This is a genomic window from Geobacter sp. OR-1 (assembly GCF_000813145.1).
Taxonomy (GTDB): domain Bacteria; phylum Desulfobacterota; class Desulfuromonadia; order Geobacterales; family DSM-12255; genus Geoanaerobacter.
The window spans coordinates 115,343-173,013 of sequence record NZ_BAZF01000002.1 but is presented as its reverse complement, the minus strand read 5'-3'; the positions used below and the strand labels follow the sequence as shown (position 1 = coordinate 173,013).

General features: G+C 52.3%; 56 protein-coding genes (2 of these 56 running past the window's edge). 50 read left to right on the top strand and 6 right to left on the bottom strand.

All coding sequences use genetic code 11. From position 1 onward, the window contains the following. The 23 genes from OR1_RS02505 to OR1_RS02395 all read left to right on the top strand — a co-directional run. Positions 1 to 496: the 3' portion of a glycosyltransferase family 1 protein gene (locus OR1_RS02505; RefSeq protein ID WP_237754215.1), read on the top strand. Its footprint begins 347 nt before the window's first position; only the last 496 of its 843 coding nucleotides appear in the window; the start codon falls outside the window, past its left edge; it ends in the stop codon at positions 494 to 496. After that, positions 447 to 1,697 (top strand): glycosyltransferase family 4 protein, encoded by a 1,251-nt coding sequence (locus OR1_RS20525; RefSeq protein ID WP_152609783.1) that lies wholly within the window; start codon positions 447 to 449, stop codon positions 1,695 to 1,697. Before OR1_RS02505 ends, OR1_RS20525 begins: the two co-directional genes overlap by 50 nt. Next, positions 1,694 to 2,776 carry a glycosyltransferase family 1 protein gene (locus tag OR1_RS02495; protein ID WP_041969749.1) on the top strand — a complete coding sequence of 361 codons (1,083 nt, stop codon included), beginning with the start codon at positions 1,694 to 1,696 and terminating at the stop codon, positions 2,774 to 2,776. The genes OR1_RS20525 and OR1_RS02495 overlap by 4 nt, the downstream gene beginning before the upstream one ends. Positions 2,777 to 2,878: 102 nt before the next feature. Beyond that, positions 2,879 to 3,973, top strand: coding sequence for a glycosyltransferase family 4 protein (locus OR1_RS02490; protein WP_041969748.1), 1,095 nt, complete (start codon positions 2,879 to 2,881; stop codon positions 3,971 to 3,973). Positions 3,974 to 4,106: 133 nt separating this feature from the next. Further along, positions 4,107 to 4,526: a type II secretion system major pseudopilin GspG gene (gene gspG / locus OR1_RS02485; protein ID WP_041969747.1), complete on the top strand. Its 420-nt coding sequence runs from the start codon at positions 4,107 to 4,109 to the stop codon at positions 4,524 to 4,526. A 5-nt stretch (positions 4,527 to 4,531) separates the two neighbouring features. After that, the gene (locus OR1_RS02480) at positions 4,532 to 6,175 is read left to right on the top strand and encodes a GspE/PulE family protein (RefSeq protein ID WP_041969746.1); all 1,644 of its coding nucleotides are present in this window, start codon (positions 4,532 to 4,534) and stop codon (positions 6,173 to 6,175) included. Further along, positions 6,172 to 7,374 carry a type II secretion system F family protein gene (locus OR1_RS02475; protein WP_041969745.1) on the top strand — a complete coding sequence of 401 codons (1,203 nt, stop codon included), beginning with the start codon at positions 6,172 to 6,174 and terminating at the stop codon, positions 7,372 to 7,374. The genes OR1_RS02480 and OR1_RS02475 overlap by 4 nt, the downstream gene beginning before the upstream one ends. Beyond that, positions 7,374 to 7,607 carry a prepilin-type N-terminal cleavage/methylation domain-containing protein gene (locus tag OR1_RS02470; RefSeq protein WP_041969743.1) on the top strand — a complete coding sequence of 78 codons (234 nt, stop codon included), beginning with the start codon at positions 7,374 to 7,376 and terminating at the stop codon, positions 7,605 to 7,607. Before OR1_RS02475 ends, OR1_RS02470 begins: the two co-directional genes overlap by 1 nt. Further along, positions 7,564 to 8,010: a prepilin-type N-terminal cleavage/methylation domain-containing protein gene (locus tag OR1_RS02465; protein WP_152609781.1), complete on the top strand. Its 447-nt coding sequence runs from the start codon at positions 7,564 to 7,566 to the stop codon at positions 8,008 to 8,010. Before OR1_RS02470 ends, OR1_RS02465 begins: the two co-directional genes overlap by 44 nt. After that, complete coding sequence (locus OR1_RS02460) at positions 7,979 to 8,626, top strand: type II secretion system protein J (RefSeq protein WP_160295198.1); 648 nt, start codon at positions 7,979 to 7,981, stop codon at positions 8,624 to 8,626. The genes OR1_RS02465 and OR1_RS02460 overlap by 32 nt, the downstream gene beginning before the upstream one ends. Beyond that, complete coding sequence (locus OR1_RS02455) at positions 8,613 to 9,536, top strand: general secretion pathway protein GspK (RefSeq protein WP_041969739.1); 924 nt, start codon at positions 8,613 to 8,615, stop codon at positions 9,534 to 9,536. Before OR1_RS02460 ends, OR1_RS02455 begins: the two co-directional genes overlap by 14 nt. 34 nt (positions 9,537 to 9,570) lie before the next feature. Then, positions 9,571 to 10,566, top strand: coding sequence for a hypothetical protein (locus OR1_RS02450; protein WP_041969738.1), 996 nt, complete (start codon positions 9,571 to 9,573; stop codon positions 10,564 to 10,566). Further along, on the top strand, positions 10,563 to 11,096 hold the full coding sequence (locus OR1_RS02445) for a GspMb/PilO family protein (RefSeq protein ID WP_041969736.1): 534 nt from the start codon (positions 10,563 to 10,565) through the stop codon (positions 11,094 to 11,096). Before OR1_RS02450 ends, OR1_RS02445 begins: the two co-directional genes overlap by 4 nt. Next, positions 11,093 to 11,650 carry a hypothetical protein gene (locus OR1_RS22225; protein WP_041969735.1) on the top strand — a complete coding sequence of 186 codons (558 nt, stop codon included), beginning with the start codon at positions 11,093 to 11,095 and terminating at the stop codon, positions 11,648 to 11,650. The genes OR1_RS02445 and OR1_RS22225 overlap by 4 nt, the downstream gene beginning before the upstream one ends. After that, complete coding sequence (gene gspD / locus OR1_RS02435) at positions 11,625 to 13,829, top strand: type II secretion system secretin GspD (protein WP_041969734.1); 2,205 nt, start codon at positions 11,625 to 11,627, stop codon at positions 13,827 to 13,829. Before OR1_RS22225 ends, gspD begins: the two co-directional genes overlap by 26 nt. Positions 13,830 to 14,344: 515 nt before the next feature. Further along, a complete protein-coding gene (locus OR1_RS02430) occupies positions 14,345 to 15,877 on the top strand; it encodes a hypothetical protein (protein WP_041969733.1) in 1,533 nt (510 codons plus the stop codon). Positions 15,878 to 15,980: 103 nt separating this feature from the next. Continuing rightward, positions 15,981 to 16,868 carry a tetratricopeptide repeat protein gene (locus tag OR1_RS02425; protein WP_041969731.1) on the top strand — a complete coding sequence of 296 codons (888 nt, stop codon included), beginning with the start codon at positions 15,981 to 15,983 and terminating at the stop codon, positions 16,866 to 16,868. A gap of 11 nt (positions 16,869 to 16,879) precedes the next feature. Beyond that, positions 16,880 to 18,352, top strand: coding sequence for an oligosaccharide flippase family protein (locus OR1_RS02420; RefSeq protein WP_082002769.1), 1,473 nt, complete (start codon positions 16,880 to 16,882; stop codon positions 18,350 to 18,352). Next, positions 18,349 to 19,746: a Coenzyme F420 hydrogenase/dehydrogenase, beta subunit C-terminal domain gene (locus tag OR1_RS02415; RefSeq protein WP_082002768.1), complete on the top strand. Its 1,398-nt coding sequence runs from the start codon at positions 18,349 to 18,351 to the stop codon at positions 19,744 to 19,746. Before OR1_RS02420 ends, OR1_RS02415 begins: the two co-directional genes overlap by 4 nt. After that, complete coding sequence (locus OR1_RS02410) at positions 19,734 to 20,921, top strand: polysaccharide pyruvyl transferase family protein (protein WP_041969729.1); 1,188 nt, start codon at positions 19,734 to 19,736, stop codon at positions 20,919 to 20,921. The genes OR1_RS02415 and OR1_RS02410 overlap by 13 nt, the downstream gene beginning before the upstream one ends. A gap of 285 nt (positions 20,922 to 21,206) precedes the next feature. Further along, on the top strand, positions 21,207 to 22,058 hold the full coding sequence (locus tag OR1_RS02405; RefSeq protein ID WP_160295196.1) for a glycosyltransferase: 852 nt from the start codon (positions 21,207 to 21,209) through the stop codon (positions 22,056 to 22,058). Beyond that, positions 22,055 to 23,176 carry a glycosyltransferase family 2 protein gene (locus OR1_RS02400; RefSeq protein WP_052440205.1) on the top strand — a complete coding sequence of 374 codons (1,122 nt, stop codon included), beginning with the start codon at positions 22,055 to 22,057 and terminating at the stop codon, positions 23,174 to 23,176. Before OR1_RS02405 ends, OR1_RS02400 begins: the two co-directional genes overlap by 4 nt. Positions 23,177 to 23,349: 173 nt before the next feature. Next, positions 23,350 to 24,171, top strand: coding sequence for a DsbC family protein (locus OR1_RS02395; protein ID WP_041969727.1), 822 nt, complete (start codon positions 23,350 to 23,352; stop codon positions 24,169 to 24,171). A gap of 44 nt (positions 24,172 to 24,215) precedes the next feature. Here OR1_RS02395 and OR1_RS02390 read toward each other — a convergent pair whose 3' ends face one another. Beyond that, entirely contained in the window at positions 24,216 to 24,845 is a 630-nt protein-coding gene (locus OR1_RS02390; RefSeq protein WP_152609780.1) for a lytic transglycosylase domain-containing protein, read from the bottom strand. 293 nt (positions 24,846 to 25,138) lie between these two features. On the opposite strand from OR1_RS02390, the gene OR1_RS02385 reads away from it, so the two are divergent. The 8 genes from OR1_RS02385 (at position 25,139) to OR1_RS02350 (ending at position 33,966) form a co-directional block, all read left to right on the top strand. After that, a complete protein-coding gene (locus OR1_RS02385) occupies positions 25,139 to 26,530 on the top strand; it encodes an undecaprenyl-phosphate glucose phosphotransferase (protein WP_041969725.1) in 1,392 nt (463 codons plus the stop codon). A 37-nt stretch (positions 26,531 to 26,567) separates the two neighbouring features. After that, positions 26,568 to 28,169, top strand: coding sequence for a capsule assembly Wzi family protein (locus tag OR1_RS02380; RefSeq protein ID WP_152609779.1), 1,602 nt, complete (start codon positions 26,568 to 26,570; stop codon positions 28,167 to 28,169). A gap of 93 nt (positions 28,170 to 28,262) precedes the next feature. After that, positions 28,263 to 29,246 carry a UDP-glucose 4-epimerase GalE gene (galE, locus tag OR1_RS02375; RefSeq protein ID WP_041969722.1) on the top strand — a complete coding sequence of 328 codons (984 nt, stop codon included), beginning with the start codon at positions 28,263 to 28,265 and terminating at the stop codon, positions 29,244 to 29,246. Between the two features lie 34 nt (positions 29,247 to 29,280). Continuing rightward, positions 29,281 to 30,159, top strand: coding sequence for a YicC/YloC family endoribonuclease (locus tag OR1_RS02370; protein ID WP_041969720.1), 879 nt, complete (start codon positions 29,281 to 29,283; stop codon positions 30,157 to 30,159). Between the two features lie 90 nt (positions 30,160 to 30,249). Further along, positions 30,250 to 30,858: a guanylate kinase gene (gene gmk / locus OR1_RS02365; protein WP_041969719.1), complete on the top strand. Its 609-nt coding sequence runs from the start codon at positions 30,250 to 30,252 to the stop codon at positions 30,856 to 30,858. A gap of 71 nt (positions 30,859 to 30,929) precedes the next feature. Beyond that, positions 30,930 to 31,139: a DNA-directed RNA polymerase subunit omega gene (gene rpoZ, locus OR1_RS02360; protein WP_041969717.1), complete on the top strand. Its 210-nt coding sequence runs from the start codon at positions 30,930 to 30,932 to the stop codon at positions 31,137 to 31,139. Between the two features lie 244 nt (positions 31,140 to 31,383). Next, positions 31,384 to 33,534, top strand: a complete 2,151-nt coding sequence (locus OR1_RS02355) for a bifunctional (p)ppGpp synthetase/guanosine-3',5'-bis(diphosphate) 3'-pyrophosphohydrolase (protein ID WP_041969716.1) — start codon at positions 31,384 to 31,386, stop codon at positions 33,532 to 33,534. A gap of 48 nt (positions 33,535 to 33,582) precedes the next feature. Beyond that, complete coding sequence (locus OR1_RS02350; protein ID WP_041969715.1) at positions 33,583 to 33,966, top strand: RidA family protein; 384 nt, start codon at positions 33,583 to 33,585, stop codon at positions 33,964 to 33,966. A gap of 69 nt (positions 33,967 to 34,035) precedes the next feature. Here the strand turns inward: OR1_RS02350 and rpmB are convergent, their stop codons facing one another. Then, complete coding sequence (gene rpmB / locus OR1_RS02345) at positions 34,036 to 34,227, bottom strand: 50S ribosomal protein L28 (RefSeq protein ID WP_041969713.1); 192 nt, start codon at positions 34,225 to 34,227, stop codon at positions 34,036 to 34,038. A 105-nt stretch (positions 34,228 to 34,332) separates the two neighbouring features. On the opposite strand from rpmB, the gene OR1_RS02340 reads away from it, so the two are divergent. Then, complete coding sequence (locus OR1_RS02340) at positions 34,333 to 34,950, top strand: YdcF family protein (RefSeq protein ID WP_041969712.1); 618 nt, start codon at positions 34,333 to 34,335, stop codon at positions 34,948 to 34,950. Between the two features lies 1 nt (position 34,951). On the opposite strand, the gene metG is transcribed toward OR1_RS02340, so the two are convergent. The 4 genes from metG to tmk form a co-directional block, all read right to left on the bottom strand. Further along, positions 34,952 to 36,481, bottom strand: coding sequence for a methionine--tRNA ligase (metG, locus tag OR1_RS02335; RefSeq protein ID WP_041969711.1), 1,530 nt, complete (start codon positions 36,479 to 36,481; stop codon positions 34,952 to 34,954). Beyond that, a complete protein-coding gene (locus OR1_RS02330) occupies positions 36,481 to 37,431 on the bottom strand; it encodes a stage 0 sporulation family protein (RefSeq protein ID WP_041969709.1) in 951 nt (316 codons plus the stop codon). The genes metG and OR1_RS02330 overlap by 1 nt, the downstream gene beginning before the upstream one ends. A 62-nt stretch (positions 37,432 to 37,493) precedes the next feature. Further along, complete coding sequence (gene holB, locus OR1_RS02325; protein ID WP_041969708.1) at positions 37,494 to 38,453, bottom strand: DNA polymerase III subunit delta'; 960 nt, start codon at positions 38,451 to 38,453, stop codon at positions 37,494 to 37,496. After that, positions 38,453 to 39,094, bottom strand: coding sequence for a dTMP kinase (gene tmk, locus OR1_RS02320; RefSeq protein WP_041969707.1), 642 nt, complete (start codon positions 39,092 to 39,094; stop codon positions 38,453 to 38,455). Before tmk ends, holB begins: the two co-directional genes overlap by 1 nt. 255 nt (positions 39,095 to 39,349) lie before the next feature. On the opposite strand from tmk, the gene rnc reads away from it, so the two are divergent. From rnc to OR1_RS02230, 18 genes are all read left to right on the top strand, one after another. Continuing rightward, complete coding sequence (gene rnc, locus OR1_RS02315; RefSeq protein WP_041970017.1) at positions 39,350 to 40,060, top strand: ribonuclease III; 711 nt, start codon at positions 39,350 to 39,352, stop codon at positions 40,058 to 40,060. A gap of 4 nt (positions 40,061 to 40,064) precedes the next feature. After that, the gene (locus OR1_RS02310; protein WP_041969706.1) at positions 40,065 to 41,129 is read left to right on the top strand and encodes an elongator complex protein 3; all 1,065 of its coding nucleotides are present in this window, start codon (positions 40,065 to 40,067) and stop codon (positions 41,127 to 41,129) included. After that, positions 41,122 to 42,015 carry a GTPase Era gene (gene era, locus OR1_RS02305; RefSeq protein ID WP_041969705.1) on the top strand — a complete coding sequence of 298 codons (894 nt, stop codon included), beginning with the start codon at positions 41,122 to 41,124 and terminating at the stop codon, positions 42,013 to 42,015. The genes OR1_RS02310 and era overlap by 8 nt, the downstream gene beginning before the upstream one ends. Beyond that, on the top strand, positions 42,012 to 43,334 hold the full coding sequence (gene der / locus OR1_RS02300) for a ribosome biogenesis GTPase Der (protein WP_041969703.1): 1,323 nt from the start codon (positions 42,012 to 42,014) through the stop codon (positions 43,332 to 43,334). The genes era and der overlap by 4 nt, the downstream gene beginning before the upstream one ends. Before the next feature lie 102 nt (positions 43,335 to 43,436). Beyond that, a complete protein-coding gene (locus OR1_RS02295) occupies positions 43,437 to 45,125 on the top strand; it encodes a DUF4388 domain-containing protein (RefSeq protein ID WP_041969702.1) in 1,689 nt (562 codons plus the stop codon). Beyond that, complete coding sequence (locus OR1_RS02290) at positions 45,122 to 45,487, top strand: response regulator (protein ID WP_041969701.1); 366 nt, start codon at positions 45,122 to 45,124, stop codon at positions 45,485 to 45,487. The genes OR1_RS02295 and OR1_RS02290 overlap by 4 nt, the downstream gene beginning before the upstream one ends. Before the next feature lie 29 nt (positions 45,488 to 45,516). Continuing rightward, complete coding sequence (locus tag OR1_RS02285; protein WP_041969699.1) at positions 45,517 to 47,565, top strand: chemotaxis protein CheA; 2,049 nt, start codon at positions 45,517 to 45,519, stop codon at positions 47,563 to 47,565. Positions 47,566 to 47,577: 12 nt separating this feature from the next. Then, positions 47,578 to 48,381: an ExeA family protein gene (locus OR1_RS02280; RefSeq protein ID WP_041969697.1), complete on the top strand. Its 804-nt coding sequence runs from the start codon at positions 47,578 to 47,580 to the stop codon at positions 48,379 to 48,381. Between the two features lie 25 nt (positions 48,382 to 48,406). Further along, positions 48,407 to 49,351: a chemotaxis protein CheW gene (locus OR1_RS02275; protein WP_052440203.1), complete on the top strand. Its 945-nt coding sequence runs from the start codon at positions 48,407 to 48,409 to the stop codon at positions 49,349 to 49,351. Positions 49,352 to 49,363: 12 nt separating this feature from the next. Then, the gene (locus OR1_RS02270) at positions 49,364 to 49,750 is read left to right on the top strand and encodes a response regulator transcription factor (protein ID WP_041969696.1); all 387 of its coding nucleotides are present in this window, start codon (positions 49,364 to 49,366) and stop codon (positions 49,748 to 49,750) included. 8 nt (positions 49,751 to 49,758) lie between these two features. Next, a complete protein-coding gene (locus tag OR1_RS02265; RefSeq protein ID WP_041969695.1) occupies positions 49,759 to 50,241 on the top strand; it encodes a chemotaxis protein CheW in 483 nt (160 codons plus the stop codon). Between the two features lie 6 nt (positions 50,242 to 50,247). Then, a complete protein-coding gene (locus tag OR1_RS20520; RefSeq protein WP_052440202.1) occupies positions 50,248 to 51,225 on the top strand; it encodes a zinc-ribbon domain-containing protein in 978 nt (325 codons plus the stop codon). A 15-nt stretch (positions 51,226 to 51,240) separates the two neighbouring features. Then, positions 51,241 to 53,256 carry a HEAT repeat domain-containing protein gene (locus tag OR1_RS02255; protein WP_041969693.1) on the top strand — a complete coding sequence of 672 codons (2,016 nt, stop codon included), beginning with the start codon at positions 51,241 to 51,243 and terminating at the stop codon, positions 53,254 to 53,256. Further along, positions 53,256 to 54,131 (top strand): protein-glutamate O-methyltransferase CheR, encoded by an 876-nt coding sequence (locus tag OR1_RS02250; protein ID WP_152609795.1) that lies wholly within the window; start codon positions 53,256 to 53,258, stop codon positions 54,129 to 54,131. Before OR1_RS02255 ends, OR1_RS02250 begins: the two co-directional genes overlap by 1 nt. Continuing rightward, a complete protein-coding gene (gene cheB, locus OR1_RS02245) occupies positions 54,128 to 55,210 on the top strand; it encodes a chemotaxis-specific protein-glutamate methyltransferase CheB (RefSeq protein WP_041969691.1) in 1,083 nt (360 codons plus the stop codon). Before OR1_RS02250 ends, cheB begins: the two co-directional genes overlap by 4 nt. Before the next feature lie 29 nt (positions 55,211 to 55,239). Continuing rightward, positions 55,240 to 56,064: a GAF domain-containing protein gene (locus OR1_RS02240; RefSeq protein WP_041969690.1), complete on the top strand. Its 825-nt coding sequence runs from the start codon at positions 55,240 to 55,242 to the stop codon at positions 56,062 to 56,064. Positions 56,065 to 56,095: 31 nt separating this feature from the next. Further along, positions 56,096 to 56,473 (top strand): response regulator, encoded by a 378-nt coding sequence (locus OR1_RS02235; protein ID WP_041969689.1) that lies wholly within the window; start codon positions 56,096 to 56,098, stop codon positions 56,471 to 56,473. A 62-nt stretch (positions 56,474 to 56,535) separates the two neighbouring features. Then, positions 56,536 to 57,671, top strand: partial view of a c(7)-type cytochrome triheme domain-containing protein gene (locus tag OR1_RS02230; protein WP_041969688.1) — the 5' portion only. Its footprint extends 994 nt past the window's final position; only the first 1,136 of its 2,130 coding nucleotides appear in the window; the start codon lies at positions 56,536 to 56,538; its stop codon lies off the right edge, out of view.

Below are 57,671 nucleotides of genomic sequence, written 5' to 3'. Positions count from 1 at the left end.
GAAAGGACTTATACGGGCTTTTGATGCCATTCGTGAGAGTATTCCCCATGATCTGGTCATCGTTGGGAAAAAAGAAGGGTTCATCACTGCTGATGAAGAGACCATGGCTATGGCCCACCGCCTGACCCAGAGAATCGTTTTTACCGGGTATGTGGCTGACAGCGAGTTGCGACGTTATTTTGCCCATGCGGATGCACTGGTCCTCCCTTCATTTTACGAAGGGTTCGGTCTCCCTACCATCGAGGCAATGGCATGCGGCTGTCCCGCGATAGTCTCGGCTTGCAGTTCGCTGCCGGAGGTGTGCGGTGATGCGGCACTTTATTGCAATCCGTATGACTACAAAGACATTGCCGCGAGAATCAGGGAGCTGCTGGAGGACCGAACGCTCCGGGATGAGATGATAGCCAAGGGTCGCACGAGGGCAAAACGGTTCACCTGGGAGAGCAGTGCCGCGACGACTGCCGGCGTTATCTCCGATATTCTGGCTGGCGGCTGATATGGAGCGCCGCGTTCTTTACGTCAGACCGCCCATGATGGAAGGCAATGGTGTCAGGGCGTATTCTAACAGGATCATAGAGGCTTTTTGCCGGTATGGCGATGGCCGCTACGTTCTCGTGGATGCTTCGGATTGTTTAACCGGAGATCCCGTAACTCCAAACAGACTGGCGCTGCAATTGGGTAGTCGGCTGGCTGACCTCGTCAAGCAGGAGTCAGCCGCACTGGTTTTTGCTGAAATGGGAGTAGGCGATTTCCAGGTATTTCACTCTCTACGCGGTCTCAAGGCCGTGGCCCCTGAGATTGCCACACTGGTAACGGTTCACGACCCTCCACGAACGGTTGTCAACCTCAATCCGATCTTTAATCCATATCAGGATATTGTAGCCGTGCGAGCTGTCCGGTGGCTGTATAACCGGACAATCGGCGGATCGATTGAGCGGGATTTCATATCCCAGGGGCATCACTGGATCCTCCTTTCGGAAAAGGGGAAGCAGCTGTGGATGAAGCGGCTTAACGTAATTAGACCCGATCACCCCCTACTAGTCATGCAACATATTAATTATCATGATTCACTCATGGAGATGCCTGCACGGCTGCCGAATCGCCCCGTACGTCTGGGAGTGCTGGGAAGCATCACCAAGAGCAAGGGAATAGATATCCTGATTGCGGCATTGGGGCATTTGGCGCAAAAGGGGCTACTCATGGACGGCCTGCTGGTGGAGATTGCCGGGGTCCCGCTGTTCAGGCAAGATCACCAGTATCTTGAAGAGCTGAAGCGGCAGGTGAACTGTTTGGGATTGGCATCCAATGTCCATTTTGCCGGGTATATTCCTGATGACGCGCTCCCGGGCTTTTTTGAACGCATCGACCTGTTGGTTCTCCCGTACCGTGAGACAGGTTCCGGTTCTGCGAGTGGTCCACTTATGTGGGCCAGGAGTTTCGGGGTGCCGGCAATTGCCGCTCGAACCAGGAATCTTCCAGAGATGATAAAAGACAATGTGGATGGGGTTTTGTTCTTTCCAGGTGATGTTCGTGAGCTTGCAGATTGTTTGCATGTCTTCTCGCAATCCCCCATGCTTGAACGACTTCGTGCCGGTGCCCGGCAGCGGTGTGTGGAAAATTCATGGCCAGTCTGTGTTGCGAAGCTGACAGCACTGTTCGATCAGATTACGACTGCAGGAAACGGAATACCAACATGATTATATATCTGAACGGCCGCTTTCTGACCCAGTCGATCACCGGTGTACAGCGCTACGCCCACGAAGTGATAAAGGCTTTAGACGAGCTGATAGCCTCGGGGAAGATTGATGCCTCAGGGTACAATTTTGAACTACTGGTTCCGCCCGATGTCGAGGAACTTCCTGATTACAGAGCCGTATCGGTACGCTCGGTCGGCCGGTTAACCGGGCATTACTGGGAACAGTTTGAACTGCCTTTTCACTCTCGGGATGGCGTACTGGTAAGCCTGACAAATGCGGCGCCGCTATTCAAACGAAATCAGGTTGTTACTATCCACGATGCTGCGGTTTTTGCTTTCCCTGAAGCCTATTCGTTCTTTTTCCGCCTCTGGTATCGAGTGCTGATGAAACTCTTGGGAAGAATTGCCCGGATGATAATTACTGTTTCCAATTTCTCCTGCAATGAATTAATAACCTATTGCAGTATTAATACTGAAAAGATCCGGGTCATCTATGAGGGGAAAGAGCATATTACCGCCACTCCTGCCGATGAACACATTCTGAAGCAGTATAATCTTGCATCCAGGAAATATGTATTGGCTTCCGGCAGCACCAATCCCAACAAGAACATTCAGTCTGTAATTGCTGCCGTCAAACTTCTGGGGCATACGGATATCAAGGTGGTTGTCGCGGGTGGTGCGAACCCGAAAGTGTTCAAATTGTCTCAAGCCCATGAAGCAGACAATATCGTAAATGTTGGGTATGTGAACGATGGTGAGTTGCGTGCACTCTACGAACATGCGCTCTGTCTGGTCTATCCTTCATTTTATGAAGGATTCGGTCTTCCCCCTCTCGAAGCGCAGGCCTGTGGGTGCCCAGTGATTGTATCTAGTGCTGCGTCGCTTCCTGAAGTGTGTCAAGGGGCCGCCTTATTCTGCAATCCGTATGACGCGACCGATATTGTAGCCAGTATCAGACGGCTGATCTTTGAGCCGGGGCTGCGCGAGGAAATGAGGCGAAATGGCCTGGAAAAGGCTGAAAGGTTATCATGGACTGCGTGTGCTTCATCAATATTTGACGCCTTAGGTGAAATTGGCTGATAGCTGTTGCGGATGCCTATTGTTAATGCCAAAATATATGAACTCACTCAATATTGGAGTTTTTGTGGCATTTCAGCAAATTGACTTATCTCTGGGAAATACATGAAAGTTGCAATAATTCACTATTGGCTCGTTACCATGCGCGGTGGTGAGAAGGTTGTAGAAGCCTTGTGCGAGCTGTTCCCTCAAGCTGTTATATACACGCACGTCTACGATCCGGAATCCGTGTCGCCAACAATCAGGCAGCACAAGGTAGTCACAACATATATCCAGAAGCTCCCTAATGCGCGGAAGAAATACCAGAGCTACCTGCCGCTGATGCCTCTGGCTCTGGAACAACTCGATTTACGTGAATATGATCTGGTAATCAGCAGCGAGTCCGGTCCGGCAAAGGGGGTGCTAACCAGGCCGGATGCCGTTCATATCTGTTACTGCCATACACCGATGCGCTACGTATGGGACATGTATTTTGATTACCGGGCAAAAGCCGGCATGGTCACTAAGCTGTTCATGCTCCCTCTTATCCACTATCTTAAAATGTGGGATTATGTCTCCGCTGGCCGGGTTGATCATTTTATCGCGAACTCTCATTTTGTTGCCAGGCGCATTGAAAAACACTATCGGCGTCGAGCGGATGTCATCCATCCCCCCGTAACCACCTCGGATTTCTCGGTAGCGCCGGAGCATGAGGACTATTATCTTGCTCTGGGGCAACTGGTTGGTTACAAGCGTTTTGACTTGGCCGTGGAAGCATTCAATGCCCTTGGCAAACGGCTGGTAATTATCGGCGAAGGAGAAGCCCTGGCAGATGTGAAGAGGTTGGCGCGAGGCAACGTACAAGTGCTTGGCCGTCAGCCGTTTGCTGTGATAAAGGAACATTTACGGAAATGCCGGGCCTTGATTTTCCCAGGGATAGAGGATTTCGGCATAGTGCCGGTGGAAGCGATGGCTTGCGGCAAGCCGGTAATATCCTTCAAGGCAGGCGGTGCGCTTGAAACGGTGCTGGACGGGGTTACCGGGCTCTTTTTCGAAGAGCAGACGGTCAACTCCCTAGTTGCTGCAGTCAGACGATTTGAGTCTGTATCAGGAAGCTTCGATTCTCACCGTATCGCCGAACATGCTCGTAACTTTGATCGTGAAATATTCAAGGAGAAAATATCAGGCTACATTCTGCAGAAGATGCGTGAGGGGAAATAATATACAAATATTAACATGTTCTGCCCCTAATCATCTTTATCCCGCCATCATTGATTCTGGGTATGGTTCTGTGCTATATGAAGACGCCTGGATTTTTCCTGAATATCGAATAAGCCCTAAAGGATTGAACAAGATGAGATACAAGAATTCCAATGGCTTCACCCTTATCGAACTGCTGGTAGTCATCGTCATCATCGGTCTACTCGCTTCTCTGGTCACGCCCAAGCTGTTCAGCAAACTCGGCACGGCCAAGGAAAAGACCGCCAAGGCGCAGGTGGAGATGATCGTTACGGCGCTGGACGCCTTCAAGCTGGATGTCAACAGATATCCAACTACCGATGAAAAGCTGGAAGTGCTCTGGAAAGATCCCGGCACGATCAAGAGCTGGAAAGGGCCCTATCTCCCCAAGCCGGTTACAGCCGATCCCTGGGACAACCCGTATTTCTATAAGTCCCCTGGAGACAACAACAAACCTTTTGACCTGAAGTCGCTTGGAGCGGACGGCAAGGAAGGCGGCGAGGGGGAGAACAAGGACATAAGCGCTTGGGAGTAGCTGTCATGACTAAGCAGTTGTTCGGCGAACTGTTGCTGAAGAATTCGTGGTGTGACGAAGATTCCATCAAGCGGGCTCTCGATATTCAGAAGGGGTACGGCGGCCGGATCGGCTCGATTCTCCTCAACATGGGGGTAATTACCGAAGATCAGTTACTGGAGACACTTTCCCAGCAGCTGGCGATTCCGTACCTGCGTTCCGTAGAAGGCATTGCCCACCTGCATCTGCCGCTGGATCCGCGTTTTTTGCGCGAGCAGCAGATCTTTCCGTTTGCCGAAGACGATTCTTCTCTGCATATCCTTACTACCAATCCACTCAATATAACAACGTATTCATTGCTTGAAAGCATCACCGGCAAGCGGGTGCAGCCGTCACTGGTCAGGGAAGAAGCGCTAAAACAGCTGCTGGTCTCGCTGGACGAGGAGTTGGTGACATCCGGCGAATACGTCAATGCCGATGATGAGATCGACAAGCTCAAGGAACTGGCATCGGAAGCCCCGGTAATCAAGCTGGTCAACAGCCTGTTGACCAAGGCGATGGAACTGAATGCATCCGATATTCATTTTGAGTCCCTGCGGGGCGCTATGAAAGTGCGTCTGAGGGTTGACGGCATCCTGACCACGGTTGAAATCGTGGCCCAGAGTCTCAAATTGGCGGTAATTACCAGGCTGAAACTAATTTCGGGGATGAACATTGCCGAACACCGCATCCCCCAGGATGGCCGCATCTCCATGCGCATCGCCGGCAAGGAGATCGACATCCGGGTCTCCTCGGTGCCGACCCAGTTTGGCGAGAGCCTCGTAATGAGGCTTCTGGGCAAGGAAGATATCGATTACTCCCTGGAAAGCCTTGGGTTCTTTCCGGATCATATCGAACTCATCAATGAAGTTACCCGTAAAACCAGCGGCGTGTTTCTTACTACCGGTCCCACCGGCTCAGGCAAGACCACAACCCTCTACGCGGTGCTATCGCGATTGAATTCCGACCGGGTCAAGATCATCACGGCAGAAAACCCGGTAGAGTATGAGTTCAAGGGGATCAGCCAGATCAACATCCGGCCGGAGATCGACTATACCTTTGCCAGCGCCCTGCGCAGCATCCTGCGCCAGGACCCGGATATCATCATGGTGGGCGAGATCCGCGATGCCGAAACTGCGGAAATTGCCATGCAGGCGGCACTCACCGGTCACCTGGTTGTCTCCACCCTGCATACCAACAGTGCCCTTGCCTCCATTACCAGGCTTTTGGACATGGGTTGCGAGATGTTCCTACTCAAATCAACGATTGTCGGCATCATGGCGCAGCGTCTGGTGAGGCGGCTCTGCCCGGCGTGTTCCCAGCCGGCGCCCTTTCCGGAAGAATATGCCGTTCGCTACGGGCTCGACGCCCTTTTACAAAATATGCCGGATTTTGTTAAGTCCCCCAAGCGTGCAGTCGGATGCGAGATCTGTAGCGGCAGCGGTTATCGGGGGCGAATGGTCATTGCCGAAATTGCTCCGTTCACTTCGGAACTGCAGGACAGGTTCGATCATGACAAGAGTTTTGACGACATGAACCGGATCGGGCACCGCACCATACTGCAGGATGGCCTGCTCAAGGTACTGGCCGGCTTGACAACTGTCGAGGAAGTCTTGAGGGTCGCTCATTGAACCGATACAGCTATGAGGGTCTGAACAAAAACGGGGACAAGGTCTCCGGAACCATGTTCGGCATCAAAGAAGATCTGGTTAATGAAATCCGCGACAAGGGGATCATCCTCACCTCCATCAAAGAAGACCGCAAATCAATGCGGCGCGGTCGATACACCCTCAAGGATTTCAAGAACAATAGCGAAGAGCTGTATCACCTGGTTTCGGCCGGCATCAAGCTGGACCAGGCGATCGCGACCCTGATCAAGAATACGCGCAAGCAGTCGGTTCACGATTTCTGGGAAGGCACCCTGGCCCGCATTAAAGAAGGTCATCAGTTTTCCGCGGCGCTGCGTAGCGGCTTCGATCAGCACGGTTTCGGGGGCGGCGAGCTGTATATCAATATCCTGGCGGTGGGCGAAGAGATCGGCGACCTGAAGAATGCTTTCAAGAATCTGCTGGAATACCTGGAATTCAAGTTCTCGCTGATCAAGGAGATCAAATCGGCAATTTCCTACCCCCTGTTCCTGGTCGCCATGAGCATGGTAACGGTGGTTATTGTCTGCGGATTCATTCTCCCCAGGTTCGCCAAGATCTTTACCGCTGCCGAACTGGCCAAACTGCCGGCCATCTCGAAGCTGACCATTGGCTACGGCAAGTTCCTGAATGCCCATTTCCCGCTGATTACCCTGGTCGGCGTAGCGGTCATCGGCGTCATTATCTGGCTGGCCTCAACGCCGGCATTTGTAAAGCGTTTCAAAAAATGGGCCTATACCCTGCCGCTGGTGGGTGATTATATGCTGCTCTCCGATCTGGCAAACCTCTTTTCATCACTCGGTTCCATGCTCGGTGGTGGGGTGGATGTAAGCCGCGCCCTCAAGCTCTCGGCTGCGGTGGTCGGCAGCGAAAAACTGATAAACCTTCTGTCAGAAACCAATGACGAAGTCCGGAAAGGGCATCGCATCAGCCAGGTCTGGAGCAGCAACGACATGATGCCGGAAGATGCCGTTTCGCTGGTGGTGGTTGGCGAGAACTCGGCCCGCATGGGAGAGATCTTCGAAACACTCGGCAAACGTTATCTGGACAACTTCAAGACCGGCATTGCCAGGGCCCTCGGCCTGCTCGAACCGCTTATAATAGTATTCGTCGGATTTTTTATTGCATTGGTCGTCATCTCCATCATGTTGTCGGTGGTCAGCCTGGGCGATGTGGCGCTGTGATGCCTCGTCATACCAGGACTAAAGGGTTTACCCTGGTAGAGATGCTGGTGGTCCTGGTACTGATCTCCATCAGCGTGGCGCTGGTTTATCCCAGCCTGTTCGGCATACGGGACAAGTTCGATGCTCAGCTTGAAAAAGCTTCATCAGACCGGTCCATAAAGAAAGAATCCTTTGCACGGTTTATCTCTGATGGCCTTCCCCAAAAACAATATTCGTCGGCTGACAAAAAGTAGTGCCGGCTTTACCCTGGTGGAGGTGCTGATTGCCACTCTGATCATGGTGATATCCATCGTAACTGTTACGGCGGCGGTACGGCAGTTTGCCCTTCAGCGGGAGAAACTGACCCATTATGAACAGCTTTACACCACAGTTCTCTCTCTACGTGACAGGATCATGAACGAGCGCCTGAATGAAGGCATGCCGGTCAAGGGAGCTCTCAACGGGCTCAACTACCAGTACAACTGCCGGAAGGTGGAGAGTGCCAACAATTATGTTTTCGGAGAAGAAGAGGGGCAGAGCGGCAATAAGGGCGTTTTTCTGATTACGCTGTTCAGTATCCATCTGGATGTGGAAGGCAGGGAGTTTGAATTTTACAAGACCCAGTATGAAAAGCGCTTTGAAGCCTCGAAAGACTAAACCTAACGGCTTTACTCTTGTGGAACTGTTGGTGGCAATCACCATCTTTTCGCTGGTGGTCGGCATGGCCATGTTCTCGCTCCGCTTTTCTTTCGGGATTTTCCGCCATCTCAACGCCCCTTTTGCCGAAGAAACCCGATTAAACTCCACCTTACGCGACTGTATCGCGTCCACCAACGTCTATCTTGCAGAACGGCATGACATGTTCAACCGGGACAAGAAGTTCTATATCTATTATTACGGCGAGCCGGAACAACTCACGTTCGTATCGTCGAAACCGATTTCCGGGTCCGATTATGCATTATGCAGGATCGCACTGCGTAACGGCGCTGTGGTGATAGACGAAATCCCCTTGTATGCTGACGATTCCGACTATCTCTCACCATCGATGGCAACCGGGAAGAAATCGACAACCGTTATATTCCCTGAGGCAAAGGGTATGAGGCTGGAGTATGTCGCCGAAAGCAAGCCTCAAGCCACCATGAAGGAAACGCTTCCTTCACTGGTGAAAATGTCCGTGACCAGGGAGAGGGGCACTCAGGAGTTCTATTATCGGATACCGGCAGATTTTTCGGACAAGCACCAGATTGTACGAGGGCTGAATGAGCCGCTCTAACCATCAGGAAGGTTCGGTTCTCATCATCGTCCTGGTGCTGATGATGGTGGCAGTTTCATTGGCCCTTTATGCGGTGTCGGTCTCCCGCGAAATACTGTCCACCTCTCAGCAGTTGATGGACAAACTGCAGGCACGCCTCGAATCCGGCTCCCAGTTGGAGAAGCTTAAATATATCGGCAGCACCGGCAGGTTCACCTCATGGAATCTGGAGAATCTGAGCGGCCAGAAAGAGTTACCGCTGCTGCTCAGTCTGCGAGGGGACCCCATTATGGCGAGTAACAGCGAAATCAGGCTTCAGGACAGCGCCGGCAGGCTTGGGATCTGGCCGCCTATCAGCACGTATCTGCAGCGGATGTTGCGTTCAGGTGGCCTGGGAGCGCCGGACGTCGCTATTGCGGTCGACTCTCTCCTGGACTGGGGCGATGAGGATGATCTGAAACGACTGAACGGAGCGGAAGTGTACTATTACCGTTCCGAAAGCTCCAAAACATACCAGTCGCGAAACAACCGCTTCATCCAGACTATTGGCGAACTGGAACTCGTCAAGGGGTGGCGCGGTCCGGTCTATAACCTGGTGAGAAACGAAATGCTCGAAACGGCTGGTGGCAGAATCAATCTCAATACCGCTGATGCCACGCTGATTGCGTCAGTCCTGAATATTGATCTGGATATTGCCAAGAGACTCGTGATGTTGCGGGGGAAAACCGGCGTGTTGACCCATGCTGATCTTCTCGCCGCATCAGCAAATACTTTGACTTTTGATGATGAATATATTACAAATTTTCCTTCTCTTACCGTGGCAATCGACATTCGTACCCGGATCAGCGCTGCCGGTGATGCGGTCAAGGCCCTCATACGATTCAAGCCGGGACAAGACAGGCCTTATACCGTAGAAAAGTATGACGAATGACCGGCATTCTCTCCAGAACTGCCGGAGGAACACCATGAGTATATATTCCATAATCCCACTTGAAGATACCTATCTCAGAATCTTCGAAAAGCCGAAAAAGGCCCGTCTTACCAGGCAGGTCATCGATCTCAATTACGGGCATCAGTCTCCTTACAGGAACAGCAGTCATCTTTCGTGGCAGACCGACACAAAGATTTATATCTGGTATTACGATAAATCGGCTTCAACTACAAACGGGATTCTTATCCCCGAAGCCTATCTCTTGTACCGCTTTTTCAGGGATCGCCAGAACGCGCTTGTGCTTCTGCCGCGAAACGGTATCACCCATATGACCGGAATCGCGCATGGAGAACTCCAGGTGCAGGCCCTCCTCAGAGGAACATCAGGCCTGGACGCTTCGCTAGAACTCCTCAAAAGGGAATATTCGCTCGGCCAGGCGGAGCTGATCCGACTTGAGCCGACAGCCCGGTTCAGTGTCAAGCCGTCGGACATCATCCAGTTTGTTGATTTTCAGTTCAATCCCATAAATGTCCTTGAAAAGGTGGTCTCCATTGTCAAGGCGCCCTTGATAGCAGTACTGCTGGTAACAGCTGGATTCACTTTCTACGAGGCTCAACGGATGGAGGCCCTAGTTGGCGAAAAAAACCGCCAGCTAGCGCAGCTCAAACGGGAGAATTCATCGGTTCATTCCTCACTGGAACAGGTGAGAGGGCAGGGGGCCTACTGGAATGACTTTATTTCCAGAGAACAAAGATATCCTGATTTTTACCAGGCCCTGTCCGTACTTGCCAGTGTCATACAGCGTCATGCCGGATATCTGAACTCGGTCGAGTTCAGTGACAACCGGCTTACGGTCTGGACCGGCCTGAAAACGTCTGAAGCTGCTATCATCAAGGAGTTGCTGGCAACAGGGGTATTCGAGGAGGCCAAGCTCCTTTCGTCCATCAAAGACAGTAAAATGCCGGAGTTCAATTTCTACAACCTGTCAATCACGCTTCGGCCGCTTGCGGCAGGAGGGCAGGGGGCATGAAGGACCGTTGGCTGCTGTTGTTGCTGCTAGTGACTGCTGTTTTCATCTTATTTGTCAAGCCGGCACGGGAAAGTATAGAGCTGATGCAGACCCGGCTCACCGTTGTCGAAAGCCAGATAGCCGCCCAAAAAGCCCTGAAGGCCGGAAGATCAGAGATCGAGCGGCGCATCAGTTCGGCCGGAACGGTTGCTGAGGCGAATGAAAGGTATCTATATCCTATAACGACCAGTTCAAGTATGGCGCTGGTCGATCTGCAGGACACTGTCAGAACAGCGGCAACCCAGACCCGTATGGAGATCGTGACTTCGACCTGGGGCGAGCCGGTCACCGACCCAGTAAGCGGATTGACCAGGATACCGATGAGCTTTGTACTTAAAGGAGGGCCGGCCGAAATTGATCCATTCCTCCGCAAGCTGCAAAATGGCAGCCGTTTTGTCAAAGTTGAACGGGCATCGGTGACTAAATTCCAGGATCAGTATCTGACACTCAATCTCGCGCTGGTGGCCTTTAAGCGGGGCAATGCGCCATGAGCCGCCGATCTGTCGTTATTGTGACCATCCTGTCGGCCCTCGGTTCGGCGATCTATAATTTACAGCAGATGAGCACGTCCACTCCGGGGATTAATGTGGCGGCATCACCCCCTGCGCTTGAAGTAGCCACGCGACTGCGCGTGGCTCCAGCCTCCAAAGGGGTGCTTGCCTCTCCTGACCTATGGAACCTGAAGCCTTCTGGGGCGATGGGGGCGTTGCCGAGTCTGAAGGAGATGTTCAAGCCGTTCTACACCATGAATAGTAACGGACGTTTCGAATCATTGCGCCGATCGGACCGGCCCAACGAGCGCTGGGAGTTCCAGGGAGTGCTGACCCGCGGGGAGAGCCGCAGGGCAATCTTTTACAACACCGGATTGAAAAAACTCAAAATACTCGGCCAAGGCGACCAGGTTGACGAAGAGCTGTATGTCCGCGCCATTACCCCAGCCAGTGTTAGGCTCGAGGCGCGAACCGAAAAGAAACCGATCACTTTTGATCTGCGCATCTTATATGCAAACAGGGACCAATATGCCGGCAAGAAAAAGATTAAATAACATTCTGATGCTGATATTTGGCAGCTCTCTCATTCTGGGGGGGTGTGCCGGCCAAAAGCCGACACCGCCTTATTTCAAGGAGTTCTTCGAAGCCTCCGGGGACTCCGAAGCTCCGGAAGCACGGATAGATGAGAAATCTGCTGACACAGTTGCAGCACCTAAGGCAGCACAGCAAAAACCTGTAGTAAAAATAATAACCATACCCAATCCGCTTCAAAAAGAGGCTGTCGCAGCGCCATCGGAACCGGTTGCCTCGCGAAGGGTCGAAAACGTAGACTCTTCGGAGGAAGAGCCGCAAAAACCCTTAGAGTTGACCGCGCAGGCTGCAGCGGGAGATGTGCAGATAGTCGTCGAAAACATGCCACTTTACGATTTTGTCAATTTGGCCTTCGGTGAAGTTCTCAAGCTTAATTACACCATCTCGCAGGATGTGCAGTCTGCCCGCGAAAAAATAAACCTCAACATGAACAGCAAGATGCCCGGCAAGGCCTTTTTCCCGTTTGCCGTCGACTTGCTCCGCAAGAACAAGCTGAGCATCAAGGAAGAAAACCAGATGCTCTTCGTAGGGAAAGAAGGAGGGGCGCAGGAAAAGGTTGCGGCATCACCGGATATCTACGTGGGGAACACGGTCCCCCAACTCTCCCCCCAGAAGCGGATCACCCTGGTCCTGACTCCCAGTTATGTATCGAGCAACCAGATTATGCAGATTGTCAAACAGCTGCAGTTTGGGAGCGATGTCCGGATTGAGGCATTAACCGCCAGTCAGGCCATTGCCGTTTCCGGCAGCGTGGCCTCGCTGCGAAAAATTGTCGCACTGTTCAATCAGCTCGACCGGGTCACGTTTTCCCAGCGGAGCATCAGCCTGCTCTATTTCGATTATGTGAATGCTTTGGATTTCGACAAGAAGATGCGTGAAGTCCTCCCTACCATGGGGATTCCTGTTGGCAAGAGCCCGAACGATCCCGGACTGTTGACAGTCCCATTTGAGAAGATCAATGCCTTGCTGCTGGTTTCGCAGAACAAGGAGTGGCTCGATGCGGTCCTTACCTGGAAGGAGAAGTTGGACACTGTTGAGTCTCTGGGTGATGAGCTGCAGCTGTTCGTGTACCATCCGAAAAATCGTCCGGCAGAGGAGCTGGTCGACGTGTTGAAATCCCTTTCCGGTGGGGTGGGCGCTCCCAGCCAAACCGGTCAGCCACTTTCAGCCTCACCGGCAACTGCAGCCAAGCCCGCCCCCCCATCGGCCGGTTCAACTGCCATACCCAACAAAAGCTTTTCCGCTATTCTTGACAAGGGGCGCAACGCAGTCGTCGTTTCGGCAAGCCCACCGAATTACAAGCTGGTGCGCAACATCCTCCAGCAGCTCGACACCCCGCCCCGCCAGGTGCTCATTGAGGCGACCATTATGGAGGTCACTCTCACCGACAATCTTCAGTATGGGGTGGAATGGCTCATCAAGAACCGGATAAACAAAGGGGGCGATGTCTTCAGCGGCATTATGGGCACCATGGGTGGACTGGCTCTCGGAACCAGCGGGTTCAGCTACGCGGTTACGCAACAAGGCGGAGACTTAACCGCCAAGCTGAACGCCTTTGCCAAGGACAGCCGGATCAACATCGTCTCCACACCGCACATCGCCACCCTTGACGGAAAAGAGGCGTCCATCACAGTCGGAACAGAGGTTCCGATTGTCACCTCCGAGGCCAGCGCCGCCGATCTTACCGGCAGCACCGGAGGAACAGGGACGACTACCGCCCCCAGTGTCCTGCGCAGCATCCAGTACCGGAATACCGGCGTCATCCTCCGGGTCAAGCCTACGATCACCTCCGAAGGCTCTCTGACCATCGATATCGGTCAGGAGTTGAGCGAGGCCCAGAACAACAGTGTCTCCAACATCGATTCGCCCATGATCCTTAATCGCAGCATCAAGACCACGCTCGCAGTTAAAAGCGGCGAAACGGTACTGCTGGGCGGACTTATCAGCAGCAACAAGAGCAATGGCGACCAGAAAATCCCGATCCTGGGGGACATACCGCTGCTGGGGAATCTGTTCAAGACAACTTCGAAGGGTGAAACCAAGACCGAGTTGATTGTCCAGATCACCCCATATATTCTCAACGACACAGACCAGCTCGAAGATATCACCAGTAAATTTAAGGATAGCTTGTTTCGGGATTAGATGTATGAGTGGCGCGCAGTACCAATATTTTGCTAAAGTTTTTTGCGCATCTGCCGAAAATCGGGATAAATGCACCGAACCCTTGACAAAGCAACATCCGTGGGTATACTACGTTGCGAAACCGTATTCGTAAAGGAGTCTCGAGATTCAAATCTTTGATGACTCAGGTATCAGCGGACCTGACGCGTGACGGCACCCTATGTTGTTACTAATTTAAATATTGACATTTGGACTGAATTTGTATAATTGAATCCAAATCCTATTTGCCTGTGTGGATGGGCTGGCGGCAAATAGAATTTAGCACAGTAGGAAAGGCGTTGTTACACGTACCGCAAGTAAAGAATATGCTGCTGAAAAAGCAGGAGGTTTTGTCGGATCGCCTGAATTAACGGACAAAGATTTCATTTCAAGGAGGTGCCTCACATCATATATATTAAGCTGAATCAAAACCACAGGTTTTCAGCTTTTCATCAACAAATTGCAGGTAGAATTCACCAACAAAACAGGAGGAAAACATGCAGAAAAAAATGATTACATTGTTAGCAGTCGCAGCATTTGCAGTAATGGGCGGTACGGCGTTCGCAGCTCTCCCGAACTTGGATGCCGGTAACACCACCATGGCTACCGAGCTCGTTCACCCAACCGATGATACTGCTGCGCCAGCTGCTTACATCGCCTACCAGGTGAACGGTGCCGTCGCCCCGACCACCGTGCTGAAACTGACCCTGACCAACGGCACCTTTGCCAATCCCATGAACATCTGCTTCCTTAACGGCGCTGTGCCCACAAAAGCAACAATCAACTCTGCTCTTAATGCCGCCGGAACCGTCAACACGCTCGAAATTGACCCGGCTACCACCGGTCTCGGTGTTGGTACCATCTACTACATCCAGGACGATAACTGTGTTGCTGTCCCTGCTGCCAACGCCAGCATTAACGTTGCCGGCGGCACCACTGCTGGTAGCGTGTCGATGGAAGTAAACAGCGTCACGATCCCTGACGATGCCAAAATTAAGGCATCTGCCACGGTCGTTACTCTGAAGAACCAGTTCTCTGCCCAGCTGGTAAACGCTGAGTCGATTATCGATTTCGGTTCCCTCCGTACAACTCTCAAGGCTGATACCTGCACTGCCGGCGAGCCTCCCTGCACTGACGTGGCAGGCACAGTGTCCAGCTCACGCGCCAAGCTGCTCCTTTTCAGCGATGAAACCATCAACAGCAGGGTTGCTGCTGCAGTTGCACCCGATGCCAACTGCGCAGGTACTTACCTTGCTGCCAACGAAGTTACGGTTAAGGTAACCGGCGACCTGACCGGTATCGATGCCATCACTTATGGCGATCTGTTCACCAATAACGGGCCTGTTACCACTGCTGTGGGAGCGGCTGACGTGACCGCAGGCTTCAAGACCCTTACCATTCCGTTGAACAACGTAGACGTTTGCCTTGGCAGCGCTTCCCCTGCAGCCGGCAAGAAAACCGACCTTACCCTTGCTGTTGACACAGCCGCTGGTTCTCCGGCCGCACCGACCCTGGTTGCTGGTAACCGTACCGTAGAAGTGAAGCTTGTTGGCGGTTCCGCACTTGTTGCCGGTGCCTGCCCTGCTGGAGAAGTATGCGTCGGCAGCCGTGTTCTGCTCGCAGCTGGCAGTCTCAGCCACAAGTGGGTCTTCGACGGAACCCAGTACTATGCACCGTTCGTCAAGTTCCGTACTGACGACAACGGCACAACCCAGACCTACTTCAAGGTTCTTTCCAAGAACACCACAACCGGTGCTAACGGCGTGACCGCAACTGTCGTATGTGACGATGGGACAACCAGTGATGTCATTCTCGCTGATCTCGAAGCCGGTAAAACCTCTACTTTCACTGCCGGCCAGATCATGGCAGGGCTGCCCGGTACTTGCACGGTTGACGGCGCAAGAGGCACTGGCATTATCCTGACCGTCAATGCTCCTGAAGAAGACGTGTTTGCCTATGCGACAATCACCGATGTCAACGGCCACAAGCGTCTCCCGCTCAAGGCTGTTAACGGTCAAATCGTTGAGTAATCAAAGTTGAAGTAGAGAACAATTGCGGGGCTCTCAGGAGCCCCGGTTTTTTTTCGTATATAATTTGTCAACGTATATACCGATACTTACTGGAGTTATTGCTATGAACAAGTTTATTGCTTTCATTTTAGCATCATACTTCGCCCTTGCTCTCAACGGCTGTGCGCATACTGCAACTGTAACGAGCACTAGTAATCCTTTGGATAATATTTCCAGGCAGATAGAAGCTGATAGCAAGAACCCGGATTTGTATGTCAAACGCGGCACCTTACAGTACGAGGCCCGCAACTATATAAAAGCTATTGAGGATTACACAAAGGCACTGGCAATAAAAGATACCGATCAGACTATCTACCTTCTCAGAGGTAAAGCATTTTTCGACAATGGCAATTATGTCCTAGCCAATGAAGACCTTAAAAAGGCTATTGCACTGAATGACAAATGTGGTGAATGTTATTTTTATGCGGGTAAAGCGTATGCTGAACGGAATCAAAACAAACTGGCATTTGAGAGCCTGACAAAGGCGATAGAATTCAAAATCAACACGCTGGAATGTTATGACTTGAGAGGCAAGGTTGCCATCAAACTTGGGCTGATTCAGAATGCAATCGATGACTATTCCCAAATTCTTAAAGCGGACCCGTCAAGAAAAGATATTCTGTACCGCAGAGCAGTGGCGTACTATGCGCTTGCCAAGAATGAAGATTCATTAGCGGATCTTGACCAACTCATCAAGAGTGGGGACAAATTTGAATATTTCTATTACCGTGGGCTGGTAAACCATAACAGCAAGAAGTATCAACAGGCGATAGCCGATTTTTCGCACGCTCTTGAAATCAATCCGAAGTCGGCGCAGGCATATTTCAGTAGAGCCGAGACATATCAAGATATGAATCAAAATGATAAATCAATTTCTGATTTGAAAAAATCTTGTGAACTGGGCAACCTCATTGTCTGTGACGAACTAAAAAAGCTGGACAGTAAGAAATAGAACGTGTCGGAATGCATTCAGCGAGCTTTCGCACGAAGCTTAAATCAGGCGCGTTGTGGAGTTTGACCGGTTCACTTGCAGTCCGATGTTCATCAATCATAATAACAGTCGTAATTGCCAGATTACTCTCGGTTGAAAACTTCGGAAAGCTCGCGATTATAACCAGCACGGTCGCCATGCTCTCCAGTTTTGCAGGGCTTGGATTAGCCGTTACCTGCACTCGTTACGTAGCCCAGTTACGCTACATCGACCCAGCGCGAGCCGGACGTATTGTCAGGCTCGCGTTCTTCATAGGCTTATTTTCGGGCTGCTTTATGGCTTTTGTGGCATTTGCCGCAGCCCCATTCATTGCAGGCCGGCTTCTTTCTGCGCCAGACCTAATCAATGTTTTGCGTATTGCATCTTTCCTGCTGCTGACCGATACGTTGCTGAGTTTGCAGATCGCCGTGCTATCTGGATTCCAGGCTTTTCCCCAAATTACGCGCATAACCATTTATCAGGGCCTTCTAGCTCTACCGCTAACCGTGACAGCAGTCTGGTTATGGGGCATTACCGGAGCGGTTGCAGCAACTTTTGTGATCAGTGCCTGTGGCCTTTTCCTATCGCATCTGTTTTCCCGTGCACTGATTCGTGGTCTCATCAGCGAGATTGACGAAATGTCAATCTGGTCTGAATTCCGGATTATTCGCAAACTGGCTCTGCCTGCTTCGCTTGCCGGTATCGTGGTGACGCCTGCAATCTGGATGGGCAACGCTGTACTCTCCCAATCTGCCGGCGGATTCGAGCAGGTAGGAATTTTCAATGCAGCCAATCAGTGGCGCATGTTGTTGGCATTTTTGCCGTCAGTGCTTGGTAATGTACTTTTGCCGCTGATCAGTACGCCGGAGCATCAATCAAGCGCTAAACTCAAGGCAGTTAATTTTCTCTCCGGTTGGATTCTTGTATCTGCCCCGGCGTTCATCCTTATTTTCTTTCCAGAGATAACCGGAATGATACTCGGGAGCAAATACGATACCTCGTCGTATCGCTATTCTTTGATAATCCTTATGCTGGTGGCATGTATTAGTGCTTACAAGGAGGGTATAGCCAGACGGATAATAACTGATGACCTGATGTGGTGGGGGGTATGCAGCAATCTCATCTGGGGAGGGATGCTGGCGGGATTGCTCGTTACATGGCCTGCCACTACATCTTCAACACTGGTCAATTATTATCTTCTCTGTTATGGTGTGAGTACGATTGTTTTTGTTCCGTTTTATCTGAAAAAGGGGATCATGCCTGCTGCTATGTTGTACTCAAAAGAATCGTTGCTCGTATGGTTTACCCTGCTTACCGGGTTCTACTGTCACCTTCAGCAGACATCCCTTTTGACCAGGATCATTGTTTCCCCCTTTCTGGCGGCATTGATGGTGTGGTCTTTCATCGGGCTGTGGCATAAAATGGCTCAACTGCTGAAGGGGGCTGAAGAGAGAATCCAGGAATGAGCGTGGTGGAAGAAGTCGTACATCACGACCTCTGTGTCGGATGTGGTGCTTGCGCAGGTGTCTGCCCACGCGGATTGCTCCGGATGGAGTGGAGCCTCTCCGGGGAACTTGTCCCTACACAGAATGATGGATGTCCCGAAAGCTGTGAGGTTTGTCTTTCTGTGTGCCCATTTTGTTATTCTGTCCTAGACCAGGATTCAGTGGCAAAAAGTTGTTTCGGTGGTGCGTCTGAAGTTGAATATGATGAAACGATCGGCTATTACCGCTCATGCCTCTGTGGATACTCTGCAGTGTCCGGACAACGAGAGAAGGGTGCAAGCGGAGGAATGGCAACCTGGTTTCTTGCATCGCTGCTCGAACAGGGCAAGGTCGATCGGGTTATTGCTGTTGGGAGGGGGGAGTCACCGGGTCGTATGTTTTCATGCCAGGTAGCCGAGACGGTCGAACAGGTACTCGACTGTTCCGGATCTGCCTATTATCCGGTCGAATTCTCCGGCGTACTGAAATCGATTGCCAACGATGCCGCACCATTGCGATATGCCGTGGTTGCTCTCCCATGCGTGGCGTTTTCCCTTCGCCGGGCCATGGCAATTTCCCCTTTACTGAGAGAAAAGATCATTTTGGTTGCATCTCTGGTCTGCGGGCAACTTCAGAACCGTTTTTGCAGCGAGTATTTGGCACTGGAAGCAGATGTATCGCTTGCTGACCTTGAAACTATAGAGTTTCGTCGCAAAACGCCTGGCCAGGATCCGGCGAATTTCGCCCATGTCGCTCGAGGCCGAACTCACGGCGAAGGCAGGCCATTGCCATATCAGAACATTCCGATTCATCTCTGGAAGTACCGGTATTTCACTCATAATGCCTGCAATTACTGTGATGACATTTTTGGCGAAACCGCAGATGTTGTCTTTATGGACGCTTGGCTTTCACAGTTTAGCACGGAGTGGCGCGGCACATCGTTGGTTATCGCCCGTTCGCAATTGGCGGAGCAGTTGCTTGCCGAAGGAGCGGCAACTGGTGAGTGCAAGTGCGAAAGCGTTTCAGTTGAAACAGTGAAACGGAGCCAGCAGGGGGTGATCTACCGCAAGAGAAACTTGCTGGCCGCCAGGTTGTATGCAGACGAGCGGGAAGGGATCACTCATCCACGCACCAGAGTAACTCCGTCGCGTAAAGAATACCAACACCATTTCCGGTTCCTGGCATTGACACGGGCGATTCAGAAAACGAGCAAGAGCCTCTGGCCCCGCTTCCGTGACAACGATGATATCTCTGGTTTTAAACGTGCAATGGTGCCACTTGAAAGAAAAATTACTGCTTACGAGCGGCGCGAAAACCTGAAGTTGTTTGTGAAAAGTTTACTGGGGCCGGTGAAGAGGTGGCTATGGCACCGGTAGTGGGGCTGTATGGCATTGGGGGGACCTATAATTACGGCTGTGAAGCAATTGTGCGCGGGACTGCGCATATTCTGCGCGCTGTCTTGCCGGATGTCCGGATCATCTACGTTTCACCCATGCCTGAGTATGACCGGCAGATGCTGTTTGACCTGGATCTGACCATCATGCCGAGGACGCAGCACCCCAAGCTTTCACGCCCCCGCCTCGCAGCCGCCGTTTTTCGCCGGACCGGCATTCCACGGCGATATCAACCGTACTATGAGGATATACACTGGATTGATCTCTGTGACATGGTATTTTCGATCGGCGGAGATATGTACACACTGTCAATGGCGTATCACCTCGCCCATCTTGCTGAAATTGTTCGCCGGAAAAAGAAGAAATTTGTTATATGGGGGGGGTCGATCGGACCTTTGCCCACTGGAGACCGGCAGGTCTTGTTGCGGCATTTTCGATCAGTCGATCTGATTACCAGCAGGGAACCTGAAACGACCAGGTTTCTTGCTGATCACCACATTGTTGATAATGTCATCGAGGTTGCTGACCCCGCGTTTGCGGTTTCATCAGGCCGACTCGGTGACCGTTATCAGAAGGGACGGCTGTTAATTGGGGTCAATCTGAGTCCTCTTGTGCAAGCGGATATCGCCAAGGGGGATACAAAGGGAACGCTCCGTGGCCAGGCAGATTTCATTGTTCAACTGGTGGAACGTTACAAGGCTGAAGTCATCCTTGTTCCTCATGTGGTATCTGACGATTGCGTTCAGGATGATGATCTTAGGCATCTCCAGGCGGTGTTCAACCTGCTTCCCGAAGTAATCGCCACCGCAGTTACTGTGGCCGATACAACAGGAGGGTACAGGGCAGCTAAAAAGATTCTTGGTGGTTGCGACCTTGTCATTGCCTCGCGTATGCATTGTGCAATCAATGCCGCATCAGAAGGTGTTCCGGTCCTTTTTGTCGCATATAGTCAAAAAGCATATGGTATGTGTGAATACCTGTATGGTAACAGAGAATGGGTTATTGCCTCCGAATGTCTTCTCTCGGGCAAGGGGATAGGAGCGGTCGCCAGTATGATTGATAATCTGGGCATCATTACAAAGCTGTTGAAACAGAGAATGGAAGCGATTCGCAGTGATGTGTTCCCGGCCCGTGATCGTTTGCTGCAGCTGAGATAGAGTGCAATGAATAGTTCTTTCGCCCTGTTCTATTTTTCAAGCATCCCTTACAGGTATCTGTTGCAGCGACCGCAGCAGCTGTTTCATGCGTTTCAGAAATTGTATCCGGAGTTGGACGTATATTACGTGGAGCCTCCCTGCGGAATACGATCGTACCTAAAGAGGAAGAAACAAGCTGCCCCCGGAGTTTTGAACAGAGTCATAAATATTCCGTCAAATTATTGTTTACCTGGAGCTCTTCGTTTCAATCGGTGGTCTCTCGAACATGTGATATCTTCACGGGCATTGAATGGTAAAAAGCTTGTGGCTATGGCGTGTGCAAGCTTTTGGGAACCGTTGCTGTCACATGAGTTTTTCGATCTTATAATTTATGATTGCCTTGATGCCATCGATGTCCATGCCGCTGACGGCAATTATGATGAACTGGCACACAAGCACGCATTACTGGTAAACAAAGCCAATATTGTCTTTGCCACTGCGGCGAAGCTGCGTGAGGACATCCTGTGGACATCGCCAGAGAAGCCTGTTGTTGTGGTATCAAACGGGGTGGATGGCAATTTTTTTGCTGAACGGTGCTGCAAGAAGATCCGATTTCCTGTAGTATCCGGTAAGGTCGTAGGATATGTCGGTGCTGTTCGTGATTGGATAGATATCGATCTTCTTGCAGAAACAGCGAGAATGATGTCCCATATTACCTTTGTCATTGTCGGTCCGATCGAGATAAAGTGCCAAGACATTATTAAGAGCTGTCCGGACAACATTGTGTTCGTCGGAGAGCAGCCTTATGATGATGTGCCGGCATGGATAGCCCGGTTTGATGTGGCACTGATACCTTTCAGGAACTCAGCCATTGCAGAGGCAACCAACCCTGTCAAACTCTATGAATATTTCCAGCTCGGCAAGCCGGTCGTTGCCACTCCAATGAGGGAACTCTCCCAATATTGTGATGATGGGTTGTTGTATTTTGCTGATAATGCCAAGGGCTTTGCTGAGGCGATAACCCTGGCGCTGGACAGTGGGGTGGTTGAATCTGAGCATCGAAAAAATATTGCCGGAATGAATTCATGGCAGTCAAAGGCCAGAATGATGATGGAACAAATAATCAACTTGACTGCTGATTGCAGATCGACCACATGAAACTTGCTTTTATCCTTGCTATAAATTGTGCATTATGTCTGCTTCTCGTAGCGATAACCCTGCAGGTAATGCATGAATATCTGTTGCTGTTTGCTGCACTCTTCTTGAGTCCTAGCCCAGCAAAGGTGCTTTACCATAAGAAGCACAGATTTCTAGTACTGGTGCCCGCCCATAACGAGCAGCGCGTGATCGGATATCTTGTTGATAGCCTGCAGCGCTGCGATTACCCGCCCGATCTGATTAAAATATGCGTAATTGCAGACAATTGCACCGATGACACAGCTAATGTCGCCTGTATGGCAGGTGCAACAGTTCTGGAACGTCAAGACCTTGAAAACTGCGGGAAGTCATGTGCATTATTATGGGCACTGAGCCAGCCAATTGCAGATTCTTCGTATGATTCAGTTGTGATATTCGATGCCGATAATCTGGTGCATGCTGATTTTTTTAATCATGCTAATAATGCTCTTAACCGTGGGATTCAGGCATTCCAGGCTGTCGTCGAAACCAAAAACAGGCTTGATTCATGGGTGACAGCTGGCAACTATGTCATGTTTTCCATCTTGAACCGCATTACTCAGGCAGGACGCAGTAAGCTTGGACTTGGTGCTCATCTCTTTGGCACAGGAATGGGATTTTCTCGCGATTTGCTCGAAAAGGTACCATGGACCACTGAATCCATTACCGAGGATAAAGAGTATACCTACAGATTGCTGCTTTCGGGAATTAAAGTTGAATGGCTGGGAAAAGCAATCGTCTATGACGAAAAGACTACCACGGCAAAAGAGTCTTTTCATCAGCAGAAAAGGTGGTTGTCCGGTTACTATAGTGATTTCAGAAAGTATGCCCCTTTAATGGTAAGAGCGCTTAAATGCAGATTCGACTGGTCTCTTCTGGATGCACTTTACCATATGGTCCAGCCACTTATCCCTGGGAAAAATATCAGTGCTTTCATCCTGTTGATATTGCTTCACAATAATGCTTTGTGGATATGGTGGTTCTGCTTGTTCCTGGCTTCGTTTGTTATGCAACTTGCGGGTCTTGCGTTAAATCAAACAAAGATTTCAGAATATCGGTTCCTTTGTTTTTATATCCTTATAAATTATTGTCATTCATAGTCTCGATCAGTGCTATGTTTTCAGGACCTGACAAAAAATGGCGCCATACCAAACATTCCAGCGAGATCGGCATTGAAAAGATTACATGATTGCAGAAGTCAGATTATGGTTAAAAGGAGAGATGCGCCATCTCGCGCCGTTTCGTGTGAGAAATAGAAAAAGGAGTTTAACCAATGAAACATCTGCTGTTGATCTTGCTGTTGCTTGTCGCTTATCCCGGGGTTGTCCGCGCTTTTGGAACCGGCGAACTGGGGTGCAGCGGCGATTGCACATCCTGTCACAAGGTGACGCTCAAAGAGGCCCAGGATATCATCAGAAAGATTGATCCTAGCATGGGCGTGGAAAAGATCACCACTTCCCAAGTGCCAGGTCTTTATCAGGTAGTTCTTACCAAGGCGAATACCAATGGCAAAGGAATTGCCTATCTGGATTTCTCCAAGCGTTACCTGATTCAGGGGACAGTGCTGGATACCGGCAACAAGGTGGACATTACCGGCAAGAGCATGAGGGAGCTACTGGAATCACAGGTTATCGACGTTTCCCGCATCAAGCTGAATAACGCCTTGCTTCTGGGCAATCCAAAAGGGACCAAACATCTTTATCTGTTCAGCGACCCGGATTGTCCCTATTGCGCAAAGGTACATGACGAACTGACAAAGCTGGTAAAAAAGATGCCTGACCTGGCAGTTCATATTCTGCTCTATCCGCTGGATATGCATCCGGATGCGGCCTGGAAGACCAATGCGATTGTCGCTGCATCCAAAAAGGATATGAAGCGTGCCTTGGCCATGTTGGAGGCAAGTTACGATAAAAAGGCTGTTAAGAAGAACAGTTCTGCCAGCAACTATGCTAACGAGCTGAAGAAAATGGGGCAGGATCTGGGCATTACCTCAACCCCGGTCTTGGTGTATGCCAATGGCAGTATCGGCTTGGGCGCAAAGACCCAGGACGAGATCAAGGCCGGAATACTCAAAAATGTGAAAACGGCAAAGTAGAACTGAATTGAATTGATAGATACCGGGTGGTCGATAAAGATCGGTCACGGAGAAGAGGAGAGGGGCTGCTGCCGGCTATCCTGGCGCTGGTTAAAGGCAAGGTCGCCGGTTTTTGCTTCGATGATCTTCTCAATCGGGGTTGAACGTCGTTTTTCCAGGATCCGGGAGAGGCGCGAAAATATCTTTCGGGCATAAGCGTCCTGCCGCCAGCTGGTTGGCGAGTGGTAGCGCCCGACTGCTTGCCAGGTGAGACCATGATCCTTGATGGCCATGGCCAGAATGCGGGCACCGAAATCTATGCAAAAACAGGGATCAAGCCCCTTGTTGTAAGGTTCGCCGTATTTCTCAAACCACCAGCGGTTGACCTGCATGATGCCGACATCAAAGGTGGCGCTTTGAGATCCAAACAAACCCACCGCCTGTTCGGCCTGCTCTTTGGTACGAGGTAGAATGGCGGTGCCGGCGCGGTTGATGGCAAGGGGTTTGAGGCCACTTTCGACTTCTGCTATTGAAACCAGAAGCTCGACCGGGATGTTGTGCCGATCGGCAGCAGTGCTGAAGCACGCTGCCACCTCTTCGGGGGGAGTTCCTGCAGTTGACGGCATGGCGCAGGCCAGCTTGCAGGACAGTAACATGGTTGTCGTGATCATGAGGCAGCGTTGTGTCAGTGGCACATTTCCCTCGTGTGCGGAACCCCGGATTATTTGTTTACTTACATAACAGATGCCGGAACGGCATGTCAAGATCCCCTTTCCAAGATTAAATTCACATATGCATATAGTAATCCGCACGTTGTGATCAATGTGATCACCTTTTCATCTCGTTGTATAAACCCCCTTATAATTAGTTAATGGGATATGGAATGTTTTTGCAGGGCGTTGACCATATTCATAGCGAATAGTTCTGGAATTTGGACTTAAACTAATTTATAAAACTAGCTTCAGCAATTCCAGAGGTGGCGTATTTCATGATTAGGCAGTATCAAAAATTATTCAATTCGATTCAAGTCCTTCTAGATGCGGTTATAATCGCTTATTCGTATCTCGTTGCAGGGAATCTGAGTATTGATGGGCAGTTTAAGCAACAATACGGTCTCAATTTTTACAGTGTACTGCTCTGGCTGATTCCGATGTTGCTTTGCGTGTATGCCTATCGTGGCCTGTACTCACCTATGCGTAACCGCTTGTTTCGCAAGGAGGCCATACTTTTGATCAGAGCCCATCTACTTGGGACGATCTTGATCTTCAGCATATTCTACTTAGTGGAACTGACCTTATTCAGCCCGAGATTTCGCTTTTTGTTCTGTTTCGTAAGTTTGGTGCTTTTACTTGCCGAGCGGGCTGTTGTTCGCAGAACTCTAAATTATCTCCGAAAGCGTGGATATAACCAGAAACATATGCTCATAATCGGAGCTGGTTCAGTTGGCGAGAAATTTGCCGCTAAAATCAGATCGCACCGTGCTTTTGGCTATACGCTTATCGGATTTCTTGATGACGATGTGTCCAAGATCGGGGAAAAAATAGCTGGATCGAAAGTGATCGGCGGATGCGATCTGCTGACGGATACCATACAGAGTACCCTCGTGGATGAGGTAATTGTCGCTTTGCCTTTAAGCGCATATGGGAGGTATGCCTATATTATAGACTGTTGTGAGCGAGAAGGAATAAGGCTGAGGATTCTTTTCGATTATTTTGATCTGATTCCGGGGTATCCAAAAATAGAAAATTTTGACGGTACCCCTCTTCTCAATATACGTCATGTCCCGCTTGACGATCCGCTCAACAGGCTATTGAAGAGAGTATTTGATCTTGTGGTCGCCTCATTTGCGATAATCATTACTTCTCCATTGATGATTGTGATCGCGGTATTAATAAAAGCATCGTCGAGTGGGCCAGTTTTTTTCAGTCAGGAGCGAATCGGGCTGAACAACAGACCATTTCAGATGCTGAAATTCCGCAGCATGAAGGTTATGGAAGAAAGCGTTACTAACACCCGGTGGACTACGGAAAATGACCCTCGAAAAACCAGAATAGGGTCGATTCTTCGCCGGACTAGCCTTGATGAACTGCCACAGTTTTTTAACGTTTTTGTAGGAAGTATGAGCGTAGTGGGGCCTCGCCCGGAGCGGCCTTTTTTCGTCGAGCAGTTTAAGAATCAGGTCCCCAAGTATATGGTCAAGCATCAGGTGAAACCGGGGATAACCGGTTGGGCCCAAGTTAATGGTTGGCGGGGGGATACCTCGATCGAGAAGCGGATTGAGTGTGACATATACTATATCGAAAATTGGGATATTTTCTTTGATCTAAAGATCATGCTCATGACCTTTTTTAGAGGGCTGATCAACAATAATGCCTATTAGGCCATTTCTCTATTACATGAAATTGATATTGGCAGTCATGGCATTGACGCTTGGTCTCATTGGCCAGACAGTCTTTGCTTCTTCCTGCATTGCTGCCTCATCGCCCAATATCCCATTGGACAGCCCGCTGTACCTTTACCTGGAAAAACTCGCCGGGTTTGGCCTGATTACCTCTGATGTCAAAGGGCTCAAGCCTTTCAGCCGTGCCGAGGCGGCGCGACTTTTGCTCGAAGCCGAGAGCCGGTTGCCCGGATCATCCAATGCCCCTGTTATGGTCGCTGATCTGATAAGACGGGTTCGGGAGCTGGTGCCGCGCGAGATTTTTTTGTTTGGCAACCCTCAGAATAGACCGGCGCTTTTCGACTACGATCCGATGGCAGGTCTGCGCCTGCGCATGGTATCCCTTGACGGCCTGCCTCGTGATTATAACAGGGTCACTTGGGATAAAGCCCATCAGTCGGCTTTTGGTTTTATCGGCGGGGATCTCCGCCCTCTTGGCAATGGGGCTCCGGTGCGAACTACCGGGACCGAAGGGACACCGTTGCTGGAGAACAACGAAGGTGTGGTCTTCAGGGATGGCAGTAACCTTAGCGTCAACTGGTCAGCGGTAGGCTACCTATCGGACGTTGCGGTCCTGAATCTGGAGCCGTTAGCCCTGCATACCCCTGATAGCGACTCCCTCCGGATTGCCAAGGGATACCTGAAAATTGGCGGCGGGGGGATTGAGCTGGAGGTTGGCCGGGATGCGAACTGGTTCGGCCCGGGATATCGGGGGGCATTGACCCTGACTAATAATGCCAAAAACTTTGATATGGTAAAAATCTCAAGCCCCGAACCGGTCGATGTCGATTGGGTGAAAAAATATCTGGGGGCATTGAAATATGCATTTATCGTGTCACGCTTTGACGAGACCGGCAGCGGTCAGGATTACCGGCGTCCCTGGTTTTTCGGACTGAAGGTTGCCCTGAAGCCTGCTGACTGGCTTGAGATTGGCGCCAACATGGTCAGACAGGAAGGCGGGCCGGGGTTTTCAGGCTCGGTGTCACTGAAAGATATGATCATTGGCGGTGGAGACAATGATCATATCAATGCTATTGCCGGTCTCGATCTCCGGGTTCGCATCCCGCGGCTGCGTAATGCCGAGCTGTACGGCGAGTTTAGCGGTGAAGATTCAGCAGGCCCATGGCCAATTGTTGAGAGCTATGTTGCCGGACTGTTCCTCCCCGATCTTTTCGGCAATGGCCGCGATGATTTTCGGTTCGAGTATTACTGGGCAAGTGTTATTGCTTATGGTGATTGGCAGTTCCCGCAGGGTTATGTATATAACAACATGACCCCAGGCCACTCGCAAGGCGGCGGGAGCGCCCAGGAGTTCTTTTTCCGTTATTCTCATTGGTTTTCAGTGCGTAATACCCTGGCAGTGGAATATTTTCATACCCAGCGGGGTATTGTCGGCAAGATGCCCGGCCAGGTCGAAGAGCAGAAGAATGCCTTCCGGGCCTTCTGGCGCCTGCCATTGTATGGGGAATGGGATGCCGGCTTGATGTATGGCTGGGAACGGATTAACAACCTGAATCTCGTTTCCGGGGCAAGGCGATCAAATCAGCTGTTCGGGCTCGATTTAAGCTACAGGTATTGAGTGGGCTTAGGCTAGAAGTTTCGCACGAAAGAAATTTATGCGGCGGGTTTACCCCCAATCTGAACCAAGTTACATTATGAAAAGGAACATGCAATGAAAAATGTCCTGGTTACAGGTGGTTGCGGTTACATTGGCAGCCATGTTGTTCGTCAACTCTCCGAGGCTGGATACAAGGTAACGGTTTATGACAACCTCTCTACAGGATTCCCTGATGCCTTGATCCACGGAGAAAACCTTGTGCAGGGAGATCTGGGGGACACCGGGCGGCTGGATGAGCTGTTCAGCCTGAACCGGTTCCGGACCGTTTTGCATTTCGCCGCGGCAATAGTGGCGCCGGAGTCAGTGTCCGATCCATTGAAATATTATGCCAACAACACGAGAAATACGCTGAACCTGCTGCAGGCCTGCGTGAAGCATGGCGTCGAGCGATTCGTGTTTTCAAGCACCGCAGCGGTTTACGGGATGCCGGAGAACGGGGTTGCGTCGGAGGAAAGCCTGACCGCACCGATCAATCCTTATGGGACTTCCAAGCTGATGAGTGAATGGATGCTGCGCGATACCGCGGCAGCCCATCCGATGCGGTATGTGGCCCTGCGTTACTTCAACGTTGCCGGAGCCGATCCGCAGGCCAGAATGGGGCAGCGGACTCCTGAGGCGACCCACCTGATAAAGGTGAGCTGCCAGGCTGCCCTCGGGATGAGGGACAAGGTCTGCATCTATGGCACGGATTACCCGACCCCGGACGGGACCGGCATCAGGGATTATATTCATATCGAGGACCTTGCTTCGGCCCATCTTTTTGCCCTCGACTACCTGGAAAAAGGTGGCGGATCGACCCGGATAAATGTCGGCTATGGCTGCGGGGCTTCTGTTCGGGAAGTCGTTGCGATGGTCCGGAGGGTAAGCGGGGTGGATTTTACCGTGGTCGAGTCCGAGCGCCGCCCCGGCGATCCCGCAATGCTTGTAGCCAAGGCTGACAATATCAGGCAGCTGTTGGGGTGGTCGCCCAGGTATGCCGACCTGGAGACGATAGTACGGGATGCCTGGCGCTGGGAAAGCAAGCTGCAAGGCAGGTGAGTGGTAAAATGCGAACAGTGAAAGGTTTCTTGATATGATCAGAAGCATGACTGGATACGGTAAGGCTGAGCGTGAAATTTCGGCTGGAAAAATTACGGTGGAGATAAGAACCGTCAATCATCGGTACGGGGAAGTTGCCGTCAAAATGCCGCGGTCGTTTCTTGCCCTGGAGCATGAGGTGCGCAGGCAGGTTTCCTCCCGGATCAAGAGGGGGAAGATCGAGGTATTTGTCAAATACGAGATGACCGGCGCCATCGGGACCCAACCGCTTCTCAATATCCAGCTGGCCAAGGCGTATCATAAGTCGTTTGTTTCCCTGAAAGAGGCGTTGGGATTAGGAGATCCGATTACACTCTCTCTAATAGCGTCGCAGAAAGATGTGCTGGCAGGTGGGGACGAGGGGCTTCAGGTCGAGGAACTGGCCGGCGATCTGTTGGGTGTTGTCAAATGTGCTGCTGACGCCCTTGATCTGATGCGGGAAAGGGAGGGTACGGCGCTGCTTGATGATATAACGCAACGGGTATCGACCCTGGAATCCTGTATGGCAATTGTTGCCGAGCGGGCGCCGGCAGTAGTGGCGGAAAATGCCGCACGGCTAAAGGAGAGGGTTGCCCAGCTTCTGGCCGGTCAGGCTCTGGACGATAACCGTATTGCCCAGGAGATTGCCATCATGGCGGATCGTTGCGACATCACCGAAGAGCTGGTAAGATTCAAAAGTCATCTCGAACAGTTCCGCTGCGCTCTTGATTCCGGTGAACCTGTCGGTCGCAAGCTCGATTTCCTGCTGCAGGAGCTGAACCGGGAGGTGAATACCATCGGTTCCAAGGCGAATGATGCCGGGATGGCAGCTCAGGTCGTGGTTCTCAAGGCTGAACTTGAGAAGATTCGCGAGCAGGTTCAGAATATCGAATGAAACTGGTGGAATATCGAATGAAACTGGTGAATTGTGAATAGTGGACGGCGACAAATACCGGGATTCCACTGACAATTCGCAGGAGAAATAATGAAACGCGAAGGTATTCTGTTCATCATATCGGCACCGTCAGGCGCCGGCAAAACCACGCTCTGCAAGGAAGTAATTGACATTTTCCCGGGGGTGCGGCATTCTGTCAGCTACACTACGCGGCAGGCCCGTCCCGGCGAGGTACATGGCCGGGATTATTATTTTGTCAGCAGCGAAAAGTTCCGCAGTATGGTTAACGACGGGGAGTTTGCCGAGTGGGCCGAAGTCCACGGCAACCTCTACGGTACTGCTATCAGCACCCTGGAGGAGTACAGGGAAAGCAACATCGATGTGATCCTGGATATTGATTGCCAGGGGGCGCATCAGCTGAAGCAACGGTATTCCGGAGGGGTGTTTATTTTCATCCTCCCCCCCAGTTTTCATGAGCTCAGAAGACGACTGGACCGGCGGAATTCAGATTCCGAGGCGGTCATCGAGCGTCGGATAATGAATGCGGCTGCTGAAATTCGGGAGTCGCGCTGGTATGACTACATTATCGTCAATGACGATTTCAGCCAGGCACTTAATGAGTTGCAGGCAGTCATTCTTGCGGAACGAAGCCGGACCATAAGGGTTCTGGAGTCGATCAGCGAGAAATTTGATATATGATGGCGGCTTTTTCCTGCGATCTTGACGTTCTTGGTTAATAAAGAGAATTAAAATAGATAGGAGAAGAACATATGGCTAGGGTTACGGTGGAAGATTGTCTGGAAAGGGTAGACAACCGGTTTCTTCTGGTGATGCTTGCAGCAAAGAGGGTAAAGCAGCTGTACAAAGGGGCCAGGCCATTGATAGAGAATAAGAGCGGCAATAAGAACGTGGTTTTGTCGCTGCGGGAGATTGCGTCCGGAAGGGTGAGATACGAGCTGCAGACCCGCCGGAGCCGTTAGTTCCCCGTTTACCGAGGGCGGAGACCGAAAGGTGCCGCCCTCTTTTTGTATCTGCCGATTTCATCAACCAAATATTAAGACACTGCAAAAAGCTCCAGATGCAAGGCGTAGCGTATTCCGAGGAGTGAGTCGTAGCCGGAGGCTACGTCGCAACGACGAGGGCCGAGCGCAACGCAGCAGATGGACTTTTTAGCGACTGCTCACCGATAAATCCTGAGGATTTATCGGCGAAGTCCCGACACCAATGATCAGACTGAACGACATCCTCGACAAGGTTTTGGCTTATAATCCGTCTGCAGATCTGGACGTGATCCGCAAGGCCTATGTTTACTGCGCCAAGGTTCACCAGGGCCAGACCAGGCTTTCCGGCGAGCCTTATCTTATCCATCCCATGGAAGTGGCTGCCATCCTGGCAGATTTGAAGCTCGATGCTCCCACGGTTGTCACCGGACTCCTGCACGATACCGTTGAAGATACGCTTACTACGCTCGACAACTTGAAGGATATGTTCGGAGAAGAGGTGGCGAACCTGGTTGACGGTGTCACCAAGATCGGGAAGATCCATTTCAAGACCAAGGAAGAAAGCCAGGCCGAGAACTTCCGGAAGATGCTTCTGGCCATGGCCATCGATATCCGGGTAATACTGGTGAAGCTGGCCGACCGTCTCCACAACATGCGGACGCTGCAGCATCAGCCGGAGCCGAAACAGCGCTCCATCGCAAAAGAGACGCTCGATATTTATGCCCCCATTGCCAATCGTCTCGGCATTTCCTGGATCAAGAGCGAACTGGAGGATCTGTCGTTCCGGTATCTCAATGCCCAGATCTATTACGATCTTGCCTCCAAGGTGGCCAAAAAGAAACAGGAGCGCGAGTCCGATGTCGAGAAGGCCAGATCCGTAATCGCTTCGAAACTGGCAGAACACGGCATAAAGGGTGAGGTCTCCGGTCGCAGCAAACATCTCTATTCCATCTATCGAAAAATGGAGCACCGCAGCGTCGATATTGATGAAATATACGATCTGATCGCGATGCGCGTGTTGGTGGACGATATCCGCGAATGCTACGAGGTGCTCGGGATCATCCATTCGACCTGGAAGCCGGTGCCCGGTCGCTTCAAGGACTATATCGCCATGCCCAAGGGTAACATGTACCAGTCGCTCCATACGACGGTCATAGGCCCGTTTGGCGAGCGGATGGAGGTGCAGATACGCACTTTCGAGATGCACCGCGTTGCCGAGGCCGGCATTGCCGCCCACTGGAAGTACAAGGAGGGTAAAGGGTACGACGAGAAGGAGGTCAAGCGGTTTGCCTGGCTGCGGCAGCTGCTGGAATGGCAACAGGAGCTTCAAGACTCGCGCGAGTTCATGGATACCGTCAAGGTTGAGCTCTTCCCGGAAGAGGTCTATGTCTTTACCCCCAAAGGAGACGTCAAGAGTTTTCCCAAGGGGTCAACGCCGATTGATTTCGCCTATAGCGTGCACACCGATGTCGGGCACCGTTGCGTCGGGGCAAAGGTCAACGGCAAGCTGGTCCCTCTCAAGCATGAACTGAAGACCGGCGACATCGTCGAGGTCGTAACGTCTCCCCACCATACGCCGAGCAAGGACTGGCTCAAGGTTGTCCGTAGTTCCCGGGCGCGGAACAAGATCCGCGCCTGGATCAAGACCGAGGAGCGCAAGCGGAGCATAACGCTCGGCCGTGAGATCTGCGACAAGGAGTTCCGCCGGTATTCACTTAATTTCTCGAAATTGCAGAAGACCGGGGAGATCAAAAAACTCGCCGTCGATTTCGGCCTGGTCGCCGATGACGATCTGATGGCAGCAGTCGGTTACGGCAAGCTGTCGAGCCACCAGCTGATCGGCAAGCTCATCCCGGCGGAAAAGCTTGAGCAGCAACAGGAGCGCAAGGAGAGCCGTGTCGGCAAGGTAATCGAAAAGCTGACGCGCAAGTCTTCCAGCGCCATACAGATCAATGGCGTTGACGATGTCCTGGTCCGGTTCGGCAAGTGCTGCAATCCGGTTCCCGGCGATGATATTATCGGGTTCATCACCCGCGGCCGCGGCGTTACGGTCCATACTTCCGACTGTCCACTTGCCAGGGAGAGTGATCCGGAAAGGCGGATAGACGTTGCCTGGAACAGGGACAAGCGCGCCGCTCTTCCGGTCAAGATCAGGGTGTTCTGCCACGACGAAAAAGGTATTCTGGCCAATATTTCCCTGGCAATTACCAACTGCGAGGCCAATATCTCCAGCGCCACCATTCAGAGTACGGTGGACAAGCGGGGTATCAACAACTTCGAGATAGAGGTGACCGATGTCGATCACCTGAACCGGGTGATCAAGAGCATAATGCAGATCAAAGGCGTGATTAAGGTGGACAGACTCAAGAGCTAGGGGAGGACGGCACTGTTTCCGTTCTTACCACCATTGGAGGGATTCGTCATGAAAACGATAATCGCAACCGATAACGCTCCGAAAGCCATCGGGCCGTACTCTCAAGGAGTAAGGGCCGGTGGCTTTGTCTTTTTTTCCGGGCAGATCCCTCTTGACCCGGTTACCGGTGAGATCAACGGGACGACCTCGGCAGAGCAGACCAGCCAGGTAATGAGGAATATCGCCGCGGTGCTGGCTGCTGCCGGTCTCGGTTTCGGCAATATTGTCAAAACAACGATATTTCTCACCGATCTGGCGGATTTTGCTTCGGTAAATGAGGTATACGGAAGCTGTTTTTCCGGCGAACCGCCGGCCAGATCAACGGTGCAGGTTGCTGCGCTCCCCAGGGGGGCTAAAGTAGAGATTGAAATTGTTGCCGTGGAGTCTGATTAAAGATTGAAACGAAAAAAGCCGCCTGTGCAGACGCACAGCGGCTAATTGAACTTCTAGGGGCTATCCGGTTCAGAGAGCTTTTACGACTTTGTTGGACCGGATGCAGCGGGTGCAGACCTTGATGCTCTTTATAGACCCATCCTGGACTGCTTTTACCTTCTGCAGGTTTGGGTGCCACATACGGCGGGTCTTGTTGTTTGCATGGCTGACGTTATTCCCGAAACTGGGGCCTTTGCCGCAGATTTCGCATACCTTGGACATGATGAAACCTCCTCTTGGAAACTAAGCTTCACTTTTTAACAGATTGCATGGCGAAGTTCAAGCATTTTCTGCAATTCTACAAACTGAAAAATCTTGGGAATAGCGATGAAACGGGTGCAGTCAATAATTAGAGGACTCGGATTTCTGCTGATCGTGCTGGCAATCGTAGCCGCGATCCTGTTCGTTGATTTCTCTTATAAGACCTTTTCCCTGAAGAGCCGGGACATTAATACCGACGCAATAGTCGTTTTAACCGGAGGTCGTGGCCGGGTCGATGAAGGGGTAAAACTTTACCGTGCCGGCAAGGCCGATTGGCTGTTTCTGGTCGGTGTCGATCCTTCGGTGCGGAAATCGGACCTCTATCGGGACAACCCCGGAGACCGGAGATCCGAAAGGGTTGTTTTGGAGAAAAACTCCAGGAATACCCTTGAAAATGCCCTGTATTCCCGTGAACTGATCCTTGGAAACCGGATTACTTCAGTTACGTTGATTACCTCACGCTATCACATGAAGCGGGCAACGCTCTTTTTCCGTGCCGTCCTGCCACGGGATGTGGCAATCTATCCGCATCCAGTTGACAGCCGGAACCTGGTCCCCGACTGGTGGGGTCATAGCGGCAGTATCCGTCTCCTGTTCAGTGAGTTCTACAAATATACGATGTTCAGGATATTCTTCCTGATTGCACCTTCTGAACTCAGGCCCTCTCCGCTGACCGGCGATTAATCTACCCTTCTTTGGTTTCAATCCTGGGGAACAACGGCTCGGCCTTGGTAATCGCTGTGCCAGGCAGCAGTTTCCCCCAGGCCAGCCCTGCTTCGTCTATTCCGCCATTCCATCCCAGGAACTGCAACGCCTTTGCGGAACTGGCCGGCATGAACGGGCTCAGCAGGAAATGCACTATCCGCTGCGCTTCGGCGAGGTTGTACATGACCGTTGCCAACCGGTCTCCGGTAGCCGGGTCTTTTGCAAGCGCCCAGGGCGCGGTTTCGTCGATGTATTTGTTCCCGGCCGAGATCACTTCCCATATTGTTACCAGGGCCTTGCTGAAAGCCAGTTCTTCCAGGTGGTCGTCGACCTGTCGAATGGCTGATTCGGCGCGGTTGCGGAAGGTCGCATCTATTTCCAGATACTCTCCGGAAGCAGGGAGGGTGCCGTCGAAATACTTGACGATCATGGCGGTCGTCCGGTTCAGCAGGTTGCCGAGGTCGTTGGCCAGATCGGAATTGATCCTGAGCACCAGGGCTGAGTGGGAGAAATCGCCGTCCAGCCCGAACGGCACTTCGCGCAACAGGAAATAACGTATTGCATCCACGCCGTAACGGTCCACCAACAGGTTCGGTTCCACGACGTTCTGAAGGGATTTGCTCATCTTTTGCCCTTCGACGGTCCACCATCCATGGGCAAAAACCTTTTTCGGGAGCGGCAGCCCCGCTGCCATCAGGAAAGTTGGCCAGTAAACGGCATGGAATCTCAGGATATCCTTGCCGATCAGGTGCACGTCGATCGGCCAGTATTTGCCGAAATTACCCGATTCGTCAGGATACCCCAGAGCAGTGATGTAGTTAGTAAGGGCGTCAAACCAGACATATATTACATGCCGCTCGTTTCCCGGTACCGGGATCCCCCAGCTGAAGCTGGTCCGGGAGACCGAAAGGTCCCGCAGACCTTCCTTGACGAAAGAAATGATCTCGTTGCGCTTTGATCGCGGCTGGATGAAGTCCGGATTTGCCTCTATGTGCGCCAGGAGCTGCTCCTGGTATTTGCTCATCCTGAAGAAATATGATTCCTCTTTCAGCTTTTCCACCGGACGGTTGCAATCCGGGCAGTTGCTGTCGATAAGTTGGGTTTCAGTCCAGAATGTCTCGCAGGGGGTGCAGTACCAGTCTTCATATTCGCTGAGGTAGATATCTCCCTGCGCCATGATCTTGCTGAATATCTGGCTGACGCCATGTTTATGCCGTTCCTGGGTTGTCCTGATGAAATCGGAGTATTCGATCCCAAGTTTGTCCCAGAGGGCCTGAAACCTCTTTACCACCCGATCAGCCAGCTCCAGCGGCGTTTCCCCTGATGAGGTGGCCGCTTTTTCCACTTTCTGCCCATGTTCGTCGCTGCCGGTAAGAAAAAAGACGTCGAACCCCTTAAGCTTCTTGTATCTGGAAATGACGTCGGCTGCCAGGGTGGTGTAGGCGTGACCGATATGCGGAACGTCATTGACATAGTATATTGGCGTGCTGACGTAATAGGTCGGTTTCATTATTTCTCCCCGGTTTTTTCTTTGCTTTTGTCGCGACCCTTATCCCGGTCTTTCCGTTTCTCTTTGCGCGGTTTGGCATTAGCCGGCGCAGACTCGGTTTTATGTTCGTTCTTTGCCTTATCTCCGCCTGCCGGTTTTTTCGGACGCTCAATTATCGAATCAGCTGTCAGCTCATCCTTGCAGACCTCGAGCTGGCGTTCATCATCGGTTTTGATAGTAAGGCAACCGCGCAGAATGTCAACCTTGATGACTTCCCCTTCGTTGCCGCCGCACTGGATTCTTTTGCCGCACTTGGGAAGCCCTTGCCGCAGACTGCAGTATGTCTCGAATTCGTACCCCAGGCAACAGAGCAGCCGCCCGCACTGGCCGGATATCTTGGTGGGGTTCAGGGCAAGGTTTTGCTCTTTGGCCATTTTTACCGATACCGGTGCGAAGTCGCGCAGAAATGTGGAGCAGCAGAGTTCACGACCGCAGATTCCGATTCCTCCGACCATTTTGGCTTCGTCGCGGACCCCGATCTGACGCATCTCGATCCTGGTGTGAAACTGATGCGCCAGGTCTTTGACCAGTTCCCGGAAATCGATCCGGCCATCCGCGGTGAAGAAGAAGATCGCTTTGCTGCCGTCGAAGAGATACTCAACCTTGACCAGTTTCATTTCCATCGATCGTTCGGAAATCTTGGCCTGGCAAAAGGTGAATGCCTCGGCCTCCTTGGCCCGGATCCGCTCCAGTGCGGCAAGATCCTCGTCATGAGCCATTCTCATGACCTTCTTTATTCCTTCTGGGAGCTCGGAGTCGTTATACTCGATCGGAGGGACGACAACTACTGCGATGCTGCGCCCACGTTCGGTTTCCACTATCACCTGGTCGCCTGCTTTTATCTGAAGGTCGCCGGCATTGAAATCATAAAGCTTGCCGGCGTGACTGAACTGAACTTTTACTATTCGCAAAAATAGACTCCTTTGTAGTTAGTTCCCATCCGGAACTACGGATAGAAACCGATGGATACCAGTTATGCAGCCAGGCGCATCAAAAGCAGATCCATTGCCAGCCTGGCATTTACATTGCGTTGCAGCGCCTTACGGGTCTCGATTACATGCTCTATCATCTGCATAACTTGCTCGGTATTGCGCACTGCCGCTTCACGCAGTGCCATCTCCTCCAGATCCCGGTTCACCAGTTCACTACTCCCCGACTGAATATGCAGAAGGTCCCGGAGAAAGGTCATCAGCAGGTCCAATAACTCCGGAAGGTTCTCCTTGTCGGCAGCCAGCCGTTCAGAGCGCGTAAACAGCTGCGAGATGTCGCCACCGGACAGGGAGAGTATCTGTTCAAGCAGTTCGTGTCGCCCGCTCAACACCTCGTCGTTAGAAAAGGCGTGAGCACGTCCCGGGCTCCCTCCCGACAGAGATGCCGCCAGGCGGGCCGTTTCCTGTCCAACCCCCTGCTGGACAAGAATCCGGGCAACCGACTCCTCTGACAGAGTCTGGAAATTCAGCAGTTGGCATCTTGAGCGGATGGTTTGGAGCACTGCATCCGGATTCGCGGTGAGCAGGATCATCAGCGCATTGCCGGGCGGCTCTTCAAGGGTCTTGAGCAGCGCGTTGCCGGCAGCCGGATGAAACCGGTCGGCAGCTTCTATGATGCAGCTTTTGAACGGTGCCTCATAAGGCCGGAGCGAAAGCTCCCTTTGCAGTTGCCGCACCTGGTCGATTTTTATGAAAGCGCCATCCGGTTCGAGAATGTGGAGATCGGGGTGCTGGAGCAATGCCACCCTGCGGCAAGCCGCGCATTTGCCGCAACCGCAGGAGTCCTTGCAGTACATGGCCTCGACCAGAGCGACGGCAGTCTTGCGTTTGCCGCACCCTTCCGGACCGACAAACAGGTATGCGTGCGCAATTCTCCTGGCAGCCACGGCTCGTTGCAGGATGCCGGTAATCCTGTCATGTCCGATTATGTCGTCGAACGGCATTACCGATCCTCTTGGATGCGCGCCATGACCGCCGCGAACACATCATCGGCAACCGCTTGCACCTGTCGGTCGGCGGGAATTATTATGATGCGGTCCGGGGCTTGCCCGGCAATTCCGATATATCCATCTCTGACACGTTGGTGAAAGGCCAGGGATTCCTTCTCAAACCGGTCTTCCCTGACTCCCTGGCTGTCCAGAGGCGAAATCGCCCTTGAAAGCCCGATTTCAACCGGGCAGTCGAAGAGGAATGTCATGTGCGGCCGGATACTGAAACTGGCAAGCTGATTAAGATTCTCGATCAATGCCTTGTCGAGGCCACGGGCAAACCCTTGATAGGCAAGGGTGGCATCCGTGAATCGATCGCAAAGGACTATTTTGTCAGCTTCGAGGGCAGGGGAGATTACTTCGGATACATGTTGCGCACGGGCGGCAGCATAAAGCAGCAGTTCTGCAAGGGGCTCCATCGCATTGTTATTGCCATTGAGAAGGATACTGCGAATCTGATCGGAGATCGGACATCCGCCCGGTTCCCGGGTAACAACCGTTTCATATCCCAGTTCGTTCAGCCTGATCGCCAGTAAGTTTATCTGGGTGGTTTTTCCGCACCCTTCTATACCTTCAAATGTAATGAAACAGCCCATTCAGTCCCCTGTATGAAAGAATATGGCATTATAGGAGAGGGGGAGTCATTAATCAAGCCCGAATTAGGCACAACCTGTCATATGTATTGATAAAATTTGATTATTTGCTATGATGGCTCTGCCTGAAGCCCATCTGCTGCGTTATGCAAACCCCACGTCACTGCTACGTAGTTCCCAACTACGTCTCATTCCTCAGGAAATGCCGCGCCTTGCATCTGGACTTTTTTGCGCCACATTTTCTATTTCGAGCGGGTCATGGATCTCTTTTCGGAAAACATTTCAAGGTTCGAGGAGCTGATTGGGTATCGTTTTCTCAATCGTCGGCTTCTCGAAGAGGCTCTTACGCACCGCTCTTATCTGAACGAAACCAGCGAAAAAGGTCTGTCCGACAATGAACGGCTGGAGTTCTTCGGGGATTCGGTTTTGTCTCTGATGGTGACTTACCGACTTTTCATGGGATTTCCCGAAAAGCACGAAGGGGAGCTGACCAGGATGCGCGCAGCGCTTGTGGATGAGGCCGCTCTTGCCCGCAGTGCCGTAGCGCTTGATATCGGGGGCTTGATCCGATTGGGCCGGGGAGAGGAGCGGACCGGCGGCCGGGCGAAAAAGTCGATACTTGCCGATGCCTATGAGGCGTTGCTGGGCGCTCTCTATCTTGATGGCGGCGAGAAGGCGGCGGCGCCTCTTATTGAGGCCCATTTCACGGCAGCCACCAAGCTGTTGCCCGGACGTGACAGCAAGAGTGAATTCCAGGAAGTTGCCCAGGCAGCCATGGGGGTGACGCCGGTTTACCGGACCATCGACGCCAGCGGCCCTGATCATGCGAGGGTTTTCACGGTAGCGGCGTATTTGGGCGACGAGCTGGTGGGGGAAGGGTCGGGGACGAGCAAAAAGGAGGCGGAGCAGGCAGCCGCCCGCCGGGGGCTGGAAAGACTGGCCGGGGGCTGCGGCTCGGGCAGGCCTTGAGCGGATGATAGTGCCGTTTTTCATATCCCATTACGGCTGCCCTCATCAATGCATTTTTTGCGACCAGCGCAGCATAACCGGACAGTCTCAGCCTCTACCGTTGCCGGAAGAGATCCGGTCGACCATTTCGAGCTACCGGGCCGTTTCGCCCGGCATTCCCGCAGAGGTCGCATTTTTCGGCGGTACCTTTACGATGCTTCCCCTGGCCGACCAGGAAATGCTTCTTGCGCCTTTGCAGCCGCTACTGGCTTCCGGAGAGGTTTCTTCGGTCAGGATCTCCACCAGGCCTGATGCCATTACGCCTGACCAGGCCGCTTTCCTTGTTGCTCGCGGAGTTACAACCGTTGAACTTGGTGTTCAGTCTCTCGACGATCATGTCCTGACGATAGCAGAACGCGGCCACTGCGCGAAAGATGTCGGCTACGCGGTAAATGTCCTCCGGGCGTCGGGTCTGCGGGTTGGCATCCAACTGATGCCGGGATTGCCGTTGTCATCAGCCGGAAAAGATATCGCCTCGCTCCGGGCAGCCATTGACCTTTGCCCTGATTTCCTAAGGATTTACCCGGCTCTGGTCCTTGCCGGTACCAAGCTTGCCGGGCTTTACGAAAATGGCAGCTACCAACCGCTCACCCTGGAAGGGGCGGTCAGTCTCTGTGCGGCCCTGCTCCATCGCTGCATGAAGGCGGAATTGCCGGTGATCCGCATCGGTCTGCAGGCAAGCGATTCTCTTGCCGAACCCGGGAAAATAATCGCCGGTCCTTATCATCCGGCTTTCCGGCAGCTGGTGGAGTCGAAGTTATGCTATTATCTCCTGTGCCTAATGGCCGATGGCTTTGCCGGCCGGGATAAATGCACTGTCAGGTGCGCTCCGTCCCGTGTTTCGGACATTGCCGGGCAACGGCGGATAAATCTGGAAAGTTTGGCTGGTAAAGGTATTGTTATCGAAAGAATAGAATCCGATCGATCGCTCTCTCCGCAGGAATTTGTTCTCTATGACGCTTCTGACGAGCGGCGCGGGAATTTGCTGACCGATATCGAGTTCAATAATGAAGGGGAACTATATGTCTGACCATTTCCGATCCGGCTTTGTGGCGATAATCGGACGCCCGAATGTCGGGAAATCGACTCTTCTCAACTGCATTCTCGGTGAAAAGCTGGTGATTACATCAGACAAGCCGCAGACGACCCGCAACCGGATCCAGGGGATCCACAACGTCGAGGGGGGGCAGATCGTATTTATCGATACCCCCGGTATCCACAAAGGGCGGTCCAGGCTCAACCGCTATATGGTTGATGAGGCAGGAGCCGCGCTTGAAGGGGTCGATGTCGTGCTCTTTCTCGTGGATGCCACCGCTAAGCCTGCCCAGCAGTTTGAGCTTCTGCAGGAGCGCCTCGGGCGGATCGATGCCCCGGTAATCCTGATCGTCAACAAGATCGACCTGATAAGTCGAGAGCAGCTGATCCTGAAGCTCGCTGAATATGGGAAGCTCCACAATTTCCGCGAGATAGTGCCACTTTCGGCAGCCAAGGGCGAAGGAGTGGACCGGCTTGACAACCTGATCCTCCCGCTTCTCCCGGAAGGTCCGGCCTATTTCCCGGACGATATCCTGACCGATGCCCCGGAGCGGTTTGTTGTTGCCGAGATCATCAGGGAAAAGGTCTTTCGTCACACCGGCGACGAGATTCCGTATGCCGTGGCAGTGAATGTGGAAGAGTTTGACGAGGGTGAAGACAACGGTCTGATTCGGATATCTGCGGTCATCTCGGTTGAACGTGAAACCCAGAAGGGGATTGTTATCGGCAAGCAGGGTGCGATGCTGAAGAAGGTCGGGACGCTGGCGCGCAAGGAGATCGAGCAGCTTCTCGGCGCCAGGGTGTTTCTGGAGCTGTTTGTAAGGGTGCGCAAAGACTGGACCGGGAACAAAAATATGATGAAGGAACTGGGGTACGAATGAAACCGATAGTAGCAATAGTTGGCCGTCCCAACGTAGGCAAATCGACACTTTTCAACCGGCTCGTCGGTCAGAGGCGGGCAATTGTAGACGATATGCCCGGAGTAACCAGGGACAGGAATTATGCCACGGTGACCCGCTATGAAGTGCCGTTCATTCTGGTTGACACCGGCGGATTTGAACCGGTTACTGAAGACCGCCTCCTGCAGCAGATGCGGGAGCAATCGCAGTTGGCAATAGAGGAGGCCGATGTAATCCTTTTCGTCATGGACGGCAGGGGAGGACTGACTCCGGCTGACCGGGAGGTTGCGGGGATGCTCCGCAAGGTGAACAAGCCGGTCTTTTACCTGGTGAACAAAATCGACGGTGAGAAACTGGAAATTGCATCGTCGGATTTCTATTCCCTGGGGATCGACTCGATGCACACCATTTCAGCCGAGCACAATCGCGGCATCAATGATCTGATTGAAGAGTTGATGGGGATTCTCCCCCATTCCGTAAATGAAGAAGATAAGGACGAAATAACGAAAATAGCAGTGGTTGGCCGGCCAAATGTGGGGAAATCATCGCTGGTAAACAAGCTGCTCGGTTTTGAGCGCTCGGTGGCAAATCCTACGGCCGGGACAACACGGGACTCGATTGATACACACTTTACTTGCAATAAGAAGCGGTATCTGCTGATCGATACTGCCGGAATTAGGCGTAAAGGGAAGACCACCGAGAAGCTGGAAAAATACAGCGTGGTTGACTCGCTCCGGAGCATAGAAAGGGGGGATGTGGTCCTCATCGTCATTAGTGCTGAAGATGGGGTCACGGAGCAGGACTCCAAGATAGCCGGTTATGCTTACGAGGCCGGGAAGGCCTGTATTTTCGTCGTGAACAAATGGGACACCCTGCAGAAGGACAATGCATCTGTGGGCAAGTTCGTTGACCGGATCAGAACAGAATTCAAGTATCTGCCGTTCGCTCCGATTATCTTTGTATCTGCTGTAACCGGGCAGAGGGTCCCCAAGATAATCCCGGAAGTAGACAAGGTGATGGACCAGTTTGCACGCAGGGTAACTACCTCTGACCTGAACCGGGTCTTCACCGAGGCTACCGAGGCCAAGCATGCGCCATTGGCGAGCGGCAGGCGGGTAAAGTTTTATTTTGCAACCCAGGTCGGCACCAAGCCGCCCACCTTTGTGATCTTCACCAACCAGCCGGAGGGGATTCATTTCTCATATGAGCGATACCTGGCTAATCGATTCAGGGAGGCGTTCGGTTTCGAAGGAACGCCGATCAGGCTGCTTTTCCGGGGAAGGGAACGCAATAAGAGCTGATAGCATGCAATTCCGAATTGTTGAACCCGGCGCGGTTAGGGTTATGGGCAGACCGTGGGATAATTCGTCAATCCGTTGTTGTCGACATTTGGAGTGCAGCGCATGAGCCTTGTGGGGAACCTCAAAGACCTGGGTTTGGCCGAAATACTCCAGATTGTCAGCCTGAGCCGAAAATCCGGGGTCCTGGGAATCAAGAGCGATGACCGGGACGCAAACATAGTTTTTCGGCAGGGTCAGGTCGTAAAGGCCACCTCGACCAGTTATCCGGTCGATCTTGCCGGTACCCTGGTGGCAAGGGGTATGGTGGACAGCGTCGCACTGGAGCGGGCAAAATCCCGTCAGCAGGAGGAGGGGGGACGCCGCAGGCTCGGTGATATTCTGGTCCAGGAGAGCATTGTCGAGCCATCCGTTCTGGAAGAGCTCGTGCACGGGCTGGTGGAGCAAACCGTCTACTCGCTCTTTGAATGGGAAGAAGGAACATTCGATTTCGATCTGCAGGACAATCTCGATACTGTTGACGACATCTGCACCGATCCTTTGCAGTTCATGCTTGAAAAGGGGCTGAATGCCCAGTTCCTGGCAATGGAGGGGTCGCGCATGCAGGATGAGCAGCGGCACGCGTCATCCGGGGGAGAGGTTCGCAAATCCGGCACTCAAGCCGATGAGAATGTCGATTTTGCCTTTGATCTGCTTAAGGAATCCTGCCCTGCACCGGCCGGGGAAGAATTTGCGGATGTGCCGCAAATTCCCCTCAAGACCGGGTTGTTGTTGATAGATGACGATGAGGTCATCAGGACTGCCCTTGCCGAAATCCTGGAAGCAAACGGCTATTCGGTCAATTGTTTTGCCAAAGGGGAGGATGCGTTGATTGCGATCGACTCCCTGCATAACGAAGGGGGCACCCCTCTTGTCCTTCTGGATCTCATCATGCCCAGAATGGATGGTTCCGGTTTACTTGGGGGGCTCGAACTCCTGGAACTGCTTCATTCGAATTTCCCGACATTAAAAATATTGGTCATGACTGATCGTCATGATGCCGCTGCGGAACGAAAGCTTGCCGCAATGGGATATCCGCTGATCATGAAGCCGTTGCTGAACAACGGGTCGGCAGATGCGGCAATCCAACGTTTTGGCGAACGGCTCTTGGCCGATCTATCCGTCCTGAGCTCCGGAGAGCAAAGGCCGGCTTCGGAAACCTTCAATATCGGGGATGAACTCAGAAGGGAGATGGGAGAAGATTCTCCCCCCCCGGTTTCTCCGAACCAAAGCACCGGGATATCACTGTTGCGCGGCATGTTGGAGGAGTTGAACGATCCAGCGCTAGGTGGCGGGATTATTCTTCTTGTGCTCAGGTTTGCGTCCGAGTTCATGGCCAGGGCAGTCATCTTCATCGTCAAGGAGGATGAGATTGTCGGGCTAGGCCAGTTCGGCATCGATAGCGGCGAGCAATCCGGTGATGCCAGGGTGAGGGCCATGCGAGTGCCTTTAGGCGAGGAAACCGTATTCAGTGAGGTTGTTGAATCGCAACTTCCTGTTAAACTGCAAATGGATGATAGCCGGTGGTGCCGGTATCTGCTTGACTATCTCGGCGGCAGCCCGAAAGAGGCGTTCCTTGGCCCGATAGTGAGTGAGGGGAAGGTGGTTGCCATTCTTTACGGAGATAACGGTCATGATCCCCGGCCGATCGGGGATACCGATTCTTTGGAAATCTTTCTTTCCCAGGCCGGGATCGCCATGGAGAAGGCGTTGCTGCAGAGAAAACTGAAAGAAAAGCGTTTGGAGGGGATGTGAAAAAGATACTTATTGCCGAAGATTCGCCTGCAATGCGTTCACTGGTAATCTCCACCATAGAGGTCATGGATGGTTACGAGATCGTCGAGGCAGCCAACGGTTTTGAGGCTCTGCGTCTTTTACCGCGGGAAAATGTCGATCTGGTAATAACGGACATAAATATGCCGGACATAAATGGCCTCGAATTAATACGCTACATACGCAATAACGAGAATTACGGATCAATTCCGCTTTTTATAATTTCCACCGAGAGCAGTGAAAAGGATCTTGCCAAGGGGTTGGCCCTCGGAGCCAATGAATACCTGATCAAACCTTTTGACCCGTCACAGTTGCAGAGTCTGTTGAAAAAATACCTGGGCTGAGCCCATTCCAAGGGAGTGACATACAGAAAATGTCAGGTGCAGGCGACACCATAGGCAAGGCGGTCAAAGATTTCCTCGCAGAGGCGGAAGAGATTGTCGACCAGCTGAATAACGATCTGGTCAACCTGGGGGATTGCGCCGATACCGGCGACTGCAACCCGGATCTTCTCAATTCGATCTTTCGGGGAGCCCATTCACTTAAAGGGCTGGCAGGTATTTTCGGTTTCGGCGAAATCGGGGAGTTGGCCCACAACATGGAGAACCTGCTGGACTCGCTCCGTCTGGGTAAAATCAATCTGAACCCGTCAATCATGAATGTCCTGTTTGACGCCATGGATCTCCTGGGGAACCTGGTCCGTGGCGCAGGCGACGGCCATCTCGATACCAGCGGGATTCCGGCAATGGTAGCCAGGATTAATACCTGCGCCAATACCTCCCGTAACAATGCCGATGATTCCCCGCTTGCCTCACTTGGGCTATCCGAATCGGTGCTCAACGCCCTTACGGAATACGAAGAACACCGGCTGATCGAGAATGTGAAGAAAGGTAAATCAATCTTCTCCATCATCGCTTCTTTCAGTTTGACAACCTTTGACCAGGAGCTTGGCGATCTGACCGATGTGCTGAAAAAGGAAGGGGAGGTCATCAGCACTCTCCCGAGTGTCGGCAGCGGCAACAGCGGCGGCATTGATTTCGAGATCCTGTTCGGATCGGCCCGGAGTTGCGACGAAATAGCCGCCATAATTGACCGGCCCGGAGTTACCATAAGCCAGTTGGGGGGAGCTTCTTCCGTTTCCATGCCGGTTGCAACGGCACCAGTTCACTTCGAAGAGCCGCAGTCCGAGCCTGTACCGGTCCAGCAGAGTGCCGAGGCAGGAATGACCGCCAAGAGCATGAGCCGGATGGTCAGGGTCGATATCCTGAAACTGGACGAGCTTATGAACATTGTCGGCGAACTGGTGCTCTCCCATTCGACAATTAATGAACTTGTAGGGAAGGTGCGCGGCAGCGGCTATTCCACTCTGGCCATCGAGTTAGGCAAGGCGGCAAAAGGGTTGCAGCGCAAGTTGAACGAACTGCAAAAGGGGGTCATGGAAATCCGGATGATCCCGGTCGGACAGCTTTATGAGAAGATGTCCCGCATTGTGCGCAAGATTGCCAGGGAACAGGGGAAAAAGATCGATCTGCGCCTGTTCGGGGCGGACACTGAACTGGATAAACTGATCATCGAGGACATCTCCGACCCGATGATGCACATCATCAGGAATTCCATCGATCACGGCATCGAACCTCCGACTGAGAGGGTTCGTCTCGGTAAGGATGAAAAAGGGGCTATCAGGCTTTCGTCATTTCAGAAAGGAAATCACGTTGTTATTGAGGTCGAGGATGATGGCCGCGGTATCGATATCGACCGGGTCAAGAATAAGGCCATTGAGAAAGGTCTGATCCAGAAAGGTGACATCCTTTCCGAGCGGGAGGCTTTGGAACTCATATTCCTGCCCGGGTTTTCGACCAGCGAGAAGGTGACAGATGTTTCGGGCCGGGGCGTTGGCATGGATGTGGTGCGGAACAACATCGCGGCGGTTTCGGGCATGGTTGACATAGAAACCCGACCCGGACTCGGGAGCAAGGTGATTATCACCTTGCCGATAACTCTCGCCATTATCAAGGCGCTAATCATCAGTGTTGCCGGCCGCACGTACGCAATGCCGATTACTTCCGTGCTGGAAACCATCCTGGTCGAGAGCAGGGAAATTCTCACGGTGGAACGGCGGGAGGTCATACAGCTTCGTGACATGACTCTGCCGCTGGTTCGACTGGCCGATATCTTTGAGCTCAACGACATAGCTGCCTCTCCCGAGCTCTTTTACGTGGTTGTGGTCGGAGTGGCGGAGAAACGGTTGGGGATCGTAGTCGATGATCTTATCGGCCAGCAGGATATTGTCATAAAGTCCATCGGAGAAACCTTCAAGGGTTTCAGGGGAATATCCGGCGCCGCGGATCTGGGCGACCAGAGAACCATTCTGGTTCTGGATGTCGGCGGCATTATCGCGGAATCTACCCGGGGAAGCATTTGAGGATAATGTTTAATGTATAGGGATTTTTACGGATTCACTGAAAAGCCGTTCAGCAAGACCCCTGATCCTCGCTATCTGTATTTGAGCAGAGGGCATCGGGAGGCTCTCGCCCGCCTGAAATATGTTCTGGAGGAAAAAGAGTTTGCGCTGCTCACCGGAGAAATAGGGTGCGGTAAGACGACCATTTCGCGGGCTCTCATGGACACCATGGGAGAGTCCTACCGCTTCTGTTTTGTGCTCAATCCCCGGCTGACGCCAATGGAGTTTTTGCGGACCGTTGCCCGAAGCCTCTGTTCGGACGTCCCGGCTACGAGTAAGGAAGACCTGCTTCAGGAGATGACGGATTCCCTTTACCGCTTTCACTGTGAAGGGATCAGCCCGGTCCTGGTGATCGACGAGGCCCAGTTGATTCCCGACCGGGAGGTGTACGACGAGATCCGGCTGCTCACCAATTTCCAACTGGATGACAGGAACCTGCTCAGCGTTATCCTTATGGGCCAGCCGGAACTGCGCACCATTCTCTCTGCACCTCAATATGAGCCATTCCGTCAGCGGATTGCTATCAAGTATCACTTAAAACCGCTGACCCTGGAAGAGACCCAGGAATACCTGGATTTCCGCATGGAGGTCGCCGGTGGGTATCCGGGGCTGTTCACTCCGGATGCGGTGCAGAAAATCTTTGAACTGTCCGGCGGTGTGCCGCGGATGATCAACCTTGTGGCCACAAATGCGCTGCTGGAGGGGTTCGGCAGGGAACAGTCGTTTATAGATGCAGAACTGGTGGAGTCTCTTCGGGGCGAATTGACACATTCATAGATTATAGTAATTCGGGTAGATCACCATGAACCTTGCAGAAATACGAAAAAAAGCCAATCGCGATCGTGACGAAGCAGCGGCAACGCCTGCTAAAGGCCAACCTGTTGTTTCGGCACCGCCGGAGTTGAAAAACGAGTGTTATGAGGAACAGGAGCCGATCCGGATTGATCTGGGTATTGAGGATGAACCTGAGCCTGAGCCGGTTTCGGAGTCCCCTGAGAATGCTGCGATAGAGGACGTACCCTTTGAAGTGCCTGAGAAGGTGGCTGAGCCCGCCATACCGGAACCCCCCCAGCCGATCAAGGCCCCTGCAATACCGGCATCGACAGCAATGGAATATTCAGCTTCCCTTAACCTACCCCCGGGCGAATTTGCCAAACCCGATCTGTCCGTAGCCGCTCCGGAACCGGAGGAGGAGCCACAGGAAGCGCAGGAAAGGCATTTCGACCCGCTGGCAATACTCCTGTCAGGCCGTGCTTCATCGGGTTTCGGCGATGAACAGCTGGCCTTGTCCGATGAGCATTCTGAGGCAGAAGTCGCGGATTACCAGGAATTTCTCTGTTTCCGGGTCTGTAACGAGCAATACGCGATCAATATCATGGAGATCAAGGAGATTATCAAGCCCAGGGAGATCACTGAGGTACCGCGGGTTCCGGAGTTCATCACCGGCGTGCTTTCCCTTAGGGGGATCATCATCCCTGTTTTCAACATGGGCAAGCGGTTGCATCTCGAACCTGTGGCCCCTAGTTCCAAGGAACGGATCATTGTAGTCAGTAAAGGGGAGGAGCTTTTCGGTATCCAGGTGGATGAGGTGCTCCAAGTGGTCAGGATCCCGGAAGGAGGCATTGAACAGCCGCCCGCAGTCCTCGAAGGAATTGACCGCGATTTTGTTCAGGGGATTGGGCGCCATCCCAGCGGCATGTTGATTCTCTTGAATCTGGAAAGCATCCTGGATGTATCTCTGTTCTGAAAGGGAGTTAAGATGACCGTAAAGCGGAACAGGATTCTGATTGTGGAGGATGAGGAGAGCCTTCTCAAATTGGAGAGCATACTGCTTTCCTCCAAGGGATATCGGGTAGTCGGCGTTGCCGATGGGGTTGCCGCCATTGATGAGTTATCCAGAAATTGCCCCGATCTCGTCATACTGGATGTAATGCTGCCGGGAATTGACGGTTTCGAGGTGTGTCGCAGGATCAAGACCGATCCTGTCACCTGTAAAGTGCCGGTGATAATACTTACGGCCCGCAAGAACACGCAGGATATGGACCGCGGGAAGGATGCCGGGGCAGACGCATATATTACCAAGCCGTTCAAGTCGGCCCAGTTGATAGGGACAATAGAGCGTATTCTTTCTTCTGTGCCGGAGTAGGGGATTAAATGTACCGTGAAATTCAGGAAATACAGGTAGCCTGTTTTCGCCTCGGAGCTGATCTCTATGCTATCGATATCATGCGGATAAAAGAGATCATTCGTCCTCTCAAGCTTACCTGCCTTCCCCGATTCCCTGATTTTGTGGAGGGGATAATCAATCTGAGAGGCATTGTGATGCCGGTGGTTGATCTCCGGAAGCGCTTTGGCCTTCCCGAGAATGAGACTACCTCCAACACCCGTCTCCTGATCGTAAATCTGACCGGGCAGGTCCTTGCCCTGGTTGTGGACGAGGTGACCGAGGTGGTTACTGTAGCGGTCAAGGATATCAAGCCTCCTCCTGCTCTCGGAGAAGGGATCGATACCGAGTATCTGCTGGGGGTTTGCCTGGTCAGGCAGGATATGATCATGCTGCTGAATATTGACCGGCTGCTCTCAACACACGAAGCAAGGGAACTCGGTAAAATAAATGGCGGTCTCAAGGAGGCGTGAGCGGATATGCAGATCGTTTGCCCACAATGTAAATCACGTTTCAGCTTTGATGAGACCAGAATCGAATCCTCGGGAGTAAAGCTCCGCTGCGGGAAGTGTAAAGCCGTTTTCAAAGTTGTGCGCAAGCCGGGGGATACCCGGGTTTCCGCCGAAACGCCTTCTGCAACGGAAGTCACGAAACCCAAGTTGTTTGTTGCCAATGAAAGTCCGGCGTTTTGTTCCGCAGTTCAAAAAGTCCTTGCCGGAGAACCGGTTGAAGTAATTTCTTTCAATGACGGGCTTGAGACAATGCGCGCGATCGAGTGCCAAAAACCCGCAGTGGTTCTTCTGGATGTCGCGTTGCCGTCCATGTACGGGTTTGAGATTTGTGAGTCGGTAAGACATAACCCAGACCTTGATAATGTAAAACTGATACTGGTGGCTTCTATTTACGACAAAACCAAATATAAGCGCACCCCATCGTCGCTGTACGGTGCCGATGCTTACATTGAAAAACACCACATTCCGGATTCACTGGCTCCCCTGGTAAAGAAATTGATCAGAGGTGAGAACGAAGATCGTCAAATTTCCGAGGAGCAGGTGGAGACCGTCGCTTCGATCACCGCGGCGGCCGAAGCAGACGACTTGGGAGTTCCGGCCGGTGACGAGTCGGCGAGAGACGAGATCAGGCGGGATGAAGAACTGGCGACAACCGTGCCTTCCTCGTCGGCAGCACACATGCCTCTGGAGGAATTTTCCGAAGCAACCGTTAAGGCAAGAAGGTTGGCCCGCATAATTGTTTCGGACATCCTTCTCTACAATCAGGAAAAGGTCCTGGAAGGGATAAAAAGCGGATCTTTCTACGAATTGCTGCGAGAAGAAATAAAGGAAGGTAAAGCGCTTTATGCCCGTCGGGTTTCTCCTGAGGTAGCAAATGGGACGGCTTTTCTGGACGATGCCTTTGAGCAGTTGATCTCTGTCAAGCGGAATGAATTGGGGCTTTAGCGGCTGGAGTTGCCTATGAAAAATGGAATTGATACAGTGCATTCTCTGAGACAGCTGTTCAGCTCTTCGGAAGAAGAGCAACGGCGCATTGCGGTTGCTTCGCTCATCAAGCTCTCATTTTCCGATATCAGGGAGATGCTTTACGAGGCTATGGGTGATGAGAGCTGGAGGGTGCGCAAGGAGGCGCTGGAGGTCCTTTATCGCTATCCGATCGAAGACCGGGTTATCGAGGATATGGTCGGACTCCTAAGGGCGAGTGACAATGCCGGTCTGCGTAATTCGGCTTGCGAGGCTCTGGAAAAATTCGGCGAAAAGTCGGTCCCGGTGCTGAGCCGCTATATCGATGATGAAGATCATGATGTAAGGAAATTCGTTATCGATGTGCTTGGCAACATCGGCTCTCAGGAACCGGTGCCGCTCTTGATCCGTGCCCTCAGGGACGAAGACCCGAATGTCTCTTCCGCTGCAGCGGAAAATCTCGGGAAGATCGGAGATCCCCGTGCTGTTCCGGAACTGGTGGCAGTATTGGACCGAGGCAATATCTCACTCTGTTACACGGTACTTGAGGCGTTGGGGCGGATAGGCAAGCCGGTACCCGTTGAAACCGTAATAGCTCTCGCCGACGAATCGCTGCTGAAGAAACCTCTGATTGACTGCCTGGGAGCAATCGGTGATGTCGAAGTGGTGCCGTTTCTTATCGATGGCTTGCGGGAGAAAGCAAAACATGTCAGGGCCGCGGCAGCGTCGTCGCTGCTCATGATCCGGGAGGGGCTTTCTAGAGAATTGGCCCATGAAAAGATCGACGCACAGTTAAGGGGATTTGCCGGCACGGATTTCGCGCGTGAGTTCATATCTGCAATTACTGAAACGGAAAAACATCTTTCCGAACCGCTGATCAGAATTCTGGGGCTATTGGGTGATCCGGCAGCTGCCATGCTGTTGCTGGAAGGGTGCCGTGACGACAGGCTCAGAGGTGGCTGCCTCAACTCTTTCAGGGAAATCGGCGCCGAAGGTCTGCACGCACTCATACGGGCGTATCCGGAGTCGGACGATGAGCAAAAATGCTACATAACCTATATTTGCGGTGAATTGGGGTGTCCGGAGAGCGCCAATATTCTGAGGGAGGGGATGAAGAGCAGATCCCACATGCTCAGGCGTGTTGCGGTCATTGCCGCGGGGAACATCGGCTCTGCTGAAATTATCCCTGATATCGAACCCCTTCTCGACGATGATGAACTGGATGTGAGGGTTGGGGCGGTTGAAGCGCTCGGCCGGCTGGTTGACAAGGATCGCATCGCCGTGGAAAGGATTGCCGCTGACCTGTCCACATCACCGGTTCCCGAAAAGCGGCGCAGCTCGACCTCGCTGTACGCGGCTTTGAGGTCGACGGAGCGACTGGCCCGGCTGATAAAGGATGAGGACGCCAATGTTCGCACCGCAGCGGTTTTCTCGCTGGCAGAACTGAAAGATCCGGCTAGCGTCAACCATCTGGTTATGGCTCTGGTGGATGAAGAACCTAATGTGCGGATGGCGGTGGCCGGGGCTTTGGGCGAGTTTGGCGGTGATTTTGTCGTCCAACCGCTGATGCTGGCTTTAAAGGACCAGAACCAGTGGGTTAAATGCGCTGCCCTCCGAAGCCTTGGCGCGTTGCGCGTGGCAGATGCAGAGCCGGCTATTTCCGAACTTGTCGCTAACTCGGAAGGCATTGTTCTGATCGCTGCTCTCAAGACCATGCTCGAAATCAACGGCGAATCGGCAAAACGGCTCTGCATCAAAGCCCTTGAGCACGGCGACAGTGAGATTGTGAAGGCCGCGGTCGAGATTCTCATTCATATCGATGACAGCTGGCTCGACGACCAGTCGGACCGGCTGCTGTTTCATGACCAATGGGATATCCGCAGTATTTTCATCAAGGCACTCGCAGAATATCGGGGAGCTAAAGCGCTCCCGCTACTGAAGGCCGCTCTTGAAAGAGAGACCGACGATCTTGTCAGGCGGCAATTAACGGATCTTCTGGGCGAGTTTACATGATTTTTGGCGCTGATCCAGAATTCCAGATGTCCGATGAAGAATTCCGGTTGATTCGGGATCTGGTATATAACCACTGCGGGATGTTCTTTGCTTCTGACGCAAAGTACCTGCTGGAAAAGCGCCTGTCTTCCCGGCTGGCCTATCACAACCTGGCAAGCTACAAGGATTATTATCTTCTCCTGAAGTACGACATCAGGAAAGAGCAGGAAATGTCCGACTTGATGGACGTGCTTACCACCAATGAGACCTATTTCTTCAGAGAGGCGTTTCAACTGAAGGCGTTTACGGACGAGATCGTCCCGGAGATCGTTGCGGCCAAGTCGAAAAAGGGGGACCGTTCTTTAAGAATATGGAGTGCCGGCTGTTCAACAGGAGAAGAGCCGTACACGATTGCGATGCTGCTTCTTGAAAATCCCCTTCTCAAAGATTGGCGGATCGAGATAATCGGTACGGACATCAGTCATAGAGTTCTTCTGCAAGCCAGGAAGGGGGTCTACGGCAAGGGCTCCTTCCGGGCCACCGACGCCGCTTATGTCGAGCACTACTTCAGGGAACAGGAGGGGGGAAGCTACAAGATCGCCGACCAGGTGCGCGAACTGGTCACCATCAGCCAGCTTAATCTGTTCGACCATAACCGCCTTGCGCTGCTGGGAAGGATGGATATCATTTTCTGTAGGAATGTGATCATTTATTTTGACCAGCCGGCCAAGAAAAAGGTGGTGGAGATGTTCTGCCAGGCGCTTTACCCCGGCGGATTCCTACTCCTGGGGCATTCGGAGTCTTTGATGAACATAACCACCCTGTTCACCCTGAGACATCTGAAAAACGACATGGTCTATCAGAAGCCGTTGACCGTCTCCGGAGGTGTCTTGTGAGGCTGATCAGGGTTGTGGTTATCGATGACTCAGCCTACAACCGCCGGACTATTACAAAAATGCTTGAGGAGATTGAGGCCGTGGAGGTGGTCGGCTATGCCGCCAATGGGGAAGAGGGACTGAAACGAGTCATTGACTTGCGCCCCGATCTTATCACTCTTGACCTGGAAATGCCGCGGATGGACGGCTTTACGATGCTGAGGATCATGATGAACTCATGCCCGACACCGACAATCGTAATCAGTGCAAATAGTGAGGATGAACGGGTATTCAAGGCGCTTGAACTCGGCGCTGCGGATTTTATTGCCAAGCCGACCAGTACCATCTCCGAAGAGATTATTAAGATCAAGGAGGATCTTTTTGCCAAGGTTCGTAACGTTTTTAACCTGAATGTATCCAGGCTCAGACGTCACGACGAGATTCAATCCGCTGATGATCGGACCGTCCGGGGAGTGGATCTGCACATGCCCCTGAAGCCGGAACTGGTATCACGTTTCGAAATGCTGGCAATCGGCTCTTCAACCGGAGGGCCGCCGGCCTTGCAGGCGGTGTTCGCATCTTTGCCGGCAGAACTCCCTTATGGAGTTGCCGTTTCCCAGCACATGCCCCCGGGGTTTACCAGGGCTTTTGCCGAGAGGTTGAACCGGACACTCCCTTATGAGGTTATTGAAGCGGAAGATGGCGACTATGTCAGGCCAAACAGAGTTCTTATCGCCCCTGGCGGGAAAAACCTGGTTTTTCAGAAGGTGCCGGACGGGGTGGTTGCCCGGACCGTCCAACCCAGTTCGAGCGACAGGTATATACCTTCAGTTGATGCGATGTTTTCATCGTTGGCAACCATTTTTGGACCCAGACTCCTCTCAGTGGTACTGACCGGGATGGGGAACGACGGCAGCAAGGGGGTAATGGCTGTGAAGGCTGCCGGTGGTGAAGTGATGGCAGAGGCCGAGGATTCGGCGGTGGTTTTCGGAATGCCGCGCGAGGCGATCGCTACCGGTGTGGTAACTGCGATTGCTCCGATTGAGTTAATGGGAAGAGAGATTGCACTTCATAGCGGATTGCTGAAATATTCCGCCTGATATTTATCATCTAACATAGGAGTGTTGACATGCCACTGGATGACGATAAAGGTTTCCTCAACAGGGCTGATGAATTCATGCAGGTTTTCAAGAAAGGCGCCGAATTCACTCAAGAACTCCTGAGGGAAAATGAGAGGCTTCGCTTTCGTATTCTGGAAATGGAAAACGTCAATAATGCAGTACCTGCCAACATAAACAATCAGGGGGAAAACCTTCGGCTCTTGCAGCGGATCGCGGAGCTTGAGAGCGAAAAGGCGGATATCGTTGAGAGGATCAGGCAGGTTGAGGAGGAGAACAAGGACTTTGCCAACCGTTATGTCGAAATAGAGTCCGAGAACAACAATCTGGCCAATCTTTATATTGCCAGCTATCAGCTGCATTCAACTCTGGACTTTCCGGAGGTGTTGCAGATCATAATAGAAATAGTGATTAATCTTATCGGCGCCGAGAATTTTGCCATAATGCTTCTTGATGAAAAGACCAGGATGCTGGAGGCCGTGGCGTCTGAAGGTATTGATCGGGAAATGGTTCCCAAGGTTTCCATGGGTGGAGGGGTGATCGGGGAAGTGGCAAAAACAGGAGAGAACTATTTTGTCCCGGATCTTGATAGTTACGAAATGGACATGAACAGTCCGATGGTCTGCATCCCGCTCAAAATCAAGGAACAGTGCATAGGCGTTCTGGTGATATACAAGCTGCTGATGCAGAAGAAATCATTCGCCGACGTTGATTTCGAGCTGTTTACCCTGTTGGCTGGTCATGCGGCGACGGCAATATTCAGTTCCAGGCTTTATTCGGATTCAGAGCGGAAGCTGAACACAATTCAGGGATTTCTTGATTTACTGACAAAATAAAGGTATATACAGTTCTTCTGAGGGGGCAGACATGCAGGAATTCAAGGTGCTGATCGTAGAAGATTCGCCCACCATGCGCCAGTTGATCTCCTTTGCTTTGAAACGTTTGCGCGGTATAAGGATTGTTGAGGCGAATGACGGGGTCGACGGGCTAAAAAAGTTGTCTTCCGAAAACTTTGATCTGATCTTTACCGACATCAACATGCCGGTCATGGATGGCCTGAAATTGGTCAGCCTGGTACGGAACGATCCGAACAATAAGAATATACCAATCGTGATAATAACCACAGAGGGTGCCCAGGAAGACAGAGAACGTGCCCTTGCTCTCGGAGCAAACGACTACATCACCAAGCCGATCCAGCCGAATCGGATTCTGGACGTGACACGTAGTCTACTGCACATTCCTTAACCCTCCGCTCGCCTAAACCAGCGAGTCGTCTTTTCCCATCGCTCCATCGCGAGGAGTCTGTCTTGAAACGCTTCTTCGTGTCGGCGCTGTTGTTGCTGGCAGCGCCGTTACTCCTGTTTGCCAAGGACTACAAGAAGGTAACCTTCAGTACGGAGAATGCCGGCAAGGTTATCTTTGACCATGACGTCCACCTGAAAAAGCTGGCAAACGATTGTACGGTTTGTCACAGCTCCCTCTACCAGATCGGCAAGAAAAACCCGGTTGTTACCATGGCTGAGATGGAGAAAGGGAAGTCGTGCGGTCATTGCCACAACAAGTCCCGCGCTTTCCACGTGTCGGAGTGCGTAAGGTGCCACGTTGTCGACAAGGTGCCGATAGTAATCCCTGATTTCGGGACCATCCTTTTTGACCATAAATTCCATCTTGGTCTATATACCTGTGCCGATTGCCACAACAAGTATTTCTTCGCCCAGTCGGGTAAGAATCCTCACGTTACCATGAAGCAGATGGAAGGGGGTAAGTCCTGCGGTGCCTGCCATGACGGCAAGACCGGTTTTTCCGTAAAGGGTGATTGCGTCCGCTGCCATATTGTCAAGGATATCCCCTTTGCTGCGGCAGATCCTTTCAGCCACTCCTATCATCTGAAAATGTTCGGCTGCTACGATTGCCACAGCAAGCTCTTTATTGCCGGCCCCAATGCCAAAAGGCATACCATGAAAGAGATGGAGAGCGGCAGTTCCTGCGGTGGTTGTCATGATGCCAAGACCGCATTTTCCGTCAAGGGGGACTGCAACCGTTGCCATAAGTCGGTCGGTGATGTGAATTTCAAGGCATCCCAGGCCCTGTTCCCGCATTCATTCCATCTCAAGATTTACCGTTGCGGAGATTGCCACAGCGGTATCTATACAGCTGGCCCCCTCCGTACCGCATACACCATGGCCGACATGGAGAAAAAAATCGGCCGTTCCTGCGGTGCCTGCCATGAGGGGGATATGGCATTCTCGGCCTGGGGAAACTGCAACCGTTGCCACACCGGGACAAAAGAACTGGAATGGAAGATCCCCGGAGCAGGCAAGGCAGTTTTCAGCCACACCTTTCACATGGGGAAAAAGTTCAGTTGCGATGACTGTCACTTCAAGCTTTTTACCACCGGGACCATGGCCAAGCGTTTCACCATGAAACAGATGGAGAAGGGTGA

Coding starts and splice junctions, on each gene's coding strand:
- rpmB (WP_041969713.1), bottom strand. CDS start 34,227: ATGTCCAAGGTATGCGAAATCTGCGGCAAAGGCCCCAGTTTCGGGAAT.
- OR1_RS02310 (WP_041969706.1), top strand. CDS start 40,065: ATGATAGTGCCGTTTTTCATATCCCATTACGGCTGCCCTCATCAATGC.
- OR1_RS02350 (WP_041969715.1), top strand. CDS start 33,583: ATGAAAACGATAATCGCAACCGATAACGCTCCGAAAGCCATCGGGCCG.
- OR1_RS02240 (WP_041969690.1), top strand. CDS start 55,240: ATGCCACTGGATGACGATAAAGGTTTCCTCAACAGGGCTGATGAATTC.
- holB (WP_041969708.1), bottom strand. CDS start 38,453: ATGCCGTTCGACGACATAATCGGACATGACAGGATTACCGGCATCCTG.
- OR1_RS02430 (WP_041969733.1), top strand. CDS start 14,345: ATGCAGAAAAAAATGATTACATTGTTAGCAGTCGCAGCATTTGCAGTA.
- galE (WP_041969722.1), top strand. CDS start 28,263: ATGAAAAATGTCCTGGTTACAGGTGGTTGCGGTTACATTGGCAGCCAT.
- gspD (WP_041969734.1), top strand. CDS start 11,625: ATGCCGGCAAGAAAAAGATTAAATAACATTCTGATGCTGATATTTGGC.
- OR1_RS02395 (WP_041969727.1), top strand. CDS start 23,350: ATGAAACATCTGCTGTTGATCTTGCTGTTGCTTGTCGCTTATCCCGGG.
- metG (WP_041969711.1), bottom strand. CDS start 36,481: ATGAAACCGACCTATTACGTCAGCACGCCAATATACTATGTCAATGAC.
- der (WP_041969703.1), top strand. CDS start 42,012: ATGAAACCGATAGTAGCAATAGTTGGCCGTCCCAACGTAGGCAAATCG.
- OR1_RS02235 (WP_041969689.1), top strand. CDS start 56,096: ATGCAGGAATTCAAGGTGCTGATCGTAGAAGATTCGCCCACCATGCGC.
- OR1_RS02295 (WP_041969702.1), top strand. CDS start 43,437: ATGAGCCTTGTGGGGAACCTCAAAGACCTGGGTTTGGCCGAAATACTC.
- OR1_RS02355 (WP_041969716.1), top strand. CDS start 31,384: ATGATCAGACTGAACGACATCCTCGACAAGGTTTTGGCTTATAATCCG.
- gspG (WP_041969747.1), top strand. CDS start 4,107: ATGAGATACAAGAATTCCAATGGCTTCACCCTTATCGAACTGCTGGTA.
- OR1_RS02285 (WP_041969699.1), top strand. CDS start 45,517: ATGTCAGGTGCAGGCGACACCATAGGCAAGGCGGTCAAAGATTTCCTC.
- OR1_RS02415 (WP_082002768.1), top strand. CDS start 18,349: ATGAGCGTGGTGGAAGAAGTCGTACATCACGACCTCTGTGTCGGATGT.
- OR1_RS02455 (WP_041969739.1), top strand. CDS start 8,613: ATGAGCCGCTCTAACCATCAGGAAGGTTCGGTTCTCATCATCGTCCTG.
- OR1_RS02385 (WP_041969725.1), top strand. CDS start 25,139: ATGATTAGGCAGTATCAAAAATTATTCAATTCGATTCAAGTCCTTCTA.
- OR1_RS02450 (WP_041969738.1), top strand. CDS start 9,571: ATGAGTATATATTCCATAATCCCACTTGAAGATACCTATCTCAGAATC.
- OR1_RS02370 (WP_041969720.1), top strand. CDS start 29,281: ATGATCAGAAGCATGACTGGATACGGTAAGGCTGAGCGTGAAATTTCG.
- OR1_RS02495 (WP_041969749.1), top strand. CDS start 1,694: ATGATTATATATCTGAACGGCCGCTTTCTGACCCAGTCGATCACCGGT.
- OR1_RS02340 (WP_041969712.1), top strand. CDS start 34,333: ATGAAACGGGTGCAGTCAATAATTAGAGGACTCGGATTTCTGCTGATC.
- OR1_RS02465 (WP_152609781.1), top strand. CDS start 7,564: ATGGCCTTCCCCAAAAACAATATTCGTCGGCTGACAAAAAGTAGTGCC.
- OR1_RS02425 (WP_041969731.1), top strand. CDS start 15,981: ATGAACAAGTTTATTGCTTTCATTTTAGCATCATACTTCGCCCTTGCT.
- rpoZ (WP_041969717.1), top strand. CDS start 30,930: ATGGCTAGGGTTACGGTGGAAGATTGTCTGGAAAGGGTAGACAACCGG.
- OR1_RS22225 (WP_041969735.1), top strand. CDS start 11,093: ATGAGCCGCCGATCTGTCGTTATTGTGACCATCCTGTCGGCCCTCGGT.
- rnc (WP_041970017.1), top strand. CDS start 39,350: ATGGATCTCTTTTCGGAAAACATTTCAAGGTTCGAGGAGCTGATTGGG.
- OR1_RS02490 (WP_041969748.1), top strand. CDS start 2,879: ATGAAAGTTGCAATAATTCACTATTGGCTCGTTACCATGCGCGGTGGT.
- OR1_RS02280 (WP_041969697.1), top strand. CDS start 47,578: ATGTATAGGGATTTTTACGGATTCACTGAAAAGCCGTTCAGCAAGACC.
- OR1_RS02410 (WP_041969729.1), top strand. CDS start 19,734: ATGGCACCGGTAGTGGGGCTGTATGGCATTGGGGGGACCTATAATTAC.
- OR1_RS20520 (WP_052440202.1), top strand. CDS start 50,248: ATGCAGATCGTTTGCCCACAATGTAAATCACGTTTCAGCTTTGATGAG.
- OR1_RS02400 (WP_052440205.1), top strand. CDS start 22,055: ATGAAACTTGCTTTTATCCTTGCTATAAATTGTGCATTATGTCTGCTT.
- OR1_RS02265 (WP_041969695.1), top strand. CDS start 49,759: ATGTACCGTGAAATTCAGGAAATACAGGTAGCCTGTTTTCGCCTCGGA.
- gmk (WP_041969719.1), top strand. CDS start 30,250: ATGAAACGCGAAGGTATTCTGTTCATCATATCGGCACCGTCAGGCGCC.
- OR1_RS02445 (WP_041969736.1), top strand. CDS start 10,563: ATGAAGGACCGTTGGCTGCTGTTGTTGCTGCTAGTGACTGCTGTTTTC.
- OR1_RS02255 (WP_041969693.1), top strand. CDS start 51,241: ATGAAAAATGGAATTGATACAGTGCATTCTCTGAGACAGCTGTTCAGC.
- OR1_RS02270 (WP_041969696.1), top strand. CDS start 49,364: ATGACCGTAAAGCGGAACAGGATTCTGATTGTGGAGGATGAGGAGAGC.
- tmk (WP_041969707.1), bottom strand. CDS start 39,094: ATGGGCTGTTTCATTACATTTGAAGGTATAGAAGGGTGCGGAAAAACC.
- OR1_RS02460 (WP_160295198.1), top strand. CDS start 7,979: ATGAAAAGCGCTTTGAAGCCTCGAAAGACTAAACCTAACGGCTTTACT.
- OR1_RS02275 (WP_052440203.1), top strand. CDS start 48,407: ATGAACCTTGCAGAAATACGAAAAAAAGCCAATCGCGATCGTGACGAA.
- OR1_RS02420 (WP_082002769.1), top strand. CDS start 16,880: ATGCATTCAGCGAGCTTTCGCACGAAGCTTAAATCAGGCGCGTTGTGG.
- OR1_RS02380 (WP_152609779.1), top strand. CDS start 26,568: ATGGCATTGACGCTTGGTCTCATTGGCCAGACAGTCTTTGCTTCTTCC.
- OR1_RS02480 (WP_041969746.1), top strand. CDS start 4,532: ATGACTAAGCAGTTGTTCGGCGAACTGTTGCTGAAGAATTCGTGGTGT.
- era (WP_041969705.1), top strand. CDS start 41,122: ATGTCTGACCATTTCCGATCCGGCTTTGTGGCGATAATCGGACGCCCG.
- OR1_RS02470 (WP_041969743.1), top strand. CDS start 7,374: ATGCCTCGTCATACCAGGACTAAAGGGTTTACCCTGGTAGAGATGCTG.